This is a genomic window from Lysinibacillus sphaericus (assembly GCF_015844675.1).
Classification (GTDB): Bacteria; Bacillota; Bacilli; order Bacillales_A; family Planococcaceae; genus Lysinibacillus; species Lysinibacillus sphaericus_E.
Genome location: NZ_LDGC01000088.1, coordinates 57,672 through 101,025 on the forward strand (window position 1 = coordinate 57,672; position 43,354 = coordinate 101,025).

The 43,354-nt window shown below is 36.5% G+C and carries 46 protein-coding genes, 1 pseudogene and 2 riboswitches (1 of these 49 running past the window's edge); of the genes and pseudogenes, 11 read left to right on the forward strand and 36 right to left on the reverse strand.

The window, feature by feature from the left end; all coding sequences use genetic code 11:
* Window positions 1–271, reverse strand: partial view of a GTP cyclohydrolase II gene (locus tag ABE34_RS21370; protein ID WP_197144462.1) — the 5' portion only. Its footprint begins 461 nt before the window's first position; 271 of the gene's 732 nt are visible here — the first part of the coding sequence; the start codon lies at window positions 269–271; the stop codon falls past the left edge of the window.
* A 273-nt stretch (window positions 272–544) separates the two neighbouring features.
* Between ABE34_RS21370 and ABE34_RS21375 the strand changes: the two genes are divergently transcribed.
* From ABE34_RS21375 to ABE34_RS21390, 4 genes are all read left to right on the forward strand, one after another.
* On the forward strand, window positions 545–1,180 hold the full coding sequence (locus ABE34_RS21375) for a TrkA C-terminal domain-containing protein (protein ID WP_197144463.1): 636 nt from the start codon (window positions 545–547) through the stop codon (window positions 1,178–1,180).
* 281 nt (window positions 1,181–1,461) lie between these two features.
* Window positions 1,462–2,661: a quaternary amine ABC transporter ATP-binding protein gene (locus ABE34_RS21380; protein ID WP_197144464.1), complete on the forward strand. Its 1,200-nt coding sequence runs from the start codon at window positions 1,462–1,464 to the stop codon at window positions 2,659–2,661.
* Window positions 2,654–3,508 carry an ABC transporter permease gene (locus tag ABE34_RS21385; RefSeq protein WP_197144465.1) on the forward strand — a complete coding sequence of 285 codons (855 nt, stop codon included), beginning with the start codon at window positions 2,654–2,656 and terminating at the stop codon, window positions 3,506–3,508. Before ABE34_RS21380 ends, ABE34_RS21385 begins: the two co-directional genes overlap by 8 nt.
* Before the next feature lie 49 nt (window positions 3,509–3,557).
* Entirely contained in the window at window positions 3,558–4,433 is an 876-nt protein-coding gene (locus tag ABE34_RS21390) for a glycine betaine ABC transporter substrate-binding protein (RefSeq protein ID WP_197144466.1), read from the forward strand.
* Between the two features lie 261 nt (window positions 4,434–4,694).
* On the opposite strand, the gene ABE34_RS21395 is transcribed toward ABE34_RS21390, so the two are convergent.
* Together ABE34_RS21395 and ABE34_RS21400 are read right to left on the reverse strand one after the other, a co-directional pair.
* Window positions 4,695–5,009, reverse strand: coding sequence for a DMT family transporter (locus ABE34_RS21395; protein ID WP_197144467.1), 315 nt, complete (start codon window positions 5,007–5,009; stop codon window positions 4,695–4,697).
* Entirely contained in the window at window positions 5,009–5,350 is a 342-nt protein-coding gene (locus tag ABE34_RS21400) for a DMT family transporter (RefSeq protein WP_197144468.1), read from the reverse strand. Before ABE34_RS21400 ends, ABE34_RS21395 begins: the two co-directional genes overlap by 1 nt.
* Window positions 5,351–6,284: 934 nt before the next feature.
* Window positions 6,285–6,382: riboswitch (guanidine-I (ykkC/yxkD leader) on the reverse strand.
* A gap of 140 nt (window positions 6,383–6,522) precedes the next feature.
* Between ABE34_RS21400 and ABE34_RS21405 the strand changes: the two genes are divergently transcribed.
* Complete coding sequence (locus ABE34_RS21405) at window positions 6,523–6,996, forward strand: YbaK/EbsC family protein (protein WP_197144469.1); 474 nt, start codon at window positions 6,523–6,525, stop codon at window positions 6,994–6,996.
* A 112-nt stretch (window positions 6,997–7,108) separates the two neighbouring features.
* Here ABE34_RS21405 and ABE34_RS21410 read toward each other — a convergent pair whose 3' ends face one another.
* The 3 genes from ABE34_RS21410 to ABE34_RS21420 all read right to left on the reverse strand — a co-directional run bounded on the left by ABE34_RS21410 (window position 7,109) and on the right by ABE34_RS21420 (window position 10,277).
* Window positions 7,109–8,368 (reverse strand): glutathionylspermidine synthase family protein, encoded by a 1,260-nt coding sequence (locus ABE34_RS21410; RefSeq protein WP_197144470.1) that lies wholly within the window; start codon window positions 8,366–8,368, stop codon window positions 7,109–7,111.
* A 14-nt stretch (window positions 8,369–8,382) separates the two neighbouring features.
* Window positions 8,383–9,084 (reverse strand): hypothetical protein, encoded by a 702-nt coding sequence (locus tag ABE34_RS21415; protein WP_197144471.1) that lies wholly within the window; start codon window positions 9,082–9,084, stop codon window positions 8,383–8,385.
* A gap of 146 nt (window positions 9,085–9,230) precedes the next feature.
* The gene (locus ABE34_RS21420) at window positions 9,231–10,277 is read right to left on the reverse strand and encodes a DUF418 domain-containing protein (protein WP_197144472.1); all 1,047 of its coding nucleotides are present in this window, start codon (window positions 10,275–10,277) and stop codon (window positions 9,231–9,233) included.
* A 219-nt stretch (window positions 10,278–10,496) separates the two neighbouring features.
* Here ABE34_RS21420 and ABE34_RS21425 point away from each other — a divergent pair, with 219 nt between their 5' ends.
* On the forward strand, window positions 10,497–10,760 hold the full coding sequence (locus ABE34_RS21425) for a Parvovirus coat protein VP1-like protein (protein WP_197144473.1): 264 nt from the start codon (window positions 10,497–10,499) through the stop codon (window positions 10,758–10,760).
* A gap of 274 nt (window positions 10,761–11,034) precedes the next feature.
* Here the strand turns inward: ABE34_RS21425 and ABE34_RS21430 are convergent, their stop codons facing one another.
* From ABE34_RS21430 to ABE34_RS25565, 5 genes and pseudogenes are all read right to left on the reverse strand, one after another.
* Window positions 11,035–11,415, reverse strand: coding sequence for a DUF7668 domain-containing protein (locus ABE34_RS21430; protein WP_197144474.1), 381 nt, complete (start codon window positions 11,413–11,415; stop codon window positions 11,035–11,037).
* Between the two features lie 482 nt (window positions 11,416–11,897).
* Window positions 11,898–12,281 carry a hypothetical protein gene (locus ABE34_RS21435; protein ID WP_197144475.1) on the reverse strand — a complete coding sequence of 128 codons (384 nt, stop codon included), beginning with the start codon at window positions 12,279–12,281 and terminating at the stop codon, window positions 11,898–11,900.
* 1,229 nt (window positions 12,282–13,510) lie between these two features.
* Window positions 13,511–13,813: a hypothetical protein gene (locus ABE34_RS21440; protein ID WP_197144476.1), complete on the reverse strand. Its 303-nt coding sequence runs from the start codon at window positions 13,811–13,813 to the stop codon at window positions 13,511–13,513.
* Window positions 13,814–13,948: 135 nt separating this feature from the next.
* Window positions 13,949–14,365: pseudogene (locus ABE34_RS25560) on the reverse strand (GNAT family N-acetyltransferase); the annotation flags it as partial.
* A gap of 53 nt (window positions 14,366–14,418) precedes the next feature.
* Window positions 14,419–14,739, reverse strand: a complete 321-nt coding sequence (locus ABE34_RS25565; RefSeq protein ID WP_276569527.1) for a GNAT family N-acetyltransferase — start codon at window positions 14,737–14,739, stop codon at window positions 14,419–14,421.
* 160 nt (window positions 14,740–14,899) lie between these two features.
* Here ABE34_RS25565 and ABE34_RS21450 point away from each other — a divergent pair, with 160 nt between their 5' ends.
* The gene (locus ABE34_RS21450) at window positions 14,900–15,424 is read left to right on the forward strand and encodes a GNAT family N-acetyltransferase (RefSeq protein WP_197144477.1); all 525 of its coding nucleotides are present in this window, start codon (window positions 14,900–14,902) and stop codon (window positions 15,422–15,424) included.
* 63 nt (window positions 15,425–15,487) lie between these two features.
* On the opposite strand, the gene ABE34_RS21455 is transcribed toward ABE34_RS21450, so the two are convergent.
* Window positions 15,488–16,351, reverse strand: coding sequence for an AraC family transcriptional regulator (locus ABE34_RS21455; protein WP_197144478.1), 864 nt, complete (start codon window positions 16,349–16,351; stop codon window positions 15,488–15,490).
* 206 nt (window positions 16,352–16,557) lie between these two features.
* On the opposite strand from ABE34_RS21455, the gene ABE34_RS21460 reads away from it, so the two are divergent.
* Complete coding sequence (locus ABE34_RS21460) at window positions 16,558–16,857, forward strand: NUDIX hydrolase (RefSeq protein ID WP_346655595.1); 300 nt, start codon at window positions 16,558–16,560, stop codon at window positions 16,855–16,857.
* A gap of 197 nt (window positions 16,858–17,054) precedes the next feature.
* On the opposite strand, the gene ABE34_RS21465 is transcribed toward ABE34_RS21460, so the two are convergent.
* Both ABE34_RS21465 and ABE34_RS21470 read right to left on the reverse strand, forming a co-directional pair.
* Window positions 17,055–17,264: a hypothetical protein gene (locus ABE34_RS21465; RefSeq protein ID WP_197144479.1), complete on the reverse strand. Its 210-nt coding sequence runs from the start codon at window positions 17,262–17,264 to the stop codon at window positions 17,055–17,057.
* Window positions 17,265–17,288: 24 nt separating this feature from the next.
* Window positions 17,289–17,465 carry a sporulation protein Cse60 gene (locus tag ABE34_RS21470; RefSeq protein WP_197144480.1) on the reverse strand — a complete coding sequence of 59 codons (177 nt, stop codon included), beginning with the start codon at window positions 17,463–17,465 and terminating at the stop codon, window positions 17,289–17,291.
* Between the two features lie 248 nt (window positions 17,466–17,713).
* Between ABE34_RS21470 and ABE34_RS21475 the strand changes: the two genes are divergently transcribed.
* Both ABE34_RS21475 and ABE34_RS21480 read left to right on the forward strand, forming a co-directional pair.
* The gene (locus tag ABE34_RS21475; protein ID WP_197144481.1) at window positions 17,714–18,091 is read left to right on the forward strand and encodes a hypothetical protein; all 378 of its coding nucleotides are present in this window, start codon (window positions 17,714–17,716) and stop codon (window positions 18,089–18,091) included.
* Between the two features lie 304 nt (window positions 18,092–18,395).
* The gene (locus ABE34_RS21480) at window positions 18,396–19,283 is read left to right on the forward strand and encodes a hypothetical protein (protein WP_197144482.1); all 888 of its coding nucleotides are present in this window, start codon (window positions 18,396–18,398) and stop codon (window positions 19,281–19,283) included.
* A gap of 71 nt (window positions 19,284–19,354) precedes the next feature.
* On the opposite strand, the gene glnA is transcribed toward ABE34_RS21480, so the two are convergent.
* From glnA to ABE34_RS21555, 15 genes are all read right to left on the reverse strand, one after another.
* Window positions 19,355–20,689 carry a type I glutamate--ammonia ligase gene (gene glnA / locus ABE34_RS21485; protein ID WP_197144483.1) on the reverse strand — a complete coding sequence of 445 codons (1,335 nt, stop codon included), beginning with the start codon at window positions 20,687–20,689 and terminating at the stop codon, window positions 19,355–19,357.
* A gap of 533 nt (window positions 20,690–21,222) precedes the next feature.
* On the reverse strand, window positions 21,223–22,569 hold the full coding sequence (locus ABE34_RS21490; protein WP_197144484.1) for a sodium-dependent transporter: 1,347 nt from the start codon (window positions 22,567–22,569) through the stop codon (window positions 21,223–21,225).
* 173 nt (window positions 22,570–22,742) lie between these two features.
* Window positions 22,743–23,330, reverse strand: a complete 588-nt coding sequence (locus ABE34_RS21495) for an ECF transporter S component (protein WP_197144485.1) — start codon at window positions 23,328–23,330, stop codon at window positions 22,743–22,745.
* Between the two features lie 224 nt (window positions 23,331–23,554).
* Window positions 23,555–23,743, reverse strand: a riboswitch (FMN riboswitch).
* 292 nt (window positions 23,744–24,035) lie between these two features.
* Window positions 24,036–25,307, reverse strand: coding sequence for an RNA polymerase subunit sigma (locus ABE34_RS21500; protein WP_197144486.1), 1,272 nt, complete (start codon window positions 25,305–25,307; stop codon window positions 24,036–24,038).
* The gene (gene sigX, locus ABE34_RS21505; protein ID WP_197144487.1) at window positions 25,307–25,837 is read right to left on the reverse strand and encodes an RNA polymerase sigma factor SigX; all 531 of its coding nucleotides are present in this window, start codon (window positions 25,835–25,837) and stop codon (window positions 25,307–25,309) included. Before sigX ends, ABE34_RS21500 begins: the two co-directional genes overlap by 1 nt.
* A 286-nt stretch (window positions 25,838–26,123) precedes the next feature.
* On the reverse strand, window positions 26,124–27,899 hold the full coding sequence (locus tag ABE34_RS21510) for an ATP-binding protein (protein WP_197144488.1): 1,776 nt from the start codon (window positions 27,897–27,899) through the stop codon (window positions 26,124–26,126).
* Complete coding sequence (locus ABE34_RS21515) at window positions 27,892–28,608, reverse strand: response regulator transcription factor (RefSeq protein ID WP_049668637.1); 717 nt, start codon at window positions 28,606–28,608, stop codon at window positions 27,892–27,894. The genes ABE34_RS21510 and ABE34_RS21515 overlap by 8 nt, the downstream gene beginning before the upstream one ends.
* 153 nt (window positions 28,609–28,761) lie before the next feature.
* Window positions 28,762–29,949 carry a c-type cytochrome biogenesis protein CcsB gene (gene ccsB, locus ABE34_RS21520; protein ID WP_276569528.1) on the reverse strand — a complete coding sequence of 396 codons (1,188 nt, stop codon included), beginning with the start codon at window positions 29,947–29,949 and terminating at the stop codon, window positions 28,762–28,764.
* A complete protein-coding gene (resB, locus tag ABE34_RS21525) occupies window positions 29,946–31,619 on the reverse strand; it encodes a cytochrome c biogenesis protein ResB (RefSeq protein ID WP_197144489.1) in 1,674 nt (557 codons plus the stop codon). The genes ccsB and resB overlap by 4 nt, the downstream gene beginning before the upstream one ends.
* 12 nt (window positions 31,620–31,631) lie before the next feature.
* On the reverse strand, window positions 31,632–32,165 hold the full coding sequence (gene resA / locus ABE34_RS21530; RefSeq protein ID WP_197144490.1) for a thiol-disulfide oxidoreductase ResA: 534 nt from the start codon (window positions 32,163–32,165) through the stop codon (window positions 31,632–31,634).
* Between the two features lie 352 nt (window positions 32,166–32,517).
* Window positions 32,518–33,249 carry a pseudouridine synthase gene (locus ABE34_RS21535; protein WP_197144491.1) on the reverse strand — a complete coding sequence of 244 codons (732 nt, stop codon included), beginning with the start codon at window positions 33,247–33,249 and terminating at the stop codon, window positions 32,518–32,520.
* 578 nt (window positions 33,250–33,827) lie between these two features.
* On the reverse strand, window positions 33,828–34,412 hold the full coding sequence (locus ABE34_RS21540) for a hypothetical protein (RefSeq protein ID WP_197144492.1): 585 nt from the start codon (window positions 34,410–34,412) through the stop codon (window positions 33,828–33,830).
* 175 nt (window positions 34,413–34,587) lie between these two features.
* Complete coding sequence (locus ABE34_RS21545; protein WP_197144493.1) at window positions 34,588–35,655, reverse strand: D-alanyl-D-alanine carboxypeptidase family protein; 1,068 nt, start codon at window positions 35,653–35,655, stop codon at window positions 34,588–34,590.
* Between the two features lie 91 nt (window positions 35,656–35,746).
* The gene (gene scpB, locus ABE34_RS21550; RefSeq protein WP_197144508.1) at window positions 35,747–36,340 is read right to left on the reverse strand and encodes an SMC-Scp complex subunit ScpB; all 594 of its coding nucleotides are present in this window, start codon (window positions 36,338–36,340) and stop codon (window positions 35,747–35,749) included.
* Window positions 36,312–37,091 (reverse strand): segregation/condensation protein A, encoded by a 780-nt coding sequence (locus tag ABE34_RS21555; RefSeq protein WP_197144494.1) that lies wholly within the window; start codon window positions 37,089–37,091, stop codon window positions 36,312–36,314. Before ABE34_RS21555 ends, scpB begins: the two co-directional genes overlap by 29 nt.
* A 55-nt stretch (window positions 37,092–37,146) precedes the next feature.
* Here ABE34_RS21555 and ABE34_RS21560 point away from each other — a divergent pair, with 55 nt between their 5' ends.
* Window positions 37,147–37,653 carry a DUF309 domain-containing protein gene (locus ABE34_RS21560; RefSeq protein WP_197144495.1) on the forward strand — a complete coding sequence of 169 codons (507 nt, stop codon included), beginning with the start codon at window positions 37,147–37,149 and terminating at the stop codon, window positions 37,651–37,653.
* On the opposite strand, the gene ABE34_RS21565 is transcribed toward ABE34_RS21560, so the two are convergent.
* From ABE34_RS21565 to ABE34_RS24825, 7 genes are all read right to left on the reverse strand, one after another.
* Entirely contained in the window at window positions 37,647–38,021 is a 375-nt protein-coding gene (locus ABE34_RS21565) for a GNAT family N-acetyltransferase (protein WP_197144496.1), read from the reverse strand. The genes ABE34_RS21560 and ABE34_RS21565 overlap by 7 nt on opposite strands.
* Window positions 38,022–38,220: 199 nt before the next feature.
* The gene (gene lysA, locus ABE34_RS21570; RefSeq protein WP_197144497.1) at window positions 38,221–39,540 is read right to left on the reverse strand and encodes a diaminopimelate decarboxylase; all 1,320 of its coding nucleotides are present in this window, start codon (window positions 39,538–39,540) and stop codon (window positions 38,221–38,223) included.
* Window positions 39,541–39,776: 236 nt separating this feature from the next.
* Complete coding sequence (locus ABE34_RS21575) at window positions 39,777–41,225, reverse strand: spore germination protein (protein WP_197144498.1); 1,449 nt, start codon at window positions 41,223–41,225, stop codon at window positions 39,777–39,779.
* 15 nt (window positions 41,226–41,240) lie between these two features.
* On the reverse strand, window positions 41,241–41,984 hold the full coding sequence (gene sigF, locus ABE34_RS21580) for an RNA polymerase sporulation sigma factor SigF (RefSeq protein WP_206700774.1): 744 nt from the start codon (window positions 41,982–41,984) through the stop codon (window positions 41,241–41,243).
* Between the two features lie 58 nt (window positions 41,985–42,042).
* Window positions 42,043–42,483, reverse strand: coding sequence for an anti-sigma F factor (gene spoIIAB / locus ABE34_RS21585; protein WP_197144500.1), 441 nt, complete (start codon window positions 42,481–42,483; stop codon window positions 42,043–42,045).
* Entirely contained in the window at window positions 42,476–42,829 is a 354-nt protein-coding gene (gene spoIIAA / locus ABE34_RS21590; protein WP_197144501.1) for an anti-sigma F factor antagonist, read from the reverse strand. The genes spoIIAB and spoIIAA overlap by 8 nt, the downstream gene beginning before the upstream one ends.
* Window positions 42,830–43,168: 339 nt before the next feature.
* The coding region (locus tag ABE34_RS24825) for a hypothetical protein (RefSeq protein ID WP_206700839.1) at window positions 43,169–43,354 on the reverse strand (186 nt) is incomplete at its 5' end.

The window sequence follows — 43,354 nt, forward strand, 5'->3', positions numbered from 1 at the left end:
CATTCTCTGCATGTGCAAAATCTCCATAAACAAGCACTGATGACTGCTGTAAAAAAGCTAAATTTGCAGATGCTAATCCATCAATGATTTCTTCTTTCGATTGATGAACCCCCACTTTTAACCAGTTATACCACTGAAATGTCGCAGAAAATTCACCCTGTTTCACCGGTAATTTTACTGGACCAACTAGGCAAATATTTTCAGATTCAGATTGTTTCACGACCGTCATTTTGTCTTTCACTATGTCCAAAACTTTAGTAGTAATTGTCATATTTTCTCCAACCTTCTATTGTTAAACAGTTAGCTTCATATACTAACTGAGCACTTGTATTTTCACAACACTTACATTACGTAACTTAGTTTATAATAATAACTAAAAACTGTCAAACTACAGCTCCTATTCTATTAAAAAAAATTAAATAGAAACAAAAACTGCTACATTACGTTGTAATCATATACTAATAGCTTATGGAGGTGCTATTTTTTCTGTGCAGGCTAGTCTATAATAAGCTGTGGTAACTGTAATGACGAAAGGAAGTTAAGAATGCAATTTGAAAAAAATGTTCAGGTGAAGCAGCCAAAATACCAACAAATAGCTGTCGACCTAGCCTCAAAAATCGTGGAAAGAAAATATAGAATTGGCGATAAAATTTACGCAAGATCGTCTCTAGCTAGCCAATACAATGTCTCTTCGGAAACTGCTAGAAGAGCGATTGCCGTTTTGCAAGACTTGGAAATTGTGGAGGCAACTAAAGGTAGTGGGGTTATTATCATCTCCTATGAAAAGGCTGCATCTTTTGTCCGACAATTCCAGGATGTTCAATCTGTCCATGAACTACAGCATGAGCTTATGACTAGCATTCAGAAGCAACACCAAGAATTAATAAATCTACAGGATAAGACTAAACAACTTATTAGTCGAACTGAACATTTCCGATCCGTCAATCCATTTATCCCATATCAATTAGAGATGACAGCAGAAAGCCCTTGTATCCAACAAACGGTTCAGGAATTGAATTTTTGGCAAAATACATCTAGCACGATTGTCGGAATTCGTCGTAAAAATGAATTATTACTATCACCTGGTCCATATGTGTCATTGGAAGAAGGAGATATCGTTTACTTTATAGGTAATGATGAAAGTTTCGCTCGAGTTCAGAGCTTTTTATATCCAAATTAAAATCCGCTCAAACGCTGATATAACAGCGTTTAAGCGGATTTTTTCTGTTTTGTCGATTTGACAAAAGTAACAACTCTTTGTTAGGGTTAAGTTGTTACTTGTTTATATTTGGGTATCATTATCCTCAAATAGTATTTATCTTCATTCTGTAGGTGTCTAAACGCCTACTGTATTAGAAGAACTAAGCCTAAAATGTCACGTACCGTGGCAAATTATATGTGCGTAAGTGAAGCAAGCCATTTACGCAAAGGCGAAATTGATCTACGAAAGGAATGGTTCTATTGGAAAAATTAAAAGTGGAGCATGTTTCTAAAGTTTTCGGAAAACATATTCCCCAAGCATTAGAACTCGTCAAGCAACAAAAAAGCAAGACTGATATCTTAAAAGAAACAGGGGCAACTGTTGGTGTATACGATGCAAGTTTTACAGTAAATGAAGGTGAAATCTTCGTTATTATGGGACTATCAGGGAGTGGGAAGTCAACGCTTATCCGACTTTTAAATCGACTTATCGAGCCTACAAGCGGAAATATTTATATCGACGGAGAAAATATTTCTAAAATGGGCAAAGAGAGTTTACGAAATATAAGAAGAAATAAAATGAGTATGGTCTTTCAAAACTTCGGTTTATTCCCCCATCGTACACTTCTTCAAAACACTGAATATGGTCTTGAAATTAGAGGCGTCTCAAAAGAAGAACGACAAGCCAAAGCAGAGCAGGCTCTCGAAAATGCAGGCTTACTTGCTTATAAGGACCAATATCCGAATCAATTATCAGGTGGTATGCAACAGCGTGTTGGATTAGCACGTGCACTAGCAAACGACCCTGAAATATTACTAATGGATGAGGCCTTTTCTGCACTCGATCCATTAATTCGTAAAGAAATGCAAGATGAGTTACTTGATTTACAAAGCACAGTGAAAAAAACAATTTTATTTATCACGCACGATTTGAATGAAGCATTACGTATTGGTGATCGTATCGCTATTATGAAAGATGGCTCAATCATTCAAATTGGTACTGGAGAAGAAATTTTAACAAATCCCGCAAATGATTATGTTAAAACCTTCGTAGAAGACGTCGATCGCTCTAAAGTATTAACAGCTGAAAATGCAATGGTTCGACCTGTATATGTCAATGTAGATGTAGATGGACCGACCGTGGCACTTAAACGAATGCGCGAAGAAACGGTTAGTTTACTAATGGCCGTTGACAAAAATCGACATTTGAAAGGCTTTATTACTGCTGACGACGCACGGGCTGCAGCTAAAAGACAAGAACAAACGGTACATTCAATTGTTCAATCTGAAATCTTGACTGTTCCACCAGATATGCTTTTACAAGATATTTTAGGCATGATTCATAACTCTCCTACTCCTATTGCCGTTGTAAAAAATGAGCGCTTACTTGGTGTTCTCATCCGGGGCGTTGTCATCGAAGCACTTTCAACTAGCGATGAGGAGGTAGTAGCAGATGAATAATTTTTTAGACAATATCCCAGCTATACCCGTAGGAACGTGGGTAGAATCAGTTATGGACTGGTTGACGAGTAATTTTTCACTGTTTTTTAACTTGATTCAAAAAAATGGAAAACTACTCATGAATCAAGTCACTGATTTATTAGTTAGCATTCCCCCGATTATTCTTATTTTACTTGTTGTCATTTTTGCCTTTTTCGTTACCGGCAAAAAATTCGGGCTCGCAACGTTTTCATTAATTGGTTTGTTATTTATTTATAATCAAGGCTTATGGACACATCTTATGGAAACAACTACGCTCGTGCTCTTTTCAAGTATCATCTCCATCATTTTAGGTATTCCACTTGGCATTCTAATGTCCAAGTCAACAGTAGCTGAAAATGTGATTAAGCCGATACTCGATTTCATGCAAACAATGCCTGGCTTTGTGTACTTGATTCCTGCCGTTGCCTTCTTTGGTATTGGGATAGTACCTGGCGTATTTGCATCCGTTATTTTTGCCTTACCACCTACTGTACGTATGACGAACCTAGGAATTCGCCAAGTACCAAAAGAATTGGTAGAAGCTGCGGATTCATATGGTAGTACGTCGCGTCAAAAACTATTTAAAGTGGAAATTCCTCTTGCCAAATCAACTATAATGGCTGGGATTAACCAGACTGTTATGCTATCACTTTCAATGGTTGTAACTGCTTCAATGATTGGTGCACCAGGTCTTGGACGTGAAGTATTAACTGCACTACAACGTACACAGGTCGGAAATGGCTTTGTTGCAGGTCTAGGTCTTGTTATTTTCGCCATTGTTATAGACCGATTAACACAAAGCTTTAATAAGAAGAAAGCCGTATAAAAAACAAGGAATTAAGATTTACATTATTACTATACGAAAGGAAGATTCAATGAAACTGAAAACTTTAACTAAATTAGGAATGGCTTTAGGGCTTGGCTTTTTGCTAGCTGCATGTAGTGGTGATGATTCAAGTAAGAGCGATGGTAACTCAAAAGACGTCAATTTAGCCTACGTTGAATGGGATACAGAAATTGCTTCCACTAATGTAGTTGGGCAGGTGCTAGAGGATTTAGGTTACAATGTAACATTAACACCACTCGATAATGCAATTATGTGGGAGGCTGTTTCAAAAGGTGACGCAGATGGTATGGTTGCTGCTTGGTTACCAAATACTCATGGAGAACAGTACAAAAAATATAAGAATGATCTTGATGAGCTAGGCGAAAACCTTGCTGGTGCAAAAATAGGTCTAGTAGTGCCAAGCTATATGGACGTTAATTCGATTGAAGATTTAAAAAATCAAGCAGATCATACTATTACGGGTATCGAGCCTGGTGCTGGAATTACAGCTGCTACAGAAAAAGCTTTAGATGAATATGATAACTTAGCAGATTGGAATCTAATAACATCTTCATCTGGTGCTATGACAACGTCTCTTGCTAAAGCAATTAAAAATAAAGAAGACATCATCGTGACAGGCTGGTCTCCTCACTGGAAATTCGCTAAATATGACCTTAAATATTTAGAAGATCCAAAAGGAACTTTTGGTGGAGAAGAAACAATTAACACATTCGCTCGTAAAGGGTTAAAAGAAGATAAACCAGATGTATATTCTGTACTAGATAACTTCCATTGGACTTCAGAAGACTTAGAGAGCGTTATGCTAGAAGTTATGGATGGCAAAGACCCAAAACAAGCTGCTAAAGATTGGGTTGAAGCTAATCCAGACAAAGTTGCTGAATGGACGAAGGATGTAAAAAAATAATTTTTAAAAATGGACAGACAACTGACAAAAGGTTGTCTGTCTTTTTTAAAGGTTTTGCTCATCTTATTTGAAGAACATTAAGGCTACTCTATAAAAATCTTTCCCCGTAATGAACGTAATTATATCCTTATTTTAACAATAAATGCACAATATTCAAGTGTTTATTATTTTTTTAAACCATTAGCGAATTTTTGTCGTTGAGTAAAGATAAAAAAAGTCACCCACAACGATTAAACCGATGCCGGGTGACTATTAAATAAACTAAGATAATAATTTCAAGGATATCGCAGCCCCTAAAACAAGCGTAATGCAAACAATACGTCTCCAATCCTTAGATTCATTGAAAAATAACATACCTAGTATTGCACCACCTGCCGCCCCTATTCCTGTCCAAATGGCATAAGCTGTCCCCATCGGTAATGTTTCCATCGCATATGCAAGACCAGCAAAGCTCAAGGTAAAAACTAAAATTAATATCACTAAGTTTTTAATACTTTTAGTATCATTATATTTACTAATCATATAAACACCAAGCATCTCACAAAGCCCCGCAACTACTAATGCAATCCATGCCATTATTCATTCACCTCTTTCTCTTTAGGCTCCCCGGTCACAAGCTTTAAACCGACGACCCCTGCAAGTAAAACGACGATACATAAAATTTTGGCTAATTTCCATGGTTCTCCGAACAGTAAGCTATCTGCACATACAGTGCCCGCTGTCCCCAAGCCTACGAATACTGCATAAACAGTGCCGACCGGTAAGCTTTCACCAGCCTTAATTAGTAAATAAAAGCTAATAAAAATTGCAATAGCAGTACCAATCCATTCAAATACACTTCCTGCATGCTTTAAACCTATAACCCAACCGACTTCAAAAAAAGCAGCAATTACGACACTTACCCATTGTTTATTCATTGCGAATACCTCCATTTTATTGTTAAACACGGATATTGAGCGGTCTTCTGATCTACCTGCTCACTTTTGTGGCATACCCGATCACTTTCGTGTCCTACCGGATCAGTTCTTCGGCATTCCCGATCACTTTCGCATACTACCTGATCACTTCTTTGGCATTCCCGATCACTTTCGCATACTACCTGATCATTTCTTTGGCATACCCGATCACTTTCGCATATTACCTGATCACTTCTTTGGCATACCGATCACTTTCGCATACTACCTGATCATTTCTTTGGCATACCCGATTACTTTCGCATACTACCTGATCATTTCTTTGGCATACCCGATCACTTTCGCATACTACCTGATCACTTCTTTGGCATACCCGATCACTTTCGCATACTACCTGATCACTTCTTTGGCATACCCGATCACTTTTGCATACTACCTGATCATTTCTTTGGCATACCCGATCACTTTCGCATACTACCTGATCACTTCTTTGGCATACCCGATCACTTTCGCATACTACCTGATCACTTCTTTGGCATACCCGATCACTTTTGCATACTACCTGATTATTTCTTTGGCATACCCGATCACTTTTGCATACTACCTGATCATTTCTTTGGCATACCCGATCACTTTCGCATACTACCTGATCACTTCTTTGGCATACCCGATCACTTTCGCATACTACCTGATCACTTCTTTGGCATACCCGATCACTTTTGCATACTACCTGATCATTTCTTTGGCATACCCGATCACTTTCGCATATTACCTGATCATTTCTTTGGCATATCCGATCACTTTTGCATACTACCTGATCACTTCTTTGGCATACCCGATCACTTCACTCTGTCTACCCCTGAACTAAGATTTTTCTTTAACTCCCTTCCCTCAGTAACCAAATAAAAAAAGCCGAAGGAACACTGCTATAAACAGTATCTCCCAGGCTTTTATCCTTCCGTGTCACAAAATCAATTTTGTGGTTTTCTCTCGGACCAGACTAGCATTTGCTACGGAACCCTAGAAAACTTTCATATTTGATTATGCTACTAGTCTAGCAAATTATTCAGCCATTTTCTACTGAGACATAGCAAAGGTTAATCAGAAAGATAAATAACAATGTGTTCAGAAAATTATGTTAAAATAAAACGTATTATTGTAAGGAGGTATTACATATGGCAATTGAAAAAGTACGTAAGCATTTAGCGCAATGGAATGCGGAACACAAAATACAGGAGCTAAACGAAAGCTCGGCGACTGTTGAACTGGCCGCACAGGCACTGGGGTGCGAGCCAGAACGCATTGCGAAATCCTTATCGTTTCTCGTAAACGATGGAGCGATATTAATTGTCGCAGCAGGCGATGCTAAAGTCGACAATGCAAAATATAAAGCTGTCTTTGGTACAAAGGCAAAAATGCTTGGGAAAGATGAAGTACTCGAAAAAATCGGACATGATGTAGGTGGTGTGTGTCCTTTTGGCGTGAATGAGGGTGTTGCTATTTATTTAGATGCATCCCTTAAACGCTTCACAACAGTATTCCCTGCATGTGGTAGCAGTAACTCAGCCATTGAGCTTACTATTTCTGAACTAGAAACTTATACACCCTATCAGGAATGGATTGATGTCTGCAAAGGCTGGAACGAGTAATAAAGCATAAAATCGGCGAAACTTGATTAAAGTCACGCCGATTTTTTTCTTTAGGTTTCTTGTGGCGAAAGCGAAGCGGCAGCAACCCGAATTACGCTAAAGTGAAATCGCCTTAGGTTTCTTTCCTATATCCAACGGCTAACCAGTGAGAGTCCCATTCTGTAATTTGATTGCCTACTCTACAAGATAAACCACATGCACGATTATCCGCGATAAATGAGCCGATTAACCATTTCTTTGTTTGTAATCCATCCTTTAGCTTTATCGTTATAGAGGGCATTTCTACATATCGCTGATAAATAAACAAATTATCATCATAATGGGTATACGCAGAAGCATTTGTTTTCGTACCATCCCCTGCGTAAATTTCTACAGTATTCCCTTCCCGCGAATAGACAGGTTTCTTTACAAACGGTAAATTTTCTTGAACAAATTGTTCTGCTGAAAGATGCGTTGGCAACATATATTTCTGAATGGCCGCTCGTTCTTCTGCGTTAAAAAGAAGCGGATCGTTTTTTCGTTCCCAAATTAGCCATAGTAAGATTTTCGATTGCAGTACATATGCAGCGGGTGTGTTGATAATAGCAAGCTGCCTGTCTTTTACAAGTTCTAGTAATTGTAGACCTATACGATCACCATCGGAAGACACATCATCTATTAGAAACTCCACTGGGTGTGCGGGGCGATATAAAATATCAATTTTCTCCATTGTAGGCGTATAAAGTCCTCGAGCTATATTAGCAGTGTTACTAGAAAAAATAATTAGCTCTTCTATAGGAACATATTCTACATCAAAAGGTATACATTTCTTTAAAAACTGTACCTGGCAATATTCCTCATAATCTTCCGCAGCCGTTTTCCCTGTAATAACGATTTTAGGCTTTTTCAAATTATTTACATACTGCATAGCTGCAAAGAGTGCACTAGACAAAGTTTTCTGTAATGCCGAAACATTAGTTGGACTATCAAATCCCAAATGCTTACAAAGTGCTTCATTTATCTCGAAGGTTTCTTGGACAAGAAATGGCGTTTCACCATTTAATTCAAGACATTTTATTTGTCCGTCCTCTGTACAAATAAAATCAAAGCGTGCCAGTACCGATTGTTGCTGTAAATAATCTAATTGGATATATGGCAACATTTCAGAACGAATGCCCAGTGCTAAAAGTTGTTCATCCGATAAATGCTTAAATTGTTTGCCAACCTTCAAAAATATTTTCCAAAGTATAGTAGATGCATAGTTGATTTCATCGATTTTCTCTTTGGGTATATCTAGTACATCGTATAAGGCGTACTCTAGGTTCTCAAAGTCGGAAAAAAAATCAGGAAATTGAGAATAAAATGCTTGGCGTTGTTGAAAATAATTGTCCATGTTGATTTCTCCTTTTAAGAAGATGAAGAGCCACCTCGGGAGGCACCACCTGAGCCGAAACCTGATTTCCCAGTGCTGGATGATGAGTGATTTGAATAAGAACTATTCGAAGATGAATCTGAACTATTTGAGAATGAACGCTTGCCACTCGAATAAGAGTTGGAACCGCTTGTATTTGAATTGGAGCTATTTGTTGTTGAGTTATTTGAACTGTTAGATGTTGCGCCAGACGAATTTTGAGAGCCGTTCGTCGTGATTCCATTTGTATTTGTATTTTTACTTTCGCTAGTATTACTATGAGTTGTACGTGGCATTGCTGAACCTGAACCACCACTTTTATCCTCTCGATCTGTACCATTTTTTAGATTGCGGCTTTTATAAATGGCACTTCCGATCAATGCTCCGGTAGTTGCATACATCAGTCCATTAAAGAAATGATGTGCATAATGAGGTGAATTTTCATCTAAACATTCGAACGAACCATCATCACTCTCTTTCCATTCATCACATGCATTTGCCATGTCGCTGTCATATACACTTTGTAAATCATCACTAGCTGTTGCCGAATTGTTTTCTTCCGTTACATTATTTGTATCCGCAGAAGAAGCAGAGGATTCCTCGACAGTTTGACTTTCTGTATTCCCACACGCGGCTAATTGCATAGCCATAAATGACGCAGTTGTGACTGCTATATATTTTTTCATTTGTTTTGCCATATTATCTTTCTCCTTTTTAATCGATACCTAATTTACGGATGTCCCCTTTTCCAGGTTTCACTTTTTACAAATTCATACATATTATCATAGCACTAAAAACTCCCTGACGGAATGAAACCATTCACCATCAAGGAGTTTTATACAAATTATTTATTCGGGACTGCTTTTCTTCCATATGTCATAAAGCGCCAAAGCTTTTCAAATGGTCCCATTTTAAAGAATTTAAACCAGATGACACTAAAGATAATTTGAATGACAAAAGTAAGAGTTGCAATGATTACTACATCAGAAGGCGAAACAACTTCAAGCCCCATCGAAGACATAATAGCTAGGCCAATAAAGCTTTGAGCTAAATAGTTTGTAAATGCCATTTGCCCAACTCGTCCAATTGGCTTAAGTAGCTTTGCAATTTTCTTATTCTCTAACAAAACAAATAGACAAGCTAAATAAAAATATGTTGTTGGAATTACACCTAAACCAATAATTAATTGTAGATTTTGATCGTCTCCTTTAGAGGCAAACCAAATCCAAAGCGAGATCCCTACAAAGAATGGGAAGGTAACGAATTGAATCCACTTTATTTGTTTTGAGTATTTACTTACATAACTAATCCAATCAGCTTTTGCTACTAAAAAACCAGTTAGAAACATGATGAAAATAGTAATGGCATCATTTCCTAATAAACCAAAAACAGGTGAAAGTGCTTCTTGCTTTGGCAACAATATTTGTCCAAGAATGGACAGGATATGAACAGTAATAATGGCAAATAGCCATTTTCTAATTGTTGAAATCTTTGCATGATAAAAAGGTATAAGTAAAAAACCTATTACTGCATAAATAGCTAGAATTGATCCCCAGAAAACAAATATATGGACAATGCCAATTAATAATAAAGCTAATAAACGTCTTGCAAAACGCCATCTTGGCTTATCCCCGCGCGCTTCTGCACGTGAAGCAAAAATATAAAAACCTACACCAAAGAGGAATGAAAAGATCGAAAAGAATTTCTTCTCAATAAAAATATTAATAAGCGTATCAATAATGCCATTAACGCCACTATAGTCAGGCATCGGTCCTCCCTCAACTATTACCTGGTAGGCCGCTACATTTATGAACAAAATGCCAAATAACGCTAGCCCACGAATAATGTCTAAGGATACGATTCTTTCTTTTTGAGGTACGGATGGATTCATTTTTTAAAACTCCTTATCTTTCAAACTTTACTGTGTATGACTATCATAGCTTTCCATCCTTACAGTAGTTTTTTTAAAAGCTTACAAGAACCTTACATTTATAGATTTGTCTCATCAGTTATTCCCTTTTTTTATTTACATTAGTCTTTAATCCCCTTCTAAAAGCGAAAACTTCATATTTTATAGTAACAATTATTTCTTTAAAAAGGAGAATAGACGATGTACAGACAACGCAAATTTGGTTTTTGCTACCCTGGATATAAATACTGTGGACCAGGATGCTCAGGACCAGGTAGACCTATCAATGCTGTAGATTCATGCTGCAAATTACACGATGAATGTTATGATCGATATGGTAGATCAAGATATTGCGATGAAATGTTCCAAAACTGCTTACGACCCCAAATGAACGCTAATAGTAAAATGGCTAGAGATGCTAGATTGTTTTACAATATCTTTGAAATGCGCAATGGTTTCTTTTAAATAAGAAAGAAAACTCACGATGTTATTTTTTTATTTAAAGTCAAGTTATAGGCTGAAACTATTTTAAATAGTGAATTCTTATTTAATGTCACACATTATATGTATAGAAATTAAAAGGATAGATGAGCTTAAATGAATTCGCTCTATCTATCCTCTTTTTTACCACAGATGACCCTATTTACTACAACAATTAAATTAGTCTAATGTTGCAGTTGCAGTAATTTAATAGGAGCTTATATCAATTATTATAGGTACATTATTTCGAATTATTGTTTTACCGTGGGTCAACTGCGATAAGAACACTTTTTAATCCGTCATCCGTATATAAAAACTCCATTTGTAAACACATATCTACCAATTTTGAATTTGAAGTTAAATCATAATCAACAGCAAATCCACTGTTATCATTGAATTCATAGAAGTTGATTTGTGAATATTCATATTCTGGGTGGAAATTACATGGAGCGCCATATTCATCAAATGAATCAAATCCATTTAAGTTTAATGTTTCTTGGACATAATAGAATAACTCACCAATATCATCCACTTCAGATTCATCCACATAATTTAAAATATTTTCATATTCTTTACTGTGCATTACATTTAATAAATTAGTAATAACAGTTAAAGCATATTGTTTATCTTCACTTTTCATATTGAACCTCCAAATTCTAATTTGTCTTTCTATTCAACTGTATAATATCATACAGTTGAATAGAAAATTCACTTAAACTAACAGGGGCGATTATTCAATTAGAGCAATCGCTTCTTGTGCTAACGTGCAGTTTAGTGCAACAAGGAGTACCTTCAAAATTATGGGGATTTACAACGCTAAGTTAAGAAATATGACCAAACGACGCTTTGGGGATGTTTGTATATTAACTTCAAAGTAGAATATGTCGAGTTAGTGCTCTTCATATCTCGGTCGTACCAAGAGCTGAGGGCTTGAAAAAGAGTAGGCACATAAATTTATGTGCCTACTCTTTTTATGGTTGATATACAAATCTTAATGTTTATTTTGTGTAATAAATATAAGTAATTACTGATAAACTTGGCGCAACACCACTTGCATATACAGTTACTACATAAGCATGGTCACCTGTAAGAGCTGCTTCTGCTAGTTTTGTAGGCCCACTGTTAAATGCTTTGGCAACTGCTATTGAGACCCCCCCCGCCTGTAGGTATTGCAGCAGCTTCAATTATATCAAGAATAGCCATCTGTTTGCTTTGTCTATCTTTCATATCGTTTAAAACTTTATTACTTAAATAGCCCTGATGTTTAATAGGCTTATCTACTTCAATTACTGTGTAACCATTAAATGGTTCAATAAGGGTATCATTCAAAGGGTTTAAACTTAAGTTATTATCCAAATCAACTTCAATTACTGTATGAGTAATATTTTCTTCAACATAGGAATTTTCTTCAGCGTTGGAATTTTCCGAAAAATAAATTATACTTAATAAAAAGATGGTAACGAAAGAAGTTAAAAATTTTAAATAGTTACTAGTTTTAACAGTCATATACTTTCCCTCCCCTTTTTTATGATATATCCATAATTTACATTATTAATTAAAAATGTAAATATAAAGGAGGCTAGAATCTTATGAAATTATATTTGATGATTATGTTTTGGAGTTCAATTTTGGTGTTAGCTATTCTAATTATTAAAGATTATCAAAATAATGTTAATCCGTTTACCGAACCTCTCACTGCTCTTGTGTATTTAATAATTATTTTTTGGATTATATTTTTTTCTATAATGTATTTCACAAAGTATAAGAAAATTAAAATGGATTAGAAGTTGCTACTCTTACTCTTTTTTATTTATTCCCTTTCTTCTAGCCAACTGTAGAAGGCTGATAGAATATCGCTGTTTTTTAGTAAATATAATATAAATTTCAAATAAAAAAACGTTCCCAAATGAAAGTTTGGAGACGAACTCAAAGGCTACTAATGTTGTTAAATCAACGTTCGTGGCTTTTCTTATGAACATTGTTTATGCGTTGTTTTATGCACTTTTGTTAAAAGTCAGTCATAGCAAAGGTTTTGAAGTATTTGAAGTAATGTTGCACCATATACTTTGGTGAATAAAATCGTGTATAAAAATTGAATTCTTATCGTTGTAAATACGCATAAATCTGACGGGTCCCCTTATTGTGCTAACGGGGTGCAAGAGTTTAAGATCAAGCTACCGAAGTCAAAGGAGCTTTTCTTATAGAGCTAAAGGTGCAGGATAGTTGAACAAGGAATTTATTGACAATAATCACGATTTTAGAAAAAAGTATCAAAAAATTCTAAATATATCAAGCGTTGATGAGAAGTAATTAAGAGTTAATTATTTACAGAGAACTCCTATTTGCTAAAAAGATGTAATAGTGGTCTTAATGAAAAAAACCTCTGAGCGTAGTAAGGAGTTATTAATTCTATATCAGAGCTAATGTCTCAATTCTTCCTTTTCATTAAGCTGGTTTCCCCAGTTATATTTTTTTAAAAAATTGATCCATAGAAGTTAATCTTTTAGAGATAATGAGGAACCTAATATTCATAAAAAAAGTGACAACAATGCTTAATATTTGATTACGTTCTATGCCTGAGGTTTTCAAAACAGGAACAAAGACTGATTCTTGCTGAACAGTATATTTCAGAAAACGAAAACAAATGGGTTACAGCTCATTTTGAATCATATAAGTATAAAAAAAGACGGTGATTGCTGTCTCTTATTAACCTAACGCCCCCCCGTTAGGTTTTATTATGCTTCAGAAAATCCTATCCCAAAGCTAACTAATAATAAAAATATAGTTAAAATTACAAAACATAGACTATTGACAAAGACACTTAAAATTATAATATTTGTTTTTTTAGTTCTAATCCCCATCACCATTGAAACAATAAATCCAATATCTATTAATGCGAATAACCATAAACAAATAGTTAGGTATGGTTCATTCACGAAACGACTAATAAAGAAAACTGCAAAAGTAGCTATGACTAATATAAGCGTAAAGATTATTGGAATCGATTCTTTGCGAATAACTTGAAGATCACTTTCCATCAAAATCACCTCTCTGTATCTTTCATAACTGATTATCTTATATTTTTTTGCTATACAAATTTATTCAAACCTAAGAACTAAGAATGCACTATTTAAAATAGTTTTAGCCTATAACTTTACTTTTAATGAAATTTTTCACACCGTGAGCTTATCTATTGTGCTTTTATAAAAAACTGTATATTTTACTGGATTAGTAAAGCCTAACTTAACGCCTAAATGATACGATCCATTGTTATCAATATCACAATCCCAACAAGGTTTTAAATCATTTAAAAGGCAATCATCAATAAATTTTTCTGCAATGAAGCTTGCTAATCCTTTTCCTCTATAATTCGAATCAGTTATTATATCAATCTCTGCAAATTGATGAGATTTAAAAATAGAAACTGCTTCGCTAATGATCTTATTTTCATGCTGAAGACAAAAACCAAAGCCTTTTTCTAGAAAATTATCGGTAGAATCCCAGTATTCCTCATAATATTGATTGTTAAATTCTAAACAATGATCAATTTGATGTTGCTTGATTTTAATGCATTTGTAATCAAGCGACTCGCATTTCTCTCTATTGGTATAAGCATCTTTATCAAAGCTAAAAGTGTATCTTTCTAATTTATCACATTATCATTTAATCGTTGCTCAATTTTTGCACTCCATTCATCTGAATAAGAGAATAATGTGAAACGCTTATTTTGTTCAATAGATTCTTGAAGTAAAAACACGAGTTTACTTACGATTTGCTCGCTGGATGAATCACCATAAACATAGTATATTCCTGATTTAGTTTGAAATAGTATTGAGTGCAATCTTTCATCATCGGCATAGACAGCACCTTCTATCACCTGATCTAAAATACTGTAGACAAATGTTGGAGCCCTTTCCATTGTTTCTTTGATAATCGAATAATTTTCGACCGTTACTTTAATCATTATCTTTTTCCCCCTATTTTTTGTATCTCTTCATACAGTATAACGTTTTAACAATTACTACTATTATTGTATAATAGATACACGAAACTTGAAGGGACTGAATTATGCGCAGATAGCAATATTTTTCATCCAAACTAATTGAAAATTGGAGGTAAAAGTATTGATAGAACAAATTTATACAAAAAGATTATATTTACGAAAAATGAAGATGGCTGATTCACTTATATTATTTAAAATTTGGTCAGATCCCGATGTGACGAAGTTTATGAATATCGTCAATTTCACCCATGAAGAGCAAGCGAAGGAAATGATTGAGCTTTTTGATCAATTGGCTGAGAACCATAGGGCTATTCGTTTTTCAATTATTGAGAAGGAATCCAATGAGATTATCGGCTCTTGTGGATTCAATTCATTTGACGTAGAAGGAGCTACTGCAGAAATAGGCTATGATCTTGCTAAAGCACATTGGGGAAATGGCTATGTGCCCGAATGTATTTCCGCTTTGATTGATTATGCTTTCACCACTTTAAGCATATCTAAAATTGAAGCAAAAATAGAGCCTGGTAATAGGAATTCTATAAAAGTAGTAGAGAAATTGAACTTTACGTTTGAAGGAACATTTCAAGAATATGATGAATCAAAAGAATCTTTTTACGACATTAATGTTTATTCTTTAAGTAAATAGATTAATAATAAAATAAAAGCCAAGAATGTTATCTATGAACATTCTTGGCTACTTTCATTTTTGTTACTTAACCGGAATCCAAATTTCAGAATAAAGATCAGGACTAAATGGATCTTCGTCCGAGTACACTTCCAGCTCAGCTGTCCCCGTAGGCTCGTACGGATTGGATGGGAACCATTCAGAGTAAATTTGTTTCCAAGTATTTTGCATAGCATCCGGCATAGGACCATGTACTTCAAACACAACCCATTTTGATGCTGGAACTTCCATTGCATTTAGTTCTTCTGGAACATTCCCAATATGATCCGTTGCAATCCAATAATCAATAAAACCATTTTTTTGTTCGCTGGCATTTGGTGCACAGACGCCAAGCACCCCTTTAATTTCTCCATTATTTAATGAAAATAATTGATGATCCATTCCTTTGCTGTTAATCTCATCCCAAAATTTAGGGATTTCTCTCGTATTCTCACCATTTTGACAATTATACGTTCTTTTTACTCCTACCACTTGGAACTTTTCTTTTTCTACGATTTTATACTTCATTGGTTCTGCTCCCTTCAGGCTCACCTGGATAACTAGGCGATTGTATGATTGTAGTTGTCCTTGCTTCTTTCTTGCTTCACTAGGCGTTACGTGGTGCTGCTTCCGAAATGCCTTTGTAAAAGCTTCAGGAGAGTCGTAGCCATATTTGTAGGCGAGATCGATTACTTTCTGCTCTGTATTTATTAACTCCTGTGCCGCTAATGTTAACCTTCTCCGTCTAATATAATCTGCAATAGACATATCCGTTAAAATCGAGAAAGTCCGTTGAAAATGAAAGATCGAAGAATTTACCTCTCGTGCTATTTGTTCCATTGTGATGTCATCTAATAAATGCTCCTCGATGTAATTAATTGCTTTTTGAATCGACTCAATCCAACTCATGTGCCCTCACTCCTTGCTTATAGCATAAAACATCAAAATTAGTTATTCCTGTCTTTTTATGCTAACTTTGGACTGGTTAAAATGAAAGCATTTTTTTATAGACTTACCACGACATACGTGTTAACAAAATTTCAGCCAATCCCCATTTTTATCCATAATATGTTAAAATTCCATTAAATAGCGTAATCGGATTGGAGGTTTTGATATTGGTTAAATGGCAAGGAGCTGCAGGAATTTGTTTAAACGAAGACAATCATTTATTAATGGTTTTGCAAGGTACGAAACAAGAAGCTACTGAAAATTTTGAGAGGTGTTGTATTCGTGAAGTGTATGAAGAAACAGGATATGTAGTAGACATCGTCGGAGAAGTGTTACATAAAAATAATAATGCAGTGGAAGTTCGTTATTTTGAGACGACTATTACTGGTGGACAAATGATGATACATGATCCCGATGAATTAATTTATGAAATTGCGTGGAAATCAAAAGAAGAAATACTCAATTAAACATTATCCTTCCCTGAAGATAGGCAATTTCTTTTATCATTATTTCAAAAATGAAATTGTCATGATATAGGATTGATAATAGTAGGAAGATACTTATAGACAATAAATTTTAGGCTAATTGGTATTTTCTCAATCACGGATATTTACCTTTATTCCGCGGATAGTTCCCTGTCACCCGCGGGTAAACTTTTAAAATATTATTTCATTTTTACCTTTTCAACAGCAGCTTCGTATATCAATTCGTCATCGATTTTAATATACTGATTTCTCGCAGCCTTACAATAGCCTTCTTTTTCTAGAAAATCCTTAAGCTCCGATTTCTTCGCAAATATTTTTTCAACGACATTCTGTTTCACTTCAAATTCATCTGTTCTTTTAGCAATGGATACCCAATATATTTTTGACATGTTATATCCCCCTCTTTGAATCAATTATTTATAAATAATTAAAGCTGAATGTATAACATTATGCTCTCCTATATATAACGTATTATATTTAATATCAACTATTAAATAATCGTTTAAATCTAATAAAGCGTTATTAATATCATGTTCAAATTGCACAATATCATTATTTTGAATCGTTACTACTTGAGTTGCTTGTGTCATACATTTTCCCCCTTTTCTTTTAATCATAGATTAAAAGGAAGTATTTGTCACAACAAAATGTTTTCGTAGTAAGAATAAAAAAAAGCTAACCCTCTCAGTTAATAAAGAAAGGTAAAAACCATTTATATGGTAAAATAAAGCAGAAAACCTTGAAATATTCTCCATTTATCAACATTAAAGAGTTACAACAATATACTAAATTAATATGTCTAGCATTCATGATTAATCTTTATTAGAAAGTAGTTTTTTTGGGGGATAAGAAGGACTTAGATGATTTTAATCATGAAATCGTGTTAGTGATTGAAAACAAAAATGAGTTAGTACTATTAAGCGGTTGTAGTCATCATGGAATTGTAAATATAACTAAAACTATAACTAAAAAATTTCCAAATAAGACTATCACCGCAATTATTGGAGGATTTCATTTAATTGGTCTACCCATCGTTAACACTTTAGGAAAGCCAAAAGAAGAAGTTATCTCCATTGGCAATACATTAAATGAAATGAAGATTGATTGTATTTATTCTTGCCATTGCACTGGAGCAAAAGGATTTAACATTCTCAAAACCGTTTTAAAAGAAAAATTACACTCTTTTAAAACAGGACAAGTTATTGAGATTTTGTAGATGTTAAAAAATAGCTACTCTAAATTCAACCCTTTCATAGACGGAAAGATCAATCTAAATGTTATTACCTTAAGTTTGGAGAGATTCAATTGAAAATAATAGAGAGAACAATCATACTATCGTTTGCAGCAATATTTCTATTTATTGTTTTTAAAGCTGTATATAATGGTGTGCAGTCAAATAGAGCTTTGATTAAACCCCCTAGTTCAAATTATTATCAAATTATCGATAAAGATTTAAATAGAACGGTAGACGTACCTTTTACTAATATTAATTCTTACAGGGGTAATGCTGACTATATTTATTGAGTGTAGACCAAGAAAGTCCTTCTCTTGATAATAAAATTGTTGAATATCACCGAAAGACTCAACAATACAAAACTATATTTAATACCAAATTCAAAATGCCATCAGTTCAAGGGGTTGAATTAAATGATAATTGGTTATTGTGGGTAGATGCCGATGAAAGTGGATGGCAGCTAAATCCATATTTTATGAACTTAAAGACGCAAGAAATTCACCCATTGACGAAAGAAAATGAAGAGAATATTTTTAACGATTTTCCTGTACTAATTGGGGACTACGCAGCTTGGATTAAAATAGACAGAAAAAGTGAAAAAGCGGAAGTTGTGCTTAAAAATCTCAAAACAGACGAAACAACCAGTATATTTACTTTAAATAGCTTTACATTCAGGAATATGACTTTGTCTGCAATGGATGGAAAATTATTATTTACTAATGAAAAAGATCATTTCGGATATATCTATTTGTATGATGTGAAAAGTAAAGAAATAAAAGAATTTAAGAGCTCATATGAATTTATTGGTTGGGCAAGGCTTCTGAATGATCAACAATGGGTTTATCTAACTTTTGACGACCTAGCTGAACCTTCAACTGGTGATGGTAAGCTAATTTTTTATGACGCTGTGACCAATCATTCGCAAGAAGTTGTTTCAGATATTGATTCGGCAACTGAACTTAACACTGATTTTAATAATAAAGTATTTTTACATTTCAATGAAAATGGATACTATAAAAAATTTAAGATACAGGATCATTTATTAGTTGAGGATGGTTTGTTAGAAACACGTTATTTTTTTAGATTTTCAGCTGAAAATGATATTTATATCTATGACCAAGAACTCCCAAACGAAAAATACCAATTAATTATCCAAAGTGAACTACCTAACTAAAAATGGCTATCCCTATTTATATAAAATTGGGATATTGACATTCAAAGTGTTGAAGTCTCAACACTCCCCGTCTAATACATTCTTAAATACTCTTCCCGCTCCCAGTTATGGACACGTGTGCGGTATTTATTCCATTCTATTTCTTTTGCAGCAGTGAATTTTTCAAAGATATGGTCTCCAAGTGCTTCGCGTACGATAAGATCCATTTCTAGTTCAAGGAGTGCGTATTCCAATGAAGATGGAAGACTATCGATACCATTCAATTCACGTTCAGCTCGTGACATTTTATAAATATTTCGATCTACAGCATCTGGCGGTGTGAGATTTTTGCGAATTCCATCGAGCCCAGCTGCTAAAATAACAGCCATTGCTAAATAGGGATTTGCTGCTGGATCAACAGAACGAAGCTCGATACGTGTTGATAATCCTCTTGCAGCTGGAATTCGAATAAGTGGTGAACGATTTTGTGCAGACCATGCCACATAGCAAGGAGCCTCATAGCCAGGCACTAATCGTTTATAGGAATTAACAAGTGGGTTTGTGACAGCAGTAAAACCATGTACATGTTTTAGTATTCCTGCCATAAAGCTACGTGCTGTTTCGCTTAATTGCAATTCTGCATTTTCTTCATAAAACGCATTTTTATCCCCTTCAAATAATGATAAGTTGAAGTGCATTCCCGATCCGTTAACACCAAATAGCGGCTTTGGCATAAAGGTAGCGTGCAGTCCATGCTGTGCAGCTATCGTTTTTACAACAAGCTTAAACGTTTGAATATTATCACATGCTTCGATAGCATTGGCATATTTAAAGTCGATTTCATGTTGACCAGGTGCAACCTCATGATGAGATGCCTCAATTTCAAAGCCCATTTCTTCTAGCTCTAATACGATATCACGTCGACAGTTCTCCCCTAAGTCAGTTGGGGCTAAATCGAAGTAACCGCCACTATCATTTAACTCAAGCGTTGGATGCCCTTTTTCATCTAGCTTAAATAAGAAAAACTCCGGTTCTGGTCCTAAATTAAATGAGCTAAAGCCTAACTCCTCCATCTCCTTTAAAACCTTCTTCAGATTGGAACGTGGGTCACCTTCAAACGGTGTACCATCCGGTCTAACAATATCACAAATGACACGGGCCACTTTGCCTTTCTCGGCAGTCCATGGAAAAATGACGAATGTATCACGGTCAGGACACAAGTACATATCTGATTCTTCAATACGTACAAATCCTTCAATCGATGAGCCATCAAACATAATTTTATTGTCCAACGCTTTTTCTAATTGACTAACTGGTACTTCAACGTTTTTGATCGTTCCTAATATATCAGTAAATTGTAGGCGAATAAATTTCACATTTTCTTCCTTAACACGACGTTTAATATCTTCTTTTGTATAACGTTTCATTCTCCACCACTCCCATGTTAATTTAATTTACACAATTCTTTTACAACTGCTTTTAAAATACATCAAAAGGATGGAAAATACAATATTTATGTAAGGTTTTATTACATGCATTTTCTCGAATATACTTATCTTTTTTCCAGATAAATAGAGTCATCCTTTCTTACTACAGCCCCCGACAGCAACACATGTTTTCCTTTGCGAAAGCGTAGTGCTAACGTAGCGACAGCAACACATGTTTTCCTTTGCGAAAGCGTAGTGCTAACGTAGCGACAGCAACACATGTTTTCCTTTGCGAAAGCGTAGTGCTAACGTAGCGACAGCAACACATGTTTTCCTTTGCGAAAGCGTAGTGCTAACGTAGCGACAGCAACACATGTTCTCCTTTGCGAAAGCGTAGTGCTAACGTAGTGACAGCAACACATGTTCTCCTTTGCGAAAGCGTAGTGCTAACGTAGCGACAGCAACATGCGTTTTTTTGTTGCACCAACAAAAAAGTAGGTTGCATTCCTTAAACGGAACACAACCTACTACCATTAGTATTGCAATAGCATATTTACAAACACAACAATAATCACCAAAGGTACTACTACTAGCATCAATAAACGATAAGTTGAATAGAACCCTTGCCCCAATTTGCTTCCTATTAATAATTCCTTCTTCACAAATTCTTTATCAACTACATATGCAATAAAGATAGCAATCAATAAGTTACCCATCGGAAGCATTAAATTAGAAACTAAAAAGTCAGTTGCATCAAAAATTGTTTTTCCAAAGATCGATACATCCGCTAATGTACTTGATGAAAGCGCTGCAGGAATCGCCGCAACAAATACCACTACACCTAGTAGCATTGTCAACGCAGAACGAGACATACGTCCTTTCTCTATAAAAGCCGCTACGATAATTTCATATAAACTGAAGGAAGAAGTTAGCGTTGCGAATAAAAATAATAATAAAAACATCGCTAAAAATAGTTCACCAAATGGCATTTGACTAAATGCTGTTGGCAGAACCATAAATAACAAGCCTGGACCAGATGCTGGTTCTAAATCAAAAGCAAATACAACAGGGAAAATGGCTAATCCTGCAAAAAACGATACAAGCACCGTGAGAAGAACAACAGAGCCCGCAGAATTCGGTAAGCTTACATCCTTCTTCAAATATGAGCTGTACGTCACAAGACAAGAAAACCCTACCGCTAAGCCAAAGAAGGACTGCCCTAACGCTTCTAATATAGCCTTACTAGTCATATTGGAAAAGTCAGGCCACAGGAAGAATTTAACTCCTTCCATTGCCCCATCTAATGTTAAAGCCCGCACAACAAGGACAATAAACATAATAAATAATAAAGGCATCATCCACTTATTGGCCTTCTCTATACCATTTTGCACACCAAGTGAAATGACTAGTACATTTACTAGCGTAAACAATCCTAAACCTAGTAGTGTAATCCAAGGCGTCCCTACAATTTCCCCAAATAATTTACTAGGATCATTAGCAGGATCAATAACAGCCCCAGTCACACCTAGGCCACTATATATAAAAATCCAACCTCCTACAACGCTGTAAAAAGTTAATAATAAAAAACAACCGAGCACACCCATACGACCAATCCAAGCCCAGCCTGTTTTCGTCGGTGTAATTTTTTTATATGCAGTCACAGCCTCTGACTGTGTACCACGACCTAAAATATATTCTGATAATAACATCGGTAAACCAATCAACAATGTAAATAGAACAAAAATAAGGAAAAATGCTCCCCCACCACTTTGTCCAGTAACATACGGCAACTTCCATATTGCCCCTAGCCCGATTGCAGCTCCCGCTGATGCTAAAATAAAGCCTAATTTACTAGACCACTGACTCTTTTTTTCACTCATCTCTACAAACTCCTCTAACATTCTAAACTCTTCCTTATTTTACATGAAAATAGTAATCTAGACTAGATTATTTCTATTTGTTACTTTTGCACAATAATATCCAACATTTCCAGCATTCTATTTATCCAATATAAAAAACCTCGAACGCTTATTGGCTCGAGGTCTCATCTAAATTATTTTGTTATATACATAGAGCGCTGTTGATAAATCCATTTGCGCATTGTTGTGAATAGTAATGCCATGATGAACGTTATTAAAATACCCTTAATAATATTAAATGGCAAAATACCTGCTACGATCATTTTATATAGTGAATCACCTACGACAGGTTCCATACCTAAAAAGTAAGTATACATAGGTAAAAATACTGCATAGTTAAGAATGCTCATTCCTACTGCCATTATGATTGTTCCAGCAGCTAAACCTCCAACAAGACCTTTAACTGTTTTGAAACGATTAAAAATAAAGCTAACTGGTAAAATAAATAAAATACCTGTTACAAAGTTCGCGATATGGCCTACCGGTACTCCTGTTGGCGTACCTGAGAATATCCAATCCAACACATTTTTAAAGAATTCTACTAAAATACCTGCTACAGGTCCCATTGTGATCGCCGCAAGCAATGCTGGCATATCACTGAAGTCTACTTCCAAAAACGCTGGAAATGGCGGAATAGGGAAATTAAAAAGCATTAACAAAAACGAAATACTGCTCAGCATGCCAATCGTAATAAACGATTGAAGTTTAACATTTTTCTTCATAGTAAACTCTCTCCTCTTTGCTGATTCAATCTCGCAAGAAGAAAGGTTACGACCTCATCAATTCTTATTATGAAAAAACCCTTATGCAAAACAAGCATAAGGGAGAATAGGCATGATTAAAGAAACGCCATTAATTAACTATTGTTGAGCTTACGCTGCGTAAATCCACAACGAAAAAAACGCTCGTACATAGCTAAATCCATAACAATGAATGACGATCGTACCTCCATCTTCTCCCATCCAGACTTTAACTGTCGGCCTTGGAATTACACCAAGTCAGCCATGCAAAAAAACTTTTGCACAGGTCGCGGGCTGAAGAGTTTTTAGTAAATTATTCGAGCTAATGAAAGACATTAGCGATTTACAACTCTATTACCGCCGGTCGGGATTTTCACCCTGCCCCGAAGATGAATCAATATTTTTTTATTTCATAGCCTTACTATAATGAATTATGAAGGAAAAGTAAATAGCTTTGCTTAAAAAAATCCGATTAAACTTGTATGTTTTAAAAATACCCGCAATAGTCCTATCTTTAAAAGATAAGGGTTTACTTCATTCTCATTGATTATTATTCTTCACTAATCGGGCTTTACCATCCATTGATTTCCCCCTAAACTAACAAGAGCATTCACGCACGTATAGCGGCGAGAATGCTCCAAAAAATTCACTTTTTAAATTGCGTTCATTTATTTGTTGTTTCACCATTTATGGCATATATCGTTTATTAGCTCCTACAGGCTTTGGTAAGAAATTTTTTAAATCAAATCCTTCCCAACTCTCCTGTATAACATTGTCTAGGCGTACTTGTTGATCAAAGCTTGCAGCAGTTAGCATCATTGCTTCAATTAATTGGGTTGCACGAATCACGTCCATTGTCGTTAGATCAAGCGGCTCGTCAAATGTAACAATAACGCCTTCTGCAACCTCTTTTACCGTGTATGTTATATTTTCCGGTACGACTGGAACGTATGCATTATCATTTTTAGCTCGCATATCAACAAGAGCTTCTGTTACAGTGGAAAAAGTTCTACGAGAATTGGGTGATAAATATTCAACTCCATTTTCATCTTTATATAAATAATAATTAAAATGATTTGAGCTCGTTAATGCCATAGAATTACTAGCCTCTTTTTCATTGGAAAGCTCGGATTCTGTACCATTAAGATTTTCATATTCAATATCTTTATACTCCGAGTCTGAGAATGTATCCTGTATTGTCGCTACATATTCTCCAGAATCTTTAGCAGCAACATCATAATCATTTTGCTTCGGTAATACATGGACCAGTTGATCGCCCTTCTCCTTCAATTCTCCTTTATATGGATGATAATTAGTAAAACCATTTGCTTCCTCATCAATTTGTGGCGCATACTTTTCATACATTTGTAATGTTGTAGGCTTTTTCTTCCCAAAATCAGTAGCCACTCGTTCATTTGGAATAATATACGTCATCGGTACACTTTCCTTATCACGATTTGCCAAACCAATATGGAATGCTACTGCATCTGTTAAATCATCTTCATAAACAGATGATCGCAGAGACATGATCCGCGAATGTTCTGCTACTATGTTAGACTCCATAATATTATCATGCATAGAGCTTTTTGCTGCACGATCTTCCTGCATTGTTGAATATTGAGAAGTTTCAGGAGCATTGGCCTGATCCATTTTTGTATCGTGACTATTCATGAACATAGAGCCTGTAAGTACTGTTAAAGCGAAGACAGCTGCAACACTCATAAAAATTGGCCATTTACGACCTGCCTTCTTTATTGTCTGTTCCGTATTGTCTTGCTCTTGTGATGTTATTTCATCATTAATTGGTTGTTGTATAGCTTGAAGATGGACAGAATCCTGCAAGCGAGCATCTGCCAATAATCGATTTAATATTTCTTCTTTCGAACGGCGGTCAGAAAGCTTAGGGGCATTATTCAATATATGTTCCAGTTGGTCATCATCGAATGGATTATGTGTCATTATTGTTTCGCCTCCCGTTCTCTAACCTGTTGTAGCTGTTGCTTTAAAAATTTTATGGCGCGATGTTGCGTGGTTTTTACCTTCGCTTCTGTCCAATCTAATATTTGTGCTGTTTCTGCAATCGATAACTCTTGAAAGTAGCGCATAATAATGACCATTTTTTGGTCACCTGTACAGTGTTCAAGTGCTGATTGAACTTCCATAAATTCATCATTCGCCTGCAGCACGTCTTCGGGTAATGGTGTGGTTGAATGGAGCTGTTCCGTTTCCCAATCAAAAAAATCAAGTGAATGTTTTTGGCGTACAGCCTGCTTTCTAAAATGATCAATAGCGACATTTTTAGCAATCGCAAAAAGCCATGTCTTTTCGCTGCTATTGCCTGCGAATTTATCATATGAGCGCAATACGCGAACATAAACCTCATGTGCTAAATCCTCAGCAAGTGTACGGTTTTTTACTAAATAAATAAGAAACTGGAACACGTCTTGATGATATGCATCGTATAATCGATGGAACACGGAGTCATTCAAAGCACTCCACCCCCGTTCTATTTATATTTGTCGTTTAAACGTTCACAGAAGTTACATCCAATTAAAACCAATTCATCAATGATACCTAGGCATAATTGGTCAGAATCTGCTTTGGGCCAACGTAATATATCACTCAGCCGTGTGTTGCTGTCGCTTCGCTTTCGCACAGATAAATTACCACAGAACGTAGCACTCTTAGACTGAGTTCTCTATGGATGTTTTGACACCCGCTGAAAAGCAACTTAAATCCTCTTTCATTTGCTGAAAGCAGATAATAATGATGCTCTTAATCGAATGGTAAATAAAATGTGAAGGTAGTCCCCTCTTTTAGCACACTATCCACCATAATATTGCCCGAATGTGCCTTGACTATATTTCTAGCAATAGCTAAACCTAGGCCAGTTCCGCCTTTAGAACGCGTACGTGCTTTATCTGCTTTATAGAAACGTTCAAAAACATATGGCAGGTCCTCTTGTGGAATACCATGTCCTGTATCCTGGACAGATATTTTGGCAAAGGTCGGCTCTTGCTCAACCTTCACGGTTACTGATCCTTCAGCTGTATGACGAAGAGCATTATCAACTAAATTCGTTAATACTTGTTCAATCCGATCCTCATCTATACTAATCGTATCATCGTCATTAAACTCACTGTCAAATATTAGTCGAACATGTTTTTCTTTTGCAACTTGTGCAAATTTTTGTGTAATACGTTCAAATGTTGAATTAATCGGAAGCTCATCTTTGTAAAGCGTCATATGCCCCGATTCCATACGAGCAAGGTCTAATAAATCTGTCACGAGGCGTCCCATACGCTTCGATTCATCATATATAATTTTTGTAATCTCATTTCGTTCTTCTTGATCTTGAATAAAATCATCATCCATTAATGCCTCTGAATAACCTTGGAGCATCGAAATCGGCGTCCGTAGCTCATGAGACACATTGGCAATAAAGTCTGAACGCAGTTTTTCTAAGCGATGCTGCTCAGTCATATCACGAATAACTGCAACCGCTCCACGTATCGATTCCTCACTATAAAGAGGGCTAATCGTAAACGTATAGTAATTTCCGTCCATCTCAATTTCTTCTTCAAGCTTATCCTCAAACATCAGTACATGATCGAGCATATGATAAAGTTCTGGCGGAATTGGCTTCGCACTTTGTGAGCCTTTATTGACGAACCATTTTTGCATTAAACGGTCCGCTGGTGGATTACTTAATAATATTGTACGATCACGATTAAACGTAATAACTGCATCTGTCATCGATGTTAAAATATTTGAAAGCTGTTCATTTTCTTGATTAATTACTTCTAGATTGTGTTTTAACTGACGTCCCATTTGATTGAAGGCAACTGCAAGCTGGCCTATTTCATCATTTTGGGTAGTCGGCATTTTCGCTTCAAAATTCCCTTTAGAAATTTCAAACGCTAACTCACGCATTTTACGTAATGGTGACGTAATACGTGACGAAAGGAAAAACGCAAAAAATGTCGTCAGCACAAAGGCAATGAAAGCAGATAAAAAGACAATTTTCGTCGTCTCTTTCGATGTTTTATGCAATGCATCTGGACTTTGATAAATAAAGACAGCCCCGTGGACTGTATTTTCTACATTTAGCGGGAAACCTAGCACAACATAAGATTCCATTTTTTCTTCATCTGCGGAAGACGGCATCATCATTTCCTTAATAATTGGTTTATCTGATTGAAAAACTTCATGAAACGATTTATTGGCTAAAATCATATCCTGAATTTCTATTTTATTGACACCTTCCTGCATTGCAAAAGAGACTCTATCATGATTAATAGCAATAAGTGCATTTGTACTTTCAGGTAAAATATCTTTTAATAATTCAGAAGTCGATTCTGCTGTTTCATTATCATCCACTATACTTGCAATCGTTGCAGCAGTTTGACGCAAGGAGCTTTCCGCTTGTTGCATATGGTAATTTTGAAGAAACTCAAGCATTAAAACCGTGAAAACAAATAATACAAATGAAACGAGAAGCAATATGGTTACCCATAGCTTCCCGACAACACTATTCCATATTCTATTCATTGACAACCTCAAATTTGTAGCCAACGCCCCATACAGTAACAATCATCTTTGCAGCGTTTTCTGAAACACGGTTGAGCTTTTCACGTAAACGTTTTACATGTGTGTCAACTGTACGTAAGTCACCAAAGAAATCATAATGCCAAACTTCTTTTAGTAATTGTTCACGGTCAAATACTTTGTCTGGTGATTTTGCTAAGAAATAAAGTAATTCATACTCTTTAGGTGTTAAATTTACTTCAATGCCTTCTGCAGTTACGCGGTGTGCATCATGATCAATCATTAAATGTTGAAACACAACTAAATCTTTTGAAGAAGAAGCATTTGTCGAAGGTGAGAATGCTTGTGAACGGCGTAATATAGCCTTCACACGTAACACAACTTCACGAGGACTAAATGGTTTTACAATATAATCATCTGCGCCAAGCTCAAAGCCTTGTACACGATTCGCTTCCTCGCCTTTTGCAGTTAATAAAATAATTGGTGTTGCTGCTCGTTCACGGATTTCCGCACAAACTTCAAGCCCGTCTTTTTCAGGCATCATAATATCAAGTAAAATACAGTGATACTCTTTTTCTAAAGATTTTTCGATCGCTTGTTCACCATTTTCTGCTTCGTCAACAAGGTATCCTTCTCGCTCTAAATACATTTTTAATAAGCGTCGAATACGATCCTCGTCATCTACTACTAATACTGAAATATTTTCTGACACTTTCACGATCCCTCTCTTCTAATCTTTCTCTACCTTCTATTGTACATCGTACGACACATATTGAAAAGAAAAGAAAGCCTTCTTGCCACAGCAAGAAGGCTCTTCTTTCTAATACTAGCGACGTTAAAAATTTATTTGCTCAAGTTAATCAATTTAAGCTGAAGCGTATGAGTGTAAACCTGCAAGAATCAAGTTAACAGCAATTAAGTTAAATAAGATTATTCCAAAACCAATTAATGCTAACCATGCAGATTTTTCACCTTCCCAGCCTTTTGATAAACGTAAGTGTAGGAATGCTGCATAGAATAACCATGTAATAAGTGCCCACACTTCCTTCGGATCCCATCCCCAGAAACGACTCCACGCAAGTTGTGCCCAAATCATTGCAAAGATTAGAGCTCCTAACGTAAATACTGGGAAGCCAATTATTACTGAACGATAACCAATTTCATCAACTAATTGTAAATTTACTCGTTTGACAAAAGGTTGGAAAATCGCACAAATTCGACGTCTTGCAACTAATCGAATTAATAAGTATAAAATAGATCCTACCAATAATGACCAAACAACTGTTGTTAATTTCTTCGCATTAATGAGCGCAGGCATTTCTACTAAAGGAGACATGCCATGCTCTTCCACTGCCTTATATTCATTCATACCAAATAGTGGCGGCATGTTGTAGTCAATTTGACGTTCATTTCCTTCTTTATCTAAATAAGAATATGTTGAATCGTACTCCATCATATTAAAAACTGATGTAGCAACTACGAAACCAACGACTACCACAAGGAAGAACATTACCGCTTCTAACCAGAAACGTTGTTTAGAAGGCTTCTTTAAATCAACTACTTTTAATAAATAAATTAGTCCTGCTACCGCACTAATTGCTAAAATTGATTGACCTAAAGCAGCTGTAATAACATGAATTGTTAACCAGTAACTTTGTAAAGACGGCACTAAAGGACTAACTTCACTCGGGAACATCGACGCATAGGCAATTATTAATAACGCCACAGGCAATGCTACTAATCCTAGAGCTGTCACTCGATAAATAAAATAAATCAATACGAATGCCCCAACAATGAACATTCCGAACGCAGTCGTAAATTCAAACATATTACTAACAGGTGCATGCCCTGAATAAACCCAACGAGTAATAAAATAACCAAGCTGCGAAAGTAAACCAATAATTGTTACAACAATTGCCACTTTGCCCCATTTATCGGTATTTTTCCCCGTTGCATTCGATTGCTTTATCGAACCACCAAACAATAAAGTTGCAACTAGGTAGGCTATGAATGCTACAAATAATAGGTTTCCACTTATGTCAATCAAACTCATAAGGTGTTGTCACCTTCCTTTTCTTTAGTGCCTGGCTTTGCGGATTTGTTGTCATCTTCAGGCTTATCCAACTGATCTTTATATGGTGGTAGACCAGCAAACGTAGTGACTGTGTCTAAATCCTTTTTCATACTAAACATATTTTTATTCACATGAGCAGCCATCAACACTCGACCATCCGGATCCACCTGCAACCATAAACGTCGATGATTCCAATATGAGCCAATTACTACACCAATCATGAAAATAACACCACCAACAAATAAAATTGGTATCGTACTATCTTTACGAATTGTAAAGTTTGATGAATTACGCATCTCTGCTCCTGCGAATTTCATTCTATATTCGTTTTCACCAAGTGGTTCAAGTGGTGGCTTTCTGATTTCTACAAAGCTTACTTCACCTTTTGGTGTTTCTGGTGTTGTCATTCTAAATAAAAATGCCGGATTATTTGGTATTGATGATTTTGTCCGTGGCTCTCCATTTTCAAAACCATCAAAATCTGGCGTATAAACAAGAATTTGTACTGAGGAACCATTTCCTAAATCATATTCTTTTTTAGGATTTGTTAAATCAATTTCAATTTGACCTTGTGATTCTTCAGAAGTTTTATTCACTAAATTAAAATTCATCTGTCTCAATTCATTAAGACGATAATTCATTTGATACAACGCAAAACCGTCTTCTTTTAACGGATGATTAACACGAATTGAGTAATCTCTCAATTTTTCAAGATTGTCTGAATCTCCCGGAAGAGCTCCCTCAGGTTGTTTGTATAATGTTATATCCGTTTGATAGTTCTTCGCCATAACATTTACACCTTGGCTCGCTTCCCCGCCTTGTTGCTTTTCGCCATGGGTTTCCAAAATAAATTTATTATTTTTAATAAAATACCCATCCATACCTGGTATAGCTCGTGTTTCACCTTCACGGATCCAAATCGTCTCATCCACATAAAAACCAGGTACTAAGCGCAACATAACACCTGTTAAAAAAATAATGAGACCGACATGATTTATGTATGGGCCATATCGAGCGAAGCGGCCGCGCTCTGCTAGCAGTGCACTTCCATCACGACGAACACGATATTTTAATTCGGACATTTTTTGCTCAACTTTATCAAGCGTTTCATCAGCGTTTGGCACTTGCCCTTCCGCAATGATCCGTTGGCGTTTCATGAAACTTTCATGACGTTTAACGCGTTGATTTTTTAAAGACTTATGCAAAGGTAACCCTCGGTCTAAACTCGCAACAATAATCGATATCGCAAGCATACCTACTAAAATTTGGAACCACCAAGTGTTGTATAAATGAGACAGTCCTAAATTATTATAGAGTTTGCCTAATACACCATACACTTTTTCATAATACTCTGCTTTGCTAGGCTCCGGGGCATTAACATATATCGCTTGCGGTAGAATTGTTCCGATTGACGCTGCGACCAACGTTATAATAATGAGGGCAATCCCCACTTTTACACTCGAGAAGAAATTCCAAATTTTATCAACAAATGTTGTATTATACGTTTTTGAACGAATTGCTGTTCCATCGTAACGCATATCAACAACTTTTGTCTGTTTACCTTCCTCAGTTAAAGGACGACCACATTTCTCACAAAGCTTCGTGCCATATGGGTTACTATGACCACAAGCACAAATGATGTTTTCCATAGTCATTACTCCTTATTTTGGCTTCACTAATTCCATGTACGAAGCAATTTTTGCCTCCGTCATTTCACCAGTAACGATTTTGGCTACTTTACCATCTGGATCAATAAGGAGAGTTGCAGGTAAATTACCTACATTGTAGGCAGTCATAACGCTTTTCGTTTTGTCAATAACTACCGGGAACGTTAACTCATATCTATCGACAAAATTCTGAACTTCAAAATCTGTTTGGGCAATATTGACCGCTAATGTTTGTACACCCTGATCTTTAAAAGCTTTATACTGACGATCCATTGCAGGCATTTCCTTTTCACAAGGCTTACACCAAGTTCCCCAGAAGTTCAAAAATACGCCCTGCCCCTTATAATCAGACAGTTTATGTTTCTCACCGTTTAAATCTACTAACGTGAAGTCTGGTGCTTTAGAGCCTACTGCTAATAACTCTACTTTATCTTTTGTCGCTGTACCGTATACCGTATAACCAATCGCTAAGACTAAGACCGCCAAAATAATGGTACGAATGACGAGACGTTTTTTCTTTTTCTCCATGTTAATAAACCCCCTATCAATTTCGGCTTAGAATAATCCCTATTGACGCAAAGCTTTTCCTACAAACATTTATATGTATAGTTTTTAACGTCTAATTTATACCATTTATTATGTTTGTCAATTTTTATCTTTGTCATTCACTTGTGCGTCATACACCACCTGATAATTTGTGGAACCGATTTCATCAGGATGAAAACTAATTTAGGTGTACTATTCTCACCTATTATAGCAAAAGGAAACACAAACGCTTAGCTAATAATTATGAATGATTTATGAACGATTTCACTAATAAGAAAGTGAAAACCTTACTATTACACATAGAAGTATTTCACTTTCTCTTAGAAAATGCTAATTATCCGATTTGTCCTGTCTCTGCTAGCACTCGCAATTGCTTCACTTCATGCTTTGATAATTCACGATATTCCCCCGGAGCTAGTCCGAATAAATCTAAAAAGGCAAAGCGTTCACGTTTAAGTTTAACAACAGGTGTACCGATTGCCTCAAACATACGACGTACTTGACGATTTCGTCCTTCATGAATAGTAATTTCACAAATTGCCTTACCCGCGTTTTCATCAAATGAAGTCATACTCACTTTTGCTGGCGCTGTCTTACCATCTTCTAGCTTGATTCCACGTTGAAGCTTTTTTAAGCCCTCAATCGTTGGAACACCTTTAACACGAGCAATATATGTTTTGTCGATTTTAAACTTCGGATGTGTCAGCATATAAGAAAATTCACCATCATTTGTTAATAACAACAAGCCAGATGTATCATAATCAAGACGACCAACTGGGAAAATTCGTTGTGGTATATGCTTAAACAAATCTGTGACAGTTTTGCGTCCTTTGTCGTCTGTTACAGCTGATATCGTTCCACGTGGTTTATATAACAAGTAATAAACCTTATCCTCTTTCTCAAGCTTCACGCCTTCTACTTCTATCGTATCTGAGTTTGACACCTTTGTGCCTAACTCACGCACTACGACTCCGTTCACTTTTACTTTACCTTCTACAATTAATTGTTCTGCCTTACGTCTAGACGCCACACCAGCATACGCAATAACCTTCTGTAATCTTTCCATTCTTTCACCTCTAATTTTCATTCACCTTGGTTTAAGAAACCAAAATATAAACCTCATTCGTATAAAATGAATAAGGTTATTTTTCCCGCTAATCTGTGAAAATTATGTCATACTTTTATGCATTATTAAAGAAAAACTAATTATGCGTAAGTATTTAAATTATTTAAAATTGTTTTTATCAACTAGTTTCTGGATAATTTGCACTTGAATTTTAAGGGACCTCAGCATATTTTCGTTCCGACCGGGTGCTTCCCTGGATGTGACCGGATTTTGAATTTTCCCCAGGACTGCATGACGGCGCGACACGATGTCGGTCACTTTAGTAATGTCACAGGACGTGGCGTTCTCGCACTGAGTTCCTCTATTTCTATAGGTGCCTGGACCCCATCGAAAGAGAAACACGTTCAAAGGTGGGGGGATTTTGTAGAATGAAGAAAATGGCAATAAGTTTTAACAAATGCCATCCTAACTTTTGGCGTATTCTAATTTTAACCAACCCTTCCCATTCAATTTGCTATCGGCTTTGAAATCTTTATAAAACATAAAAGCCACCCACTTTAGGCAGCTTTTCATAATTTCTAAGTTTCACTATATTTATTTTCAATTCTAAGCCCATAGGTACTTAATTCTTTATTAATAAATTGCTTGGCGCTTGATAGCTTTCCTGATAAAGATAGTTCAATTGTTGAACCATCTTGTAATGAGATAATCAATTTTTCTGGTGCACTCACACCATTCTTTACTACAATAGTCTGTTCAACCTTCACAATATCTTCCCAGCTTATATAATCTTCTCGCAAACTAAAAAAATGATTCATATGCAGTCCTTTTGTATCAATGTATTGATAGTTATTAATACATAAAAATATTAATGCGCTAGCAATTATAAACGATGTTCCTACGAGTCCTCGTTGAATAACCTTCCTTTTTTTTGTTTTAGGTTCCACTAAAAAATTGACTAATAACGTGACCGCTAACATGATCATTACTGCCATCAATATAATATAGGCTGTAAAAAAAGGATCAAAAAAATAGGCTTCCTTAGGTCGAAAGAACAACTCTTGAACAGGATATAAGAAAATAACGGGAGCGATAAAGCTTGACAAGAATAAAATTATTATGACCCCTATCTGATATTGTCTACTGTTTGATTTAGTAATCATAAATACTTCTCCCTCTCGAAGATATTTAAAACAAAACTACCCAGATTCATTTTACCTTATTATTTCCTTATTTGTTAAATAAATCAAAATAATTTCAAGCGCTACCGTAATATAACGGAAAGGTACTGGCATTGACACACAAACGTTATCTCATAAAAAAATCAGCGTATCGCTTTTAACGATCCGCTGATTCAACTTTTACTGGCACTGCATAAATACGCTCTTCACCGATAAAGATGGATAGTACACCTTCCATACGTTTTCTAGAAACATGTAATACTTGCCTTACACTTTCTTTTTCTTCTTTATTTAATTGCAAACGAATCGGTTGCTCTAAGTGAATAGATAAGTTTTTATTAACTTTATATTTACCTTTTTTCACTACTGTCTCAAGGCTGTATTCTCCCCAAACCTTGTTGGCAAAACTCCGATGCATATTCCAATCATCGGATTCATTCAATGTGACAACAATACACGTTTGCCCGTCCTTTTGGAAGGCGGTTGCAAGTGTCCGCCCAGCTACCTTTGTAAAGCCTGTTTTCCCGGCAAATGCTGAACCTTTTGCTGTTTTTAATGCACTAACAGGTTGTGTCTCATCGTCTATGTCGATAGCAACCCCAGATCCTTCTCGTATTAAACGGTGCTTATTTTCCCATAACATCCCGTTTTCAGTATTGGCACGATATAGCACTGTGGAGGCAATCTTTTTGAAAGTTTTATTTTGAAGAGCTATTCTCAACATTTCAGCAGTATCTCTCGCTGACGATAAATGCTCATCATGATGCAAGCCAGACGGGTTCATAAATACTGTATTTGTGAGGCCAGCAACAACAGCCCGTTCATTCATTAACTTTACAAACCCTTCTACCGATCCTCCAACATGCTCTGCTAAAGCTGTTGCAGCGTCATTTCCTGATCGTAGCATCAAACCATATAACAGTGTTTCTACCGTTACTTTTTCCCCTGCCTGCAAGTAAATAGACGAGCCCTCAGACGTTGCAGCCTTCGGTGAAATAACCACTTCATCTTGAAGATTGCTATTTTCAATAACGACGAGTGCTGTCCACATTTTTGTTAAGCTAGCAATAGGTAACCGTGCATCACTATTAGATTCATATAAAACACGACCCGTATCACCATCTAAGACAGCATATCCGCTACCACCTCGAGCCAAACTGGTTTGTGGAAGCATTAACATTACCACGACTATCATGAACAATATTAAACGTACTAACCGATGCAACGAGCCACTCCTTATTAAAAGTAATAGGAAAATATAGATTATATTTATGTTTCAAGCTAAGCATTATGCCTTTAACTCATTCCGAACTTATTTACTTTACTCCACTAAAGGTTTCTTGGAATTTAGTCATAAATAAATCTGTTTCTTGCTCTGCTTCAACTAGCTCATCTTCAGGTAAAGATGGCATTTCTTCTATACTATTTAAACCAAAGTAGTTTAAGAATTCTTTCGTTGTACCATATAAGATTGCACGTCCTGTCCCTTCTGAGCGACCCACTTCCTTAATTAACCCCCTAGAAGCGAGAGTCTGTATTGGTCTTTCACATTTCACACCACGCAAATCTTCAATTGTTACACGCGTAATTGGCTGTTTGTATGCCACGATCGCCAATACTTCAAGTGAAGCTTGAGATAATGATTGAGCAGTTGGATTTTCTACTAATCTTTGTATCGTATCTGCTAGTTCAGGTTTTGTTATAAGCTGATAAACACCAGCTATTTCTTTTACCGTTATTCCTCTAGTTAAATCTTCTTCATATGTCGTTTTCAATGCTTCCATTGTCTCTACGACTAACTCTTCCGGTTCTACTAAGAGTTGTGATAATTGTTTAATGGTTAAACCATCGTCTCCAACAACAAATAATAAAGATTCTATTCTACTCTGTAGCATCATTGTTTTCTTCATCATCCCATTCCTCCTTCTGTAATGTAACTGTTAATTCTTCAAAGTTACCATCTTGCTCTACGATGACTACCTGACGTTTCATCAATTCAAGAATAGATAAAAACGTCAGAATAAGTGTTGGCTTATCTTCATAGGGAAATAGTTCAAAAAATGATGCACGTCCACCTGTAAATCGTAATGAATCGACAACCGAACGCATTTGATCTTTCACAGAGCGTTCCTGTCTTGCCACAGTTGTCTTTAGTGGTTTTTTTAATTTTTTTCGACGCATTAGTTTTTGAAAGGCTCCAAGCATGTCATAGATGTTGACGTTCAAATCAAATAACGCCATTTGCTCATCTGAGGCTAAACCAGATAAATCAGCTGGTGGCCGTGTAAATACTTGTGCCCGATCTGTTTCAAGCTCTTGCAGACTACTTGCTGCTTCTTTATATTTCTTATACTCTATTAAACGTATTACCAGTTCTTCACGAGGGTCTGGACCGTCGACTTCTAATTCAGCTTCGTCAAGCTCACCTTCATGGATTGGCAAAAGCATACGACTTTTAATAGCCAATAATGTTGCTGCCATCACTAAATACTCACTAGCCTCATTTAACTCCAGTACTTGCATAGCATGTATATGGTCGATATATTGTTGAGTAATTTCTGCCATTGGAATATCATAAATATCAATTTCCAATCTGTTAATTAAATGTAATAATAAATCAAGAGGCCCTGAAAAGGCTTCTAATTTCACTTCATAAGACATTGTTTTACCACCCTGAGATTATATGTTCTTTTAGTATAGTAGAAAGGAGTCTAAAATGCATCCACAGCATCATACTTTATTTATCGACTACTGTTCTTTTTTCAATGGTAATCACGATTTTTTTGAATGCCATGAAGTCCTTGAGGAATACTGGAAAGATATTGCTCCAGGTGATAAAAAGCACCCACTCGTTGGATACGTACAGCTCGCAACCGGTTTATATCATTGGCGACGTAACAATTATATTGGCGCTGCGCGAATCTTAGAAAAGGCACTCAAAAATTTCCAATATAATAAGGGACATTTATTTTTTGAAGAAATCGACTACGAAATACTACTAACTCAACTAGCAGATGCACTTTCTGCTATCCAGATAGGCAAGTCCTTTCAAGCATTTCAGCTTCCTCTTTCACCTACATTAGAGGAATTAGTATTTGCTCGCATGAAGCTTTTACCATCAAGTAGCTCTAACTATCTTCTTCATAAACATATGCTTCGAGATCGCTCACATATTCTTACAGAGCGTCAAGAAAGCAAACAAAGAAAAAGCAGACGTCAATGATCGTCTGCTTCTCCATCGATACAATTTATACATTTGTTAACAATATTACGTGTTTCCTCCGTTGCAAGCACACTTTCATACTGACCAAGTTCTGCCACTTCCTGTAGCATTTCCTTCGCAACACCTTCACCTCTATAAGAAGGGACAACGGAAACATGTTGAATCGTAGCTATATTATCACTGTGTGTTACAAGTCCAACAATGCCAACATACTCATCGTTCTTTTTCCATAAATATAAAACCCAATTATTATCATTTTCATAGGAGTGGATTGTCTCTTTGAGCTTTTTTATGTCTTTTTCGTTAGGCATAAACGAGAGTAGCCCCATTGCTATTTTCTCGAAAGCTTTCTTATATCGAATTAACATATTTGTCTATTCCCTCATTTTCTAGCTGTACATAATCTTTGACTATCCTACACGATTTGTACTTTTACCGCAAGTCCATTTCTGTCTTACGAACCAGGTCCGAGAATACCTTTAGACGCCAATACCCAATAGACAACGCCCCACAACAAAATAAAAGTTGAAATGGACGCTAGTAATACCCATTTGTTTTTTCTCATATTTACTCACCCTTTTTTAACGTTAGCGGGAGATCGTTTTGTACAACATCTTCATAACTTTCGCGTCGAATTGCTAATTGATGCTTGCCATTTTCTACAAATACAACTGCTGGGCGTGGCACACGATTGTAGTTACTCGCCATAGAGTATCCATACGCACCAGTACAGAAGATTGCTAGCACATCACCAGAAGCTGCTTCTTGAAGCTTAGCATCAATAATTAATTTATCACCTGATTCACAAAGTTTACCAGCCACTGTATAAGTTTCACTTTTTGATTCTTCTGCTCTACTCGCAATGACCGCCTCATACTTCGCATCATATAATGCCGGACGAATATTATCACTCATACCACCATCGACAGCAATGTATTTACGAACATTAGGTACTGTTTTTTGTGAACCAATTGTATATAGAGATGTTCCTGCATCCCCTACAAGTGATCGCCCAGGTTCAATCCAAATTTCTGGCATCGTTAGACCAAGTACAGTAGCTTTAGTCTTTACAACTGTAATCATATCCTCTACATATACTTGTGGCTCAAGCGGTGCATCTTCCTCAGTATAACGAATTCCGAAGCCCCCACCTAAGTTTAACACAGTACACGTAAAATCGTGAGTCTTGTTCCAATCCGAAATTTTATCAATTAGTTTTTCTCCTGCTAAGCCAAAGCCCGCTGTGTCAAAAATTTGAGAGCCAATATGGCAGTGTAATCCTAGAAGCTCTAGATATTCATGCTTAAAAGTTTGTTGGAAAGCTTCATCTGCTTGACCATTATTTAAGTCGAAGCCAAATTTTGAATCCGCTTGACCTGTCGTAATGAAATCATGCGTATGTGCCTCCACACCCGGTGTGACACGTAGTAAAATACGCATTTTTTGCTGACGGCGCTCTGAGATTTCTTGTAAAAGTTGAATTTCATAGAAGTTATCCACGACAATACAACCGATTTTTGAGTCAAATGCTAATTCTAGTTCAGCAATGCTTTTATTATTACCATGGAAATGAATGCGCTCTGGAGGGAATCCAGCTTTTAAAGCTGTAAATAATTCTCCACCAGAGACAACATCTAAAGATAGATTTTCTTCTGCCGCTAATTGGTACACAGCTACACATGCAAATGCTTTTGAAGCATAAGCTACTTCTGCTTTTACACCTAGTTTTTTAAACGTATCTATAAAGCTGCGCGCACGCTTACGAATAAGCGCTGTATCATACACAAATAAAGGTGTACCATACTCTTTTGCAAGCTCTAATGTATCTACCTGTCCAATTGTTAAATGACCATCTTCAGAAATCGCTTGTGTTCCATATAAATGCATGTGCATCTCTCCCTTTTCACATCGTTCCATCATGTGATACATTGCACCCCATTTTAGAAAGATTTCAGGCAATTTAGCCTACAATCCTTATTTAGAGGGATGTGCTTCATTCACCAAGTTGCACATGTGTTTTTTAACACATGGTGAACCATTTGATGAATGAAGACAATTTTCGCAAAAATCACAAAATACTATATGTGAACTTTATCACATGAAAAAAACGAGTGCAACGGCTTCTATGATCTTTTTCGCTGTTGGGAGTCAACAACATATGGCCTCAATGCATCTGCTGTCATTGGGAAACGGATAAGAACGCGAAGCATCGCAGTTGGAAAGAACGGAATAAGTGGCCACAAATACGGCGCTTGCATCGGACGTAATGAACATAAATACGTAAACAATATAAATATCCCAATAAATAAACCATTAACTCCCCAAATTCCAGTCATTATTAACAGCAATATTCTAAAGAGTTTAATGGAGATACCTAGCTCATAAGACGGAATAATAAATGTCAGAATAGCTGAAACCGCTGTATATAACACAACTTCCGGCGAGAATACCCCAACATCAATAGCAATCTGACCAATAGTTATACCCGCAACTAACCCCATCGCAGTGGATAATGGTGATGGGGTATGAATGGCGGCCATCCTCAAAAATTCTATCCCAATATCGCCAATAAGTACTTGTAGCAAAAGTGGGATATGTGATTTTTCCTTAGCACCTAAAAAGGATAGCTCATCTGGTAAATGTATCCCGTGTGTTGCAAATAAATACCATATAGGCAATAATAATAAACCCGTAAACGCTCCAAAATAGCGCATAAAACGGACAAAGGTTCCGACTGATGGTGCCTGCCTATACTCCTCCGCATGCTGCAACAAATGAAAAGCAGTTGCAGGTACGAGAATGACAGAAGGTGACGTATCAACAATAATGGCTATATGGCCTTCAAGTAAATGTGCTGCGGTAATATCTGGTCGTTCCGTATAACGTACAAAAGGAACTGGATGAAACTTCTGTTTAAACAGCCATTCTTCTAGTGATTTATCCGTCATAGTCAAACCATCATGATGAATTTGTACAATGCGCTGTCGCAATTTATCGAGCGTTTCATCATTCGCAATACCTTTTATAAACGCTAGAGCGACATCGGTTTGACCGATTTCGGATATTTTATGTAGCTCGAAACGTAAATTACTATTGCGAATTCGTCGACGAATCAAAGCAGTATTTTGAGAAATACCTTCAACAAAGCCATCCCTAGATCCACGAATAACCTTTTCATTGTCAGGCTCCTCAGGGGTACGACCTGGATAGCTTCGAATCTCTGCAACATAGCCGTAACCACTTTTAGTTATAAAGACCACTTGTCCACTTAATATGGCTAATAAAATGGCTTCACGCTTTGTTTCCTCTGAACGACCTTGGAAATTGAAATAGGCTTCAAAATACTCCTTTTCATCCTCAATATCAACGTCCTCATCAGGTAACATATTAGATAGTAATTGTGTTAACACAACTCCATCCACAAGTCCGGTTACATATGCGCAAAGAACCGGCAAATCTTTGACAAATAGATGCTTTATACTAATGTCAAATGATTCGCCGTCTCCAAACTGTTCTTTAAGAAAATCTTCGGCTTCTTCTACGTTGTTAAATAATTTATCTTTATCTGTCATGCTGTCACCATTTTCTTAAATGTCTTTTTTTACTTCTTCCTCTTCAACTGTGGCACTTGTGGCCATCCAAGTTTTCAATTGGGCAAGAATTTTTTTCTCTAATCGTGATACCTGAACTTGTGATATACCTAGCCTGTTGGCAATTTCAGTTTGGGTACAATCTGAGAAATATCGTAAATATATAATGGATTGCTCTCTAGGCTCAAGCCTTGTGAGCACCTCTTTTAGTGGAATATAATCAAATGGCTGCTCAGATTTTTCGTCCTTCATCTGATCCATTAATGTAATAGAATCCCCTTCACTCTCATACAATTGTTCATGCAAGGAAGCTGGATCTCTTAATGCATCTGAAGCTGTTACAATTTCCTCAGTTGTAACACCAAGAACCTGCGCTAATTCATGTATGGTTGGTGGATGCTCATTATTTTTAATAAATTCATCAGTTGCATGACGAATTTTAAAATTAAGCTCACGAATAGAACGGCTAACCTTCACCATTCCATCATCCCTTAGAAAGCGCTGAATTTCTCCGATGATCATTGGTACCGCATATGTCGAAAATTTAACATCATACGTTAAATCAAATTTATCCACAGACTTCATAAGCCCGATGCAGCCAATTTGAAACAAATCCTCGAGCTCCACACCCCTGCTTGTAAAGCGTTGGACAATAGACCACACAAGCCTCGTATTCCCTTCAATCATTCGTTTACGAGCCTCATGATCGCCCTGTTGTGCACGCGCAATTAAATCTCGCATTTCTCCCTGTGACAATAGCTTATCGGACGACTGTTCTAGCGGCTTCACAATCGCAGCCTCACATTACCGGTGTGCGAACCGAGTAAAATTTCTTCGTAAATGTGACAGTTGTACCTTCTTGCCACTTAGACATGACTGTCAACTGATCTGAAAAACTATCCATAATAGTAAAGCCCATACCCGAACGTTCCATCTCACTTTTCGTCGTAAACAATGGCTCCATTGCCCGACTTACATCCTCTATTCCTAACCCTTTATCCATAACAGACACCGTTACAATATCATCCTCACGCTTTGCATGAACTGTAACAACACCCTTACCATCCTCTTCATAACCGTGAATAATGGCATTAGAAACGGCCTCTGAAACAACCGTTTTAAATTCGGATAGCTCATCAATAGTTGGATCTAATTGTGCGATAAATCCTGTAATAGCTACACGCGCTAAGGCCTCATTTTCACTAATTGCTAAAAAAGTTAATGTCATTTCGTTATCCATTTACAATCCCCCTAACTCGATCAATCGCTTCTTCTTCTGTTGCTTCCATCATCCACGGCCCTAAACCTGAAAATTGAAATACTTTTCGCATTGTCGGCGATGGATTCAATAATATCGTCCGCCCAGCGACTGCCTCTAACTCACGCATCCGACCAAGCACTAAACCTACACCTGAACTATCCATAAAAGAAAGCCCCTCTAAATTCCAAATAATAGTCGATATAGTACCTTGAAAAATTGCTGTAGAAATTTTAGCTCGAATTTGCTCTACTGCATGATGATCGAGCTCCCCAAACAAACGTATAACTACTGTCTCTCTTGTTACCATTTCTAACTGAAAATGCATGAACATCGCCTCCTCCTCGTGCAATTCCACATTCAATATGGTGATTCCTTGCGGCTGACAGAACTAGTGCAAAGTCTTCCGAAATAGTGGCAAATCGACATACTTATAGCTTTTTAGGTTAATTGCAGTATGGGATAAATCAACATTTTTTAAACATAGCTGACACTTTTCACAAGAATTATTGTTTGTTAGAGGCTGAGTAGAAGTTTGGTAGTGGGGGGTGGCTGTGGTGGGCGGGGGCGGCGGTTCTTCGGTGGCTTTGACGGTTCTTCCACGATTTAGGCGGTTCTATCCACGATTTTGGCTTTTCTTCCGGTATTCTGACTTATTTCCGTCGCTTTAGCTCTTCTTTCCGTCGCTTTGACTTCGTTCCGTCGCTTTGGCTTTCTTTCCGTCGCTTCGGCCCTTCTTTCCGTCGCTTCGGCCCTTCTTTCCGTCGCTTTGGCTCTTCTTTCCGTCGCTTTGGCTCTTCTTTCCGTCGCTTCGGCCCTTCTTTCCGTCGCTTTGGCTCTTCTTTCCGTCGCT

What these genes read in the sequence shown, in the direction of transcription:
- ABE34_RS21560 (WP_197144495.1), top strand. Translation starts at nt 37,147, where the DNA reads ATGCATCCACAGCATCATACTTTATTTATCGACTACTGTTCTTTTTTC.
- ABE34_RS21490 (WP_197144484.1), bottom strand. Translation starts at nt 22,569, where the DNA reads ATGAGTGAAAAAAAGAGTCAGTGGTCTAGTAAATTAGGCTTTATTTTA.
- ABE34_RS21535 (WP_197144491.1), bottom strand. Translation starts at nt 33,249, where the DNA reads ATGGAAAGATTACAGAAGGTTATTGCGTATGCTGGTGTGGCGTCTAGA.
- ABE34_RS21575 (WP_197144498.1), bottom strand. Translation starts at nt 41,225, where the DNA reads ATGACAGATAAAGATAAATTATTTAACAACGTAGAAGAAGCCGAAGAT.
- lysA (WP_197144497.1), bottom strand. Translation starts at nt 39,540, where the DNA reads ATGCATTTATATGGAACACAAGCGATTTCTGAAGATGGTCATTTAACA.
- ABE34_RS21500 (WP_197144486.1), bottom strand. Translation starts at nt 25,307, where the DNA reads ATGACACATAATCCATTCGATGATGACCAACTGGAACATATATTGAAT.
- ccsB (WP_276569528.1), bottom strand. Translation starts at nt 29,949, where the DNA reads ATGAGTTTGATTGACATAAGTGGAAACCTATTATTTGTAGCATTCATA.
- ABE34_RS21400 (WP_197144468.1), bottom strand. Translation starts at nt 5,350, where the DNA reads ATGAATAAACAATGGGTAAGTGTCGTAATTGCTGCTTTTTTTGAAGTC.
- ABE34_RS21440 (WP_197144476.1), bottom strand. Translation starts at nt 13,813, where the DNA reads ATGGAAAGTGATCTTCAAGTTATTCGCAAAGAATCGATTCCAATAATC.
- ABE34_RS21420 (WP_197144472.1), bottom strand. Translation starts at nt 10,277, where the DNA reads ATGAATCCATCCGTACCTCAAAAAGAAAGAATCGTATCCTTAGACATT.
- ABE34_RS21430 (WP_197144474.1), bottom strand. Translation starts at nt 11,415, where the DNA reads ATGAAAAGTGAAGATAAACAATATGCTTTAACTGTTATTACTAATTTA.
- ABE34_RS21425 (WP_197144473.1), top strand. Translation starts at nt 10,497, where the DNA reads ATGTACAGACAACGCAAATTTGGTTTTTGCTACCCTGGATATAAATAC.
- ABE34_RS21465 (WP_197144479.1), bottom strand. Translation starts at nt 17,264, where the DNA reads ATGTCAAAAATATATTGGGTATCCATTGCTAAAAGAACAGATGAATTT.
- resA (WP_197144490.1), bottom strand. Translation starts at nt 32,165, where the DNA reads ATGGAGAAAAAGAAAAAACGTCTCGTCATTCGTACCATTATTTTGGCG.
- ABE34_RS21395 (WP_197144467.1), bottom strand. Translation starts at nt 5,009, where the DNA reads ATGGCATGGATTGCATTAGTAGTTGCGGGGCTTTGTGAGATGCTTGGT.
- ABE34_RS21405 (WP_197144469.1), top strand. Translation starts at nt 6,523, where the DNA reads ATGGCAATTGAAAAAGTACGTAAGCATTTAGCGCAATGGAATGCGGAA.
- ABE34_RS25565 (WP_276569527.1), bottom strand. Translation starts at nt 14,739, where the DNA reads ATGATTAAAGTAACGGTCGAAAATTATTCGATTATCAAAGAAACAATG.
- ABE34_RS21415 (WP_197144471.1), bottom strand. Translation starts at nt 9,084, where the DNA reads ATGGCAAAACAAATGAAAAAATATATAGCAGTCACAACTGCGTCATTT.
- ABE34_RS21510 (WP_197144488.1), bottom strand. Translation starts at nt 27,899, where the DNA reads ATGAATAGAATATGGAATAGTGTTGTCGGGAAGCTATGGGTAACCATA.
- spoIIAB (WP_197144500.1), bottom strand. Translation starts at nt 42,483, where the DNA reads ATGGATAACGAAATGACATTAACTTTTTTAGCAATTAGTGAAAATGAG.
- ABE34_RS21470 (WP_197144480.1), bottom strand. Translation starts at nt 17,465, where the DNA reads ATGACACAAGCAACTCAAGTAGTAACGATTCAAAATAATGATATTGTG.
- ABE34_RS21385 (WP_197144465.1), top strand. Translation starts at nt 2,654, where the DNA reads ATGAATAATTTTTTAGACAATATCCCAGCTATACCCGTAGGAACGTGG.
- ABE34_RS21390 (WP_197144466.1), top strand. Translation starts at nt 3,558, where the DNA reads ATGAAACTGAAAACTTTAACTAAATTAGGAATGGCTTTAGGGCTTGGC.
- ABE34_RS21495 (WP_197144485.1), bottom strand. Translation starts at nt 23,330, where the DNA reads ATGAAGAAAAATGTTAAACTTCAATCGTTTATTACGATTGGCATGCTG.
- ABE34_RS21565 (WP_197144496.1), bottom strand. Translation starts at nt 38,021, where the DNA reads ATGTTAATTCGATATAAGAAAGCTTTCGAGAAAATAGCAATGGGGCTA.
- sigF (WP_206700774.1), bottom strand. Translation starts at nt 41,984, where the DNA reads ATGCGAGATTTAATTGCGCGTGCACAACAGGGCGATCATGAGGCTCGT.
- ABE34_RS21540 (WP_197144492.1), bottom strand. Translation starts at nt 34,412, where the DNA reads ATGATTACTAAATCAAACAGTAGACAATATCAGATAGGGGTCATAATA.
- ABE34_RS21375 (WP_197144463.1), top strand. Translation starts at nt 545, where the DNA reads ATGCAATTTGAAAAAAATGTTCAGGTGAAGCAGCCAAAATACCAACAA.
- glnA (WP_197144483.1), bottom strand. Translation starts at nt 20,689, where the DNA reads ATGAAACGTTATACAAAAGAAGATATTAAACGTCGTGTTAAGGAAGAA.
- ABE34_RS21455 (WP_197144478.1), bottom strand. Translation starts at nt 16,351, where the DNA reads ATGAGTTGGATTGAGTCGATTCAAAAAGCAATTAATTACATCGAGGAG.
- ABE34_RS21555 (WP_197144494.1), bottom strand. Translation starts at nt 37,091, where the DNA reads ATGTCTTATGAAGTGAAATTAGAAGCCTTTTCAGGGCCTCTTGATTTA.
- resB (WP_197144489.1), bottom strand. Translation starts at nt 31,619, where the DNA reads ATGGAAAACATCATTTGTGCTTGTGGTCATAGTAACCCATATGGCACG.
- spoIIAA (WP_197144501.1), bottom strand. Translation starts at nt 42,829, where the DNA reads ATGCATTTTCAGTTAGAAATGGTAACAAGAGAGACAGTAGTTATACGT.
- ABE34_RS21410 (WP_197144470.1), bottom strand. Translation starts at nt 8,368, where the DNA reads ATGGACAATTATTTTCAACAACGCCAAGCATTTTATTCTCAATTTCCT.
- ABE34_RS21435 (WP_197144475.1), bottom strand. Translation starts at nt 12,281, where the DNA reads ATGACTGTTAAAACTAGTAACTATTTAAAATTTTTAACTTCTTTCGTT.
- scpB (WP_197144508.1), bottom strand. Translation starts at nt 36,340, where the DNA reads ATGAAGAAAACAATGATGCTACAGAGTAGAATAGAATCTTTATTATTT.